We start from the raw sequence: 57671 nt of genomic DNA, 5'->3' as shown, positions 1-57671 counted from the left end.
TACGCGTCTTCCTGATCGAGGGTCTGCAGAGATTGCGAAGATGATGCGGGAATATCGGCGGTGCGCGGCTGGCGGTGCCCCACCGGCGCTAACCACGGTTTAGTGGTCGTCTCGCGCCCAGCGGCGAGCACCGGCGTTGCGATCGCGGCTGACAGAATTGCGGCCACGCCAACGAGCGTGAATCTGGTCATCTTGCATCTCCGTATCGTTCGCGCCGTGCATCAGCGCTTTCACCAACCAGACTCATGCGCGAGTCCGGATATTCCCGATCGCTGGCATGGAGGGCTGTTCAACCCGGCGTGAGATGCACCGCTCTCGCGTGCATACTGCGTGCAGCTGAATGTTCGGTGCTGAGGGTGGGAAGCGTCACGCACCGGCGGTAGCGATGACGGATCAATCGATTGGGCGGGAATCTGCATCCGATCCGGATTCAAATGGGCAATGGCGCCCCCGCCGCCTCAAGCCATTTTGGTCGCTTGCTTCACGACGTCGTCATCACGGCGATCGACGGTCGCAACATTCCTTGAACAGCTCGAGAGGATGCCAAGATTGGGGAATACCGCTAACCAGGCGTTGGTCTTGTCATCGGAGACAACGTGGCCACGATCGCCGGATTGGATCATCCGGCGGCATCTCCAAAGCGTCTCAGCCGCCGCCCCGGCTGAGACGCTTTTTTGTGTCCTGGCGGCTTTGCGGTTGTTGAATTATGCATATAATATAATGGTCCCGCGGGATATTCCGATGCGGAGTCGAGGGGAGGGCGCATGACCGACAAGCCTGTTGCGATCGTAACCGGGGTGGGACCGGCGACCGGGTCGGCCATCGTCAGGCGGTTTTCGGCCGGGGGATTTCGCGTCGTGGCGCTGGCTCGCTCGGCGGACCGGATCAATGCGCTCGCCGGGACGCTTCCCGACGTTCACGCCATCGCATGCGACGTGTCCGGCGAGAGCGCGGTGAGGGCCGCTGTCGCCGAGGTGCGACAACGCTTCGGTCCGCCCGATGTCCTCGTCCACAACGCGGTCGGCGGCGGCTGGGGAAACTTTCAGGAGATCGACCCGCAGATGCTGCGAAGCAATTTCGAGGTCAATGTGATGGGGTTGCTGTATCTGGCGCGGGAAGTGGCGGCGGATATGGTCAAGCGCGGCAAGGGCACCATCCTGGTGACCGGCAACACATCGTCGATCCGCGGCAAGGCCAATTTCGCCGGCTTTGCGCCAACCTAGGCCGCGCAGCGCATTCTTGCCGAATCGATTGCCCGCGAACTCGGACCGGCCGGCGTGCACGTCGCCTACATCCTGATCGATGCGGTCATCGACACGCCGGGGATGCGCAAACGGATGAACGACAAGCCCGACGATTTTTTCATCAAGCCCGCGGCGATCGCCGACGAACTGTTTCATCTCCACGGCCAGGACCGCTCAGCCTGGTCGTTCCTGACCGAGCTCCGTCCGTTCAATGAAAAGTGGTGATCGGATCAAAGGAGCGATCATTCTCTCGTGCGTAGTTTCGGTCGCGACCGGTCCAAAGACGATTTTCGCGTCGGTTTGGCCGAGGCTTTCGTCGCCTCTATTTCGGGCTCGATCGATCCCAGGCTTTCATAAATTTCGCGAAGCACGATCTTGAGGCGCGCGACTTCTTCATCGGAGAAGTCGGACACCGCTACTTCTTCAAAATGCACGGCGATGGGCATCAGCTCCTCCACGAGCAGCCGGCCCTTCGACGTGAGATTGATGGCGACGGTGCGACCGTTGTCTTCCAGACGGCTGCGCGTGACCAGACCCTTGCGCTTCATCTCGCCGACGAGGCGCGACAGCGTCGAAATTTCGGTGGTCGTCACGGCGGAGAGATCACTTAAGCGCTGATCGCCGGTTTCCCAGACCGCTGCCAGCACCCGGTACATCGGCAGCGTGATGCCGTACGTCGCAATGCGCCGCGAGAACAGCTCGCCCATCCGGACGCCGACCCGGTTCAGCAGATAGGGAAATGAATTCGAAAGTCTGTACAAGGCCTTGGGCTCCGGCAAGCCGCAACAATTGCGCCCGCACACCTACCGAAATGTCCGCCGTCAAACAAGCAGATTTGCAGTTTGAAATTTTTGTTTGACAAACACTTGCGTTTGCAAATATTGTAATTGAAATAGTTCGACCGAAGAAGCGGATCTGCGTGACAGGAGAGAAGCAATGTCCTTGGATGCCGCGACCGACGATCTTCGTTCGTCCTTCAAGCTTGCCATGCGCCGCTTCCCGGCGGCCGTTACCGTCATTACCTCGGCCGACCAGACCCGCCGGCACGGCATGACCGCGACCGCGGTGACGTCCCTGTCGATGGATCCGCCGTCACTGGTGGTGTGCGTCAACCAGGCGAGCCTGCTGCACGACATCATGCTGCTGGCGCGGCGGTTCTGCGTGAACCTGCTGCGCCGGGACCAGGTCGCGTTATCAGCCGCGTTTAGCGGGGCGCTCTCGCCGGAGACACGTTTCGGTCTGGGCGAATGGGCGGTATCGCCGGAAGGCATCAGCTATCTCGAGACCGCGCAGATCAATATCTTTTGCAGGAAGGCCGCCGCCGTGCCCTACGGCACTCACACGATCTTCATCGGCGAGGCCGAACTCGTGAACGTCCGCGATCCGATCGACCCGCTGATCTATCAGGACGCGACCTACTGTTTTTCTGTGCCCGCCGAAACCAAAGCCGCTTAACCGGACGGCTTTGGCCGCGCCGAATATCAGACGACGGAGGAACCGACATGAGTGTTGCCGCGCAAGCTTTCGAACGAATTGCCGATCAGCCGCTCGGAAAACGTCCCGGTCCTGCCGAACTCAGGGCCCGGGTTGCCGATATCAGTCCGCATATCAAGGCGCGGGCGCACACCACGGAAAAAAGCGGACGCGTTCCCGCCGAAAACATCCTTAGCTTACGGGAGATCGGCTATTTCGATATCGTCAAGCCGCGCGCCTTCGGTGGCTACGAGTATGATTTCGATGTCCTGGTCGACCTCAACATCCAACTGGCGAAAGCGTGCGCGTCGACCGCCTGGGTCGGCGGGCTGCTCGCGGCCCATCAATGGCTGATTGCGAGCTTCCCCGAACAGGCCCAGCGCGACGTCTGGGATTCCAACGCCGATGCGCTGGCCTGCGGCTCCTACGCGCCGACGACCAAGGCCGTTGCCGCCAACGGCGGCTATCTGTTGAGCGGCCGCTGGTCCTTCGCCAGCGGCTGCGACAATGCGCAATGGTCGTTGTGCGCAGCATTGCTGCCGTCGCGGACGGAGGCCGACCGGTTCACACCGGCGTTTCTGCTCGTACCCGCCTCGGACTATCTCATCGACGATACCTGGAATGTCGTCGGTCTCTCCGGGACCGGAAGCAAGACGCTGCAGTTGAAGGATGTCTTCGTTCCCGAACACCGGATCCTGAGTTTTCTCGAAACAACCTCGGGCAAGACGCCGGGCGCGTTGCTGCGTCCGGAAAATCCCGGCTTCTCGCTTCCGATGCTGTGCAACATCCCGTCCTGCCTGGCGTCCGTCGCCGTCGGCACTGCGGCTGGCGCGCTTGAGGACTATCTCGAAGCCACCAGCAAGCGCGTGACGCGCGGCGCCGTTGCCGGGAGCAACAACAAGATGGCGGAATTCCCGACCATCCAGTTGCGGGTCGCGGAAGCCGCCGCCTCCACCGACGCGGCGCGCGAAATTCTCTTGCGCGATTTGCGCGATCGCGCGGCAACCGTTCGCGCGAGCAGGCCGGTGTCGATCGAGGACCGCATCGTCAGCCGCCGCGGACAGGCGTTTGCGGTTTCGCTCGCCATCCGTGCCAGCGAGGCGCTCAATGCCTCGACCGGCGGGCAGGGGCTCGATCTCGCCAATCCGGTGCAGCGGGCCTGGCGCGACGCCAATGCGGTCGGCCGCCACATCAGCATGAACTGGGACGCGGTCGGTACCATGTACGGCCAAATGGCCCTCGGCCTGACGCCGCTCGGACAATACTGAAACCAAAGGGAGAATGACGATGCAGGGCAAGATCGCGCTCGAAGAGCATTTTGCTATTCCGGAAACGCTGATGGATTCTGCGGGCTTCGTGCCGGACAGCTACTGGCCCGAACTCAAGGACCGTCTGCTGGATATCCAGGACAAGCGGCTGAAGCAGATGGACGAGCAGGGCGTCGAGATGATGATCCTGTCGCTGAACGCTCCCGCCGTGCAGGCGATACCCGACGTCAGGAAGGCCAGCGAAATCGCGATCCGCGCCAACGATTATCTGGCCGAACAGGTTGCGAAACGTCCCGACCGGTTTCAGGCGTTCGCGGCCCTTCCGATGCAGGATCCGGATCTCGCCATCGCCGAACTCGACCGCGCGGTCAACACGCTCGGCTTCAAGGGCGCGCTGGTGAACGGCTTTTCGCAGGCCGGCGACGGGCGAACCCCTGTCTATTACGATCTCGATCGCTATTGGCCGTTCTGGGAAACGGTCGAAGCGCTCGACGTCCCCTTCTATCTGCACCCGCGCAATCCGCTCGCCGAGGACTCCAGGATTTACGAAGGCCACGAATGGCTGCTGGGCCCGACCTGGGCGTTCGGTCAGGAGACCGCCGTCCACGCGCTGCGCCTGATGGGCTCCGGGCTGTTCGATAAATACCCGGGCTTGCGGATCATCCTGGGCCATATGGGCGAAGGGCTGCCCTACAGCATGTGGCGGATCGATCACCGCAACGGCTGGGTGAAGGCGCCGCCGCGCTACAAGGCCAAGAAGAAGATCTGCGAGTACTTCAACCAGCATTTCTATCTGACGACGTCGGGCAATTTCCGCACCCAGACGCTGATCGACGCCTTGCTCGAGATCGGCGCCGACAAACTCCTGTTCTCCGCCGATTGGCCGTTCGAGAACGTCGATCACGCCGCGCAATGGTTCGACAATGCGACCATCAGCGAAGCTGATCGGAAAAAGATCGGGCGGGATAACGCGCTGCGGCTGTTCAAGCTCGCGGACACCAACTCGTTGCCATCCGGCAAGGTCGCGCAAGCCGCAGAATAGCCGGCAGCGACCGACCAACGCCAACCAGGACAGGGGAGGACATAATGACTTCGCAAGCGATCGACGTTCATGAGGAATTGGCGGACGCCAGGGCAGGCGGCTTCCACTGGCGGCTCGGCGCCATCATGGGATTGCTGACGCTGTTTGACGGCTACGACACCTTCAATCCGGCCTACGTTATCCACTATGTGGCCGCGCCCTGGGGCCTCAAGGCGGGGCAGGCGGGTTTGCTGATCTCCAGCGGGCTGGTCGGCTTCCTGCTCGGCGCCGCCCTGCATGGCGTCGCGGCGGACCGGTTCGGGCGACGCGGGACGCTGCTCGCCGGCCTCTGGATCACCAGCATCTTCACGCTGATGACCGCGGTGCTGGCCAATTCGTTCGTGAGCTTCTGTGCCTTGCGATTGTTGACGGGTCTCGGTCTCGGCGTACTGCTGCCGCTCGCCACCACCTACATCAACGAACTCGCGCCGCGGCGGGTGGCCAACACCTTTGCGCTGTGGGGCGTAGCATTGGGCTGGGCCGCCGGCGGCACGCTGGCGGGCGTCGTCGGCGTCTTCGCCACGCCGTCTTGGGGTTGGCAGAGTCTCTACTGGATCGGATCGCTGTCCTTTCTGCTGCTGCCGTTCATGCATCTGACGCTGCCGGAATCGCCAAAGTTCCTTGCGATCAAGGGGCGGGTCACCGAGATCCGGGAGATGCTGGCAAAGCTGCGGCCGGAGCGCGCGCATATTTATGCAACGGCGACCGTTGCCGCCGACACCAACCAGCCCTCGGGCAACCTGATCCTCGAACTGCTGCAGCCGCGTTACCGCCGGACCACGATTGCGATCTGGGCCACCGCCTTCCTCAGCCTGTTCTGCATCTTCGGCCTGTCCGGATGGATCCCGACGGTGATGATCGCGCGGGGCGAGACGTTCACGGCCAGCTTCGGATTCGGCGCGCTGATGCAGATCATGTCCTTTGTCGGCAGCATCATGCTCGGCCACCTCGTCGACCGCTTCGGCCGCAACCGGGGTTTGCTCGGCCTGTGGTGGGCGCTCGGCGGATGCGCGGTGCTGACGCTCGTATTCCTGAACGACCATGTCGTGAACATCACCTGCGTCGCCGCCGCCGGGTTCTTCATCATCGGCGCGCAGTTCGTCCTCAACAACTTTACCTCGGCGGCCTACGAGACCAATGTGCGGGCAACGGCGGTCGGGATGGAATTGAGTGTCGGGCGCGTCGGTGCTATCCTCGGGCCGTTCGTGGCGGGCGCGCTGCAACAGAACTATCAGAGTTCGCTACCGATGTTCATCTCGATTGGCGTTGCGGCGCTGGCGGCCGGCGGGATCATCCTGCTCGCAGGCCGCACGCGGGTGGCCGTAGCCGCCGAGCGTCTGGCCGAACCGAGCGCGGCCTAGCCGATGCAGGGCTTCGCCTACCAGACGGCTCCGATGCGGGTCATATTCGGAGTCGGCACGCTCAGCCAGCTGCCGGGCGAACTGGCGCGTCTCGGCATTTCGCGGGCGCTGGTGCTGGCCACGGCCAATCAGGCAGCGCGGGCCTCGTATATTGCCGCGATGCTCGGCGATCGCGCCGCCGGATTTTTCGCCGAGGCGGCGATGCACACGCCGGTGGACGTGACCGATCGCGCCATGGCGCGCGTCCGCGAACTGAAGGTCGATGGCATTGTCGCCATCGGCGGCGGCTCGACGACCGGGCTCGGCAAGGCGATTGCGCTGCGAACCGATCTGCCACAGATCGTGGTGCCGACGAGCTATGCCGGCTCCGAGATGACGCCGATCCTCGGCGAGACCCGCGACGGCCTGAAGACGACGCAGTCGAGTCCAAAGATCCTCCCCGAGACGGTGATCTACGATGTCAATCTGACCATGACGATGCCGCCGCAACTGGCGGCGACCTCGGGGCTCAACGCCATCGCGCATGCGGTGGAAGCGCTTTACGCGCGTGACCGCAACCCGATCATCTCGTTGATGGCGCAGGAAGGCATCAAAAACCTCGCGCAGGCGCTGCCAAAAATCAAAAGCGACGCGGGCGACATCGAAGCCCGCTCTGAGGCGCTTTATGGCGCCTGGCTGTGCGGAAGCTGCCTCGGCGCGGTCGGTATGGCGCTTCACCACAAGCTCTGTCACACGCTCGGCGGAACCTTCAACCTGCCGCATGCCGAGACCCATGCGGTGATTCTGCCGCATGCGGTCGCCTATAACGCCTCGGCCGAGCCGCAGGCGATGGCCGAGATTGCGCGGGCGCTGGGTGCGGACGATGCGGCCGCCGGGCTGTTCGAACTCGGCGGCAAGCTCGGCATCCGCCGATCGCTCGGCGAAATCGGCATGCGAAAGCAGGATATCGACCAGGCCGCCGACCTGGCGGTGAAGAATCCATACTGGAATCCGCGGCCGATCGAGCGCGATGCAATCCGTGAGTTGATCACGCGGGCCTGGGATGGAAAAGCCCCGGTCGACGACGTCAAGGCGCAAGCTGGCGGCGTTTCCGCCTGAGCTCCGCGCTCACTCGTTGGCTTCGGGCGGCAGAAAATTCACTTCATGCTCGGCCGAGATGCGGACGATTTCGCCGACGTCGGTCAGATTGTGCAGCTGGTTGAACAGCGCCTCCAGCTTCTGCGTCGGCGAGACCCAGAACAGCGCCCGGGCCGGCTTGTCGGATTTGTTGAAATAGCCGTGCGGGATGCCGCGCGGCAGCCGGACCAGATCGCCGGCCTTGGCCTGCACCCAGACGCCGTCGAGCTTCAGATCGAGCATGCCGTCCTGCACCAGGATGAATTCGTCCTGGGTCGGATGAATGTGCACGGGCACGAACTGGCCGGGGTCGCTGTTGGTCTCGAACGCGAAGGTCGAATCCGTCACCGCCTTCGGGAAATAGACCTGGCCAAGAATGTTCCAGGTCTTGCCGGAATAGCCCGTCCCGTTCCGCGTAATGCCTTTTTCGAGCGCTGCCATCAACCTCATCCCTGTCCTGGTTGGGTCGACGCTACCTGCGGCGTTCCCGCTGTCAAGCATGCCAGATTGCTTCGCCGGTCCCTTTCTTGCCAAAGCTTGAAGTTTAAAATATATGCGTTAGCGGCTTCAGGCCACGGTTTGACGAATTCATTCGGGGAGGCCAACGCATGTCCGGACTGCCGCGTTCCTCGCATGCGCTCGTCACGGGCGGTGGACGGGGCATCGGCCGCGCGATCGCTTCCGCACTGGTGCAGGCGGGCGCGACCGTCACCGTGCTCGGCCGCGTCAGCGAAACCCTGGACAGCGCCGTTGCCGCCGGCGCCGCGCATTTCGCTGCCGTCGCCGATGTCGCGGATCAGGCCTCCGTCAGCGCGGCGATCGCGCAAGCCGCCGCGCGGCAGCCGATCGACATCCTGATCGCCAACGCGGGCGCGGCCGAATCCGCACCGTTCGGCAAATCCGATGCGGCGCTGTTTGCCCGCATGATGGATATCAATTTCATGGGCGTGGTGCATGCCACGCAGGCGGTATTGCCCGGCATGGTCGAGCGTCGCCGCGGACGCATTGTTGCCGTGGCGTCGACCGCCGGCCTCAAGGGCTACGCCTATGTCAGCGCCTACGCAGCGGCCAAACATGCGGTGATCGGCCTGGTGCGCTCGCTGGCGCTGGAGACGGCCAAAAGCGGCGTCACCGTCAACGCCGTCTGTCCGGGCTTTACCGAAACCGATCTGCTCGAAGGCAGCATCGACAACATCATGCGCAAGACCGGCCGCAGCCGCGAGCAGGCTACGGCGGAACTGGCAAAGCACAATCCGCAGGGCCGCCTGGTGGCGCCGTCGGAAGTCGCCGACGCCGTGCTTTGGCTATGCGGCGAGGGCGCAGGCTCAGTCACCGGCCAGGCCATCGCCGTCGCCGGCGGAGAAATATGACCGGGCGAAATGACGCGCCGTCCAGCCATCCAGCAAAGATGTAGTCGCAAGGAGATTCCATGAGCAAGCCGGCCAACCCCGTGACGCTGCCGCTGGCGGATTATTCGCCCACGCATTTCCTGCTGGCCGTGGTCGGCAGCGTCGCCACCGTGACGCTGAACCGTCCCGAGCGAAAAAATCCGCTGACGTTCGACAGCTACCGTGAGCTGACGGATTTCTTCCGCGCCTGTGCGATGGACGACGAGGTCAAGACCATCGTCGTGTCAGGCGCCGGCGGCAATTTCTCCTCGGGCGGCGACGTGTTCGAGATCATCGGTCCCTTGGTGCAGATGGACACCAAGGGTCTCACGGCGTTTACCCGCATGACCGGCGATCTGGTCAAGGCGATGCGGGCCTGCCCGCAGCCGATTATCGCTGCCGTCGATGGCATCTGCGCCGGCGCCGGCGCGATTATCGCGATGGCCTCGGATATGCGGCTGGCCGCGGTCGGCGCCAAGGTCGCGTTCCTGTTCAACAAGGTTGGCCTTTCCGGCTGCGATATGGGCGCGTGCGCGATCCTGCCGCGCATCATCGGACAGTCGCGCGCCTCGGAACTGCTGTACACCGGCCGCTTCATGTCCGCGGAGGAGGGCGAGCGCTGGGGCTTCTTCAGCCGCATCGTCGCCCCGGATCACGTGCTGGCGCAGGCCCAATTGCTGGCCAAGCAGGTATCCGAAGGCCCGACCTTCGCCAACACCATGACAAAGCGCATGCTGGCGATGGAATGGGCGATGTCGGTCGAAGAGGCGATCGAGGCCGAAGCCGTGGCGCAAGCCCTGTGCATGACGACCGAGGATTTCGCCCGGGCGTTCGAGGCATTTTCGCGCAAGCTGACGCCGGCGTTCCAGGGCAATTGAGCCGATCCCTCCCTCATGGTGAGGAGGCGCTCTTGCGCCGTCTCCGGACGATGCTTCGCATCGCCGGGCGAACCATGTGCCCGCGGCCCATCCTTCGAGACGCGGCCAAAATGGCCGCTCCTCAGGATGAGGACGGAGGCGGTGAAGGGGCTTGCCGGAAAATTGTTTTAGGTTTAAAACAATATCCGGATGGCCCATAACCTGCTTCGGAGCGGCGCATGAAGATTGCGATCATCGGTGGCGGACCGGCCGGTCTCTATGCCGCGATCCTGCTGAAAAAGCAGCGGCCGCAGGCCGAGATCACGGTCTACGAGCGCAACCGCGCCGACGATACCTTCGGCTTCGGCGTGGTGTTCTCGGACGCTACGCTGGACAATTTCGAGAAATACGATTCCCCGAGCTACCGCCGCATCACCCAGGAATTCGCCTATTGGGACGACATCGCCGTGCACTTCCGCGGCACCGTCCATCGCGTCGGCGGCAACGGCTTTTGCGGCTGCTCGCGCCGCATGCTGCTGTTGATCCTGCAGGAACGGGCGCGCGAACTCGGCGTGACGCTGTTGTTCGAAACCGACGTCGACGACGAGCGGCGGTTTGCCGACGCCGATCTGATCGTGCTGGCCGACGGCATCAACAGCCGCTTCCGCGACAAATACATCGATCATTTCCGTCCCGAGGTCGATCTGCGGTCCAACAAATTCGCCTGGATGGGCTCGACCCGGCCGCTCGATGCCTTCACGTTCATTTTCCAGGAGACCGAGTGGGGCCCGTTCATCGCCCACGCCTATCAATACGAGGCCGGCCGCTCGACCTGGATTTTTGAAACCGATGCCGAGACGTTCCAGCGTGCCGGGCTTGAGGGCCTGAGCGAAAGGCAATCCGCCGATCGCATGGCGGAGATCTTTGGCTGGTTCCTCGAAGGCCATCCGCTTTTGACCAACCGCTCGATGTGGCGCAATTTCCCGATGATCCGCAGCGAGCGCTGGGTCAAGGACAACATGGTGCTGCTCGGCGATGCCAAGGCCACGGCGCATTTCTCGATCGGCTCCGGCACCAAGCTCGCGATGGAAGACGCCATTGCGCTTGCCGAGGCGATGGCGAACGCGCCGACGGTCGATGGCGCCTTGCAGACATACGAGCAGGGACGGCGCGAGGAGGTGGAGAAGACCCAGCACGCCGCTGATGTGTCGCTGGTGTGGTTCGAGCATGTCGACCGCTTCTGGGATTTCGATCCCGTGCAATTCGCCTTCGGGGTCATGACCCGCGCCAAGGCGATCACCTACGACAACCTCACGCTCCGCGCGCCGGATTTTGTCATGCAAGTCGACAAGGCGTTTGCCCGCCAGGTCCGCTCCAAAGGCTTTGACGTCGATATCGACAAGCCGCTGGCGCCAATGTTCCAGCCGCTCAAACTGCGCGAGATGAAAGTGGCCAACCGCGCCGTGGTGTCGCCGATGTGCATGTATTCGGCGAAGGAAGGCGTGCCCGTCGATTTCCATCTGGTGCATTACGGCTCGCGCGCCATCGGCGGCGCCGGGCTGATCTTCACCGAGATGACATGCGTCGGCCGCGACGCCCGCATCACGCCCGGCTGCACCGGGCTCTGGAACGACGAGCAGCAGGCGGCGTGGACGCGGATTGTCGATTTCGTGCACGCCAATTCGGCGGCAAAAATTTGCCTGCAGCTTGGCCATGCCGGCCGCAAGGGCGCGACCAAGCTGATGTGGGACGGCATGGACCGGCCGCTGGAGCAGGGCGGCTGGGATGTCGTGTCGGCGTCGCCGATCCCGTACTTCCCCGACAGCCAGGTGCCGCGCGAGCTGGACCGGTCAGCCATGGACCGCATCAAGTCCGAATTCGTTGCGGCCGCCGAGCGCGGCGAGGCTTGCGGCTTCGACATGCTGGAGCTGCATTGCGCCCACGGTTATCTGTTGGCGAGCTTCATCTCGCCGCTGACCAACCAGCGCTGCGACGAGTACGGCGGCACGCTCGCCAACCGGCTGCGCTATCCGCTCGAAATATTCGAGGCGATGCGCGCGGCGTGGCCCGCGCACAAGCCGATGTCGGTGCGCATTTCCGCCACCGACTGGGCCGAAGGCGGCATCACCGGCGATGACGCGGTGGCGGTTGCCCGGGCGTTCGGCGAGGCCGGCGTCGATCTGGTCGACGTCTCCACCGGGCAGACCGTGCGCGACGCCCAGCCGGTATACGGCCGGATGTTCCAGACGCCGTTTTCCGAGCAGGTCCGCAACGAGGCCAGGGTTGCGACCATGTGCGTCGGCAACATCACGACCGCAGATCAGGCCAATACCATCCTCGCCGCCGGCCGCGCCGACCTGGTGGCGCTCGGCCGGCCGCATCTGGTCGATCCGTTTTTCACGATGCGGGCGGCGGCCTGGTATGGCGCCTCGGAGATTGCCTGTCCGCCGCAATATCTGCCCGGCAAGGAGCAGATTTTCCGCAACAGCGTCCGCGACCGGCAGGATTTCGACGACCTCAAAATTAAGGGTAAGCCCAAAACGCGCGCCGAGCTGAAGGCGGAGGCAACAAAGCCGCTTGCGGCCGAATAGGCCGAATGGCACGCTCGCTCTATCATCTCCCTCTCCCCGCCCTTCGCGGGGCGAGGTGAAGAGAGTTTGAGTGGAGTAGGCTGATGAAAGCGATCATCGTCGGAGGCGGCATTGGCGGCCTCACCACTGCGCTGATGCTGCGCGCGCGGGGCCTCGATTGCGAGCTATACGAGCAGTCGGACACGATCCGCGAGCTCGGCGTCGGCATCAACACCCTGCCGCATGCGATGCGCGAACTCGCCGGCCTCGGGCTGCTGGACCGGCTTGATGCCGTCGCGATCCGCACCGATGAATTGTATTATCTCAATCGTCACGGCCAGGAAGTCTGGCGTGAGCCGCGCGGCCTTGGCGCCGGCCATGACGTGCCGCAATTCTCGATCCATCGCGGCCGCCTGCAGGGCGTGATCCATGCCGCCGTCGAGGAGCGGCTGGGCAAGGACGCGATCCATACCGGTTGCCGGCTCGGCGCTTTCACCCAGGACGAGGGCGGAGTCACCGCGCATTTTTTCGATCGCGGCGGCGCGCACATCAAAACCACGCGCGGCGACATTCTGATCGGCGCCGACGGCATCCATTCCCGTGTGCGCGAGACCCTGTTTCCGGACGAGGGACCGCCGTGCTGGAACGGCCTGATGCTGTGGCGCGGCGCGCGTGACTGGCCGGCGTTCCTGACCGGACGTTCGATGATCGTGGCCGGAGGGCTTCATGCCAAGGTCGTGGTCTATCCGATCGCGGAAGGATCGAGCCCGGCGAGCCGCCTGACCAACTGGGCGGTGCTGGTGAAGGTCGGCGACGGCGCTTCGCCGCCGTCGCGCCGCGAGGACTGGTCGCGGCCGGGCAAGCGCGACGAGTTGATGCCGCATGTGGCACGGTTCTCGGTGCCCTATGTCGACGTGCGCTCACTGATTTCGGCGACGCCGGAGTTTTATGAATACCCCTGCTGCGACCGCGATCCACTGCCATACTGGTCGTCGGGCCGCGTCACGCTGCTCGGCGACGCCGCGCATCCGATGTATCCGGTCGGCTCGAATGGCGCCTCGCAGGCGATCCTCGATGCCCGCGCGCTGGCCGATGCGCTGGTGCGCTCCGAGCATCCGCGCCAGGCGCTTGTGGCCTATGAGCAGAAGCGGCTGCCGATGACGGCGGAGATCGTGCGCTCGAACCGGCGCGGTGGCCCCGAAGGCGTGATCGACGCGGTCGAGCAACTGGCGCCCGACGGCTTTACCGACATCGACAAGGTGCTGAGCCACGCGCAGCGCGAAGCCATCGTGCGCGGCTACGCCACCAAGGCCGGTTTTGCGGCGACGCCGCCGGGATTGACGGCGGTGCGGGCGTAGGTGATGTCGTAGGGTGGGTAGAGCGAAGCGAAACCCACCGCTTTCGTGATTGGTGGGTTTCGCTTCGCTCTACCCACCCTACGAACCGGGGCTACGGACCGACGCAAAAATTGCCCGACGGGCAAATCAAAAAAACCTGTCCAGCCCCGTCGCGAAAAATATTCCGCTTGTCGCGTCGGGCAAATCAGTGGCCTTTCTCCGGCCGTCTCACCCGACAAGAGGGGCGGCTCGCGATCGTCACGAAACGCGCGGTGGGATGCGGTGGACGCGAAAGCTGCGACTGACGAGCGCGGTTTTGGCGGACGGCAAAATCGTGTGGTTCTGGCGCCCCGATGCTGGCGTCAAGCTTCGTGAAAGGATCTGCGAAGTGACGGTGGCAAGAAAGCCGGTCACCGGGGAGAGCGCGCTATAAGCCGTAAAACCATTGCGCAGGGAAGGCCGGATGCTCTCCGCTGAACCTGTATGCTCGTGTGCGCATCTTTTTGCACAATTTTGCACACGAGACCGCGGGTGCAGCGCGCACCCGGCTTTCCCTGCGCCCTCTGATTTCAAAGGGCGAAAGATTCATGCAGGACTCGGGCGCATCGCGCCGCGGGAATGCGGACGTGTATTTGTCGTCATTGCGAGGAGCGAAGCGACGAAGCAATCCATTCTTTCTTTACGCGGAGCCATGGATTGCTTCGCGGAGCCTGTTATCGGGCGCGCATTCGCGCGACCCGGTGGCTCGCAATGACGGTCTACGTCCAAAATGCGTGTGCTGTTCAAGAATTGAATCGGAATTGTAGGATGGGTAGAGCGCAGCGAAACCCATCGCTTTCGTGTTGGTGGGTTTCGCTGCGCTCTACCCACCCTACGAAGTCAATCGCGCGAACCTCACGCTCCCGGAGGCGGCGGCAAAAAGTGCACGTTGTGTTCGGCGGCGAGCGCCACCACCGCATCCGGGGTCTGCTCCTTCAGATTATGAATCGCCCAGAACAGATCGTAGAGCCGGCGGCTCGGCGAAACCCAGAACAGGACTTTTGCGGTTTGACCGGATTTGTTGAAGATGCCGTGCGGAATGCCCATTGCCAGCCGGACCAGATCGCCCGGCGTGGCCTGGGTGTCGGCGCCGTCGAGCATGAAGTCGAGCTTGCCCTCCAGGATATAGAGATACTCATCCTGGTCGGGATGGATATGCGGCGGCACGAAAGTGCCGGGCGGGAAGGTGGCGTGCCAGGAGAACGAGTGCTCGGTGACATTCTTCGGCACATAGGTCTGGCCGAGAATGTTCCACGAGATGCCCTGCAGGCCCTCTCATTGGCCCGGGTGATGCCGACGAGTTCGGTTTTCATGATGTTTCCTTCCCATTCTTATTTGCCGGGCGTGCAATCCTTGGCATAGCGGTCGCCGTAATTTTCGAACACTTTTTCGACGATCTCGGTCTGGAATTTTCCATCCGGGCGTTTTGCGACTTTGGTCAGATAAAAGTTCTGGATCGGATAGCCGTTGGTGTTGAACTTGAAATCGCCGCGCAGCGAGGTGAAGTCGGCCTTTTTCAGCGCCGCCGCCACCGCGTCCTTGTTGCCGAGATCGCCCTTCACCGCCTTGACGGCGCTGTCGATCAGCATCGCCGCGTCGTAGCCCTGCATGGCATAGGTGCCGGGCACGTTGTTGTAGGCGCCTTCGTAAGCCGCGACGAATTTCTTGCTCTGCGGATTGTCCAGGTTGGGCGCCCAGTTGGCGCCGCCGAACATGCCGACCGCGGCATCCTGCTGCGCCGGCAGCGTCGATTCATCGACCGTGAAGGCCGACAGCACCGGAATCTTGTCGGCGAGGCCGGCCTGTTTGTATTGCTTCACCAGGCCGACGCCCATGCCGCCCGGCATGAAGGTAAACACGGCGTCGGGCTTGGCGGACGCGATCTTGGTGAGTTCGACCTGGAAATCCAGCGTGCCCAGCGGCATGTAGCTTTCCTCGACGATCTCGCCCTTGTAGTCGAGCTTGAATCCGGCCGCGGAATCCTTGCCGGCCTGATAGTTCGGAACCAGCACATAGACGCGCTTGTAGCCGCGATCCTGGGCGACCTTGCCGAGGATCTCGTGGACCTGGTCGTTCTGGTAGGAGGTCACATAGAAGAACGGGCTGCACTCCTTGCCGGCATAGCTCGACGGCCCGGCATTCGGACTGATCAGGAAGGTCCTGGAATCGGTGACCGGTTTGTGAATCGCCTGCAGGATGTTGGAGAAAATCGGCCCGACCACGAAATCGACCTTGTCGCGCTCTAGCAGGCCCTTGGCCTTGGTGACGGCGCCGTCCGGCTTGAGTTCGTCATCGGCGACGACGACTTCGACGTCCTTGCCGCCCATCTTGCCGCCGAGATCCTTGACGGCGAGGGCGAAGCCGTCGCGGACCTGCGCGCCGAGGGCGGCGGCCGGGCCGGACAGGGTCACGATCACGCCGATCTTGACTTTCTCCTGGGCTGCGGCCGGGCCGGCTGCGACACCCAGCAGGACTGCAAGCCCGGCCAATTTCAACTGCTGCTTCATGACTTCCCCCTCCGGTCGGCTGCTTCGCGCAGCCGATCCCCACGCCAACCAACACTTCGAAATCCAGCTTATTCGCATGACGGCTGCCGCTGCAAGCAGCAAGCGAACGAGCGCAAACGCAGCATTTTTAGGGTATGCAAGGCGCGGGCCAATTGCTTTAATCCTAAAGGAGTTGGATAATTGTGCAAAGCAGCTCGCCGCGGCGTTTTGACTTGCGGCGGGTCCCGAATTATTTGAAGGTCAAAATGTCGGCTTAAGCCGGCAAGACCAAAAGAAGCCAAGATTGCATCATGATTCTGGATTCAGAGACCAAGGCCGTTGAGCTGCCGGAAGATCACGGCGACGAGATCAGGTTGTGGCTGCGGCTGCTGACCTGCACGACGTTGATCGAGGGCGAGGTGCGCAGCCGGCTGCGCGAGCGGTTCGACGTCACGCTGCCGCGCTTCGATCTGATGGCCCAGCTCGACAAGGCGCCGGAAGGCATGACGCTTTCGGACGTCTCGAAGCGGATGATGGTCTCGAACGGCAATGTCACCGGGCTGGTCGAGCGTCTGGTCGAGTCCGGTCACCTCGACCGGCGCACCTCGGATTCCGACCGCCGCGTCCAGGTGATCCGGCTGACGAAAGCCGGCCGCGCCGAGTTTCGCAAAATGGCCGCGGAGCACGAATTGTGGATCGCCGACATCTTCGGGGATCTGACCCCGAAGGACGTCCGCGAATTGATGCGGCTGTTGGCCAAGACCAAGGCATCGGCGCAGAAATCCGCCAAGCAGCGGGCGACCTGACGGCAGGCGTTGTGATTTGAAAGGCTGATCCGTTGCAAGCGGATGTCGACTACGAGGTCGAATACAACAACCGGGCCCGGGTTCCCGAAAACCCTTTGATCATGGCCGGCTGGGCGCGCGACGCGGCTGCCTATCGCGAGGCGCGGCAGGGCCGCTGGCGCGTGATCCCGTATGGCAGCGGTGCGCGCAACGGGATCGATTTCTTTCCCGGCGACGGCGCGGGGCCGATCGTCGTTTTCATCCATGGCGGCTACTGGCAGGCACTCGACGGCTCGTTCTTCAGCCATCTCGCCGGTGGCTTGAACGCCCAAGGCATCGACGTCGCGATTCCCAGCTACGATCTTTGCCCAAACGTTTCCGTCGGCGATATCATCCGGCAGATGCAGATGGCGTCACGCGAGCTGGCGAAGTTGGGGCGGCCTCTGGTGATCAGCGGTCACTCCGCCGGCGGTCATCTCGCGGCCTGCATGCTGGCGACGGACTGGCGCGCCGTCGATGCGTCGCTGCCGGAAGGGCTCGTGACCGCGGCCTACGCCATCTCCGGCCTGTTCGAGCTCGGTCCGCTGGTCAGGACATCCATCAACAACGCGCTGAAACTCGACGATGCGTCGGCCAAAGCCGAGAGCCCGTTATTCTGGAAGCCGCCGGCGCGCGGAAGTCTCGACGCGGTCGTGGGCGGCAACGAAAGCGCCGAATATTTCCGGCAGAGCCGGACCATCGTCGATGCCTGGGGCGCCGCCGGCGTCGCGACCCGGTTCGGCACCGTTCCCGACGCCAACCATTTTACCGCGATCGCGCCGCTGGCCGATCCGGGCTCGCCTGTCGTGGCGCGGTTAAGGGCACTGGCCGGGCGTTGAGGCCGCCAACCTCGATAAAAAACCATTGGATCGGCCGGATTTGGACTATTGCACGAAATTACTTTAAGTATAAAATACTTGGAAATGGACCTTTCATCCCGAACCAGAGGGCGATGAACATGTCAGGTGAAATTCAGAGCCTTGGTCCGTCCGGTCATGTTGACGATTTTGCGCGGCGAAATCTGCCGCCGCAGCAGCAATGGCCGGATTTGCGGCTCGACCGGCCGGAGTTCAGCTATCCCGAATATCTCAACGCCGCGGTCGAGCTGACCGACCGGATCGTCGAGAAGGGGCTTGGCGATAACATTGCGCTGATCGGCAATGGCCGCCAGCGCACCTACAAGGAACTGGCCGACTGGTCGAACCGCCTCGCGCATGCGCTGGTGGAGAATTACGGCGTCAAGCCCGGCAACCGGGTGCTGATACGCTCCGGCAACAACCCGGCACTGGTCGCGGCATGGCTTGCGGCAACGAAAGCGGGTGCTGTCGTCGTCAACACCATGCCGATGCTGCGCGCCGGTGAATTGACCAAGATCGTCGACAAGGCGGAGATCGCGCTGGCGCTGACCGACAGCCGGATTGCCGATGAACTGGTGGCGTGCACGAAAACCAGCCGGTTTCTCAAGCAGGTGGTGAATTTCGACGGCACGTCGAACCACGATGCCGAACTCGACCGGGTGGCGCTGAACAAGCCGGTGCGGTTCGATGCCGTCAAGACCGGTCGCGACGACGTCGCCTTGCTGGGATTTACCTCGGGCACCACAGGTGAACCGAAGGCGACGATGCATTTCCATCGCGATCTCCTGATCGTCGCGGATGGTTATGCCAGGGAAGTGCTCAACGTCACCCCGGATGACGTCTTCGTAGGCTCGCCGCCGCTCGCCTTTACGTTTGGCCTCGGCGGGCTCGCGATCTTTCCGCTGCGGTTCGGCGCCACTGCGACACTGCTGGAAAACGCGTCGCCGCCCGAAATGGTCAAGATCATCGAAACCTACAAGGCCACGATTTGCTTCACCTCGCCGACCGCCTATCGGGCGATGATGGCGGCGATGGACAACGGCGCCGATCTCTCGTCGCTGCGCCTTGCGGTTTCGGCCGGCGAGACCTTGCCGGCGCCGGTGTTCGAAGCCTGGACCCGCAAGACCGGCAAGACGATTCTCGACGGCATCGGCAGCACGGAATTGCTGCATATCTTCATTACCAACCGGGTCGGCGACGCCGTCGCGGGAACGACGGGGCGTCCGGTTTCCGGCTACGAGGCGAAGGTCGTTGACGATGACATGAACGAGGTGCCGGCGGGCACCGTCGGCAAGCTTGCGGTCCGCGGTCCGACCGGATGCCGTTATCTGGCCGACGCACGGCAGTCGAACTATGTGCGCAACGGCTGGAATCTGACGGGCGATGCGTTCGTCAGCGATGCCAACGGCCGGCTGTCGTTCGTGGCCCGCTCCGACGATATGATCATCTCCTCCGGCTACAATATCGCCGGTCCCGACGTCGAGGCCGCTTTGCTGGCGCACCCTGCGGTCGCCGAATGCGGCGTGGTCGGTGCGCCCGACGAGGCGCGCGGCATGATCGTCAAAGCCTATGTGGTGCTGACGTCCGGCACCGAAGGGAATGCGGCGCTGGCGACGGATCTGCAGGACCACGTCAAGCGCGTGATCGCGCCCTATAAATATCCGCGCGCGATCGAATTCGTCGCGCAACTGCCCAAGACCCAAACCGGCAAGTTGCAGCGATTTGCGCTCCGGCAGATGGCCGCGGCCGGGACTGCGCCGGGCTCGGCGCGCGACGCCGCCGAGTGAATGTTCCAAATTGGATTGCGAAGGAGACGAGCCGGTGACATCGCCAAAAGGCCCCGCATTGACCGTGGTGCCGATCCCCAAGACCTCCGGCCTTCAGGTGCTGCAGCCGAACGGCTGGCCGACGCCGAAGGGCTACGCCAACGGCATGGCGGCCGATGGCCGCCTCGTCGTGACCGGCGGCGTGATCGGCTGGGATACACAGGGCCATCTGCCGGATGATTTCGTCGCCCAGGTGCGCCAGACCCTAAGCAATATTTCGGCGATTCTTGCCGAAGGCGGCGCAAGCCCTAAGCATCTCGTGCGCCTGACCTGGTATGTCGTCGACATCGAGGAATATCTGGCGAACCTGAAATCCCTCGGCCGGGCCTATCGCGAAATCTTCGGCGCGCATTATCCGGCGATGGCGCTGGTTCAGGTGGTGCGTCTGGTGGAGAAGGCCGCGCGCGTCGAGATCGAGGCCACGGCGGTGGTGCCGCGCTGAAACGCTTGCGCCGCGTGCGACGGTTCGGCTTCTTCACGTGGATGACAGGCGAGTTCGGATTGCGTGCTCGTCAAGATATTGATCTATTCCGGTGTTCCCGCGCTGATCCTCGAAGGATATTCAATTGAAAGCGGTCTACACCGAACGGCATCGCAGCCACGATCCGCAGTTCTTTCTGGTGCGCGGCGTCGTCCGGCGCACCACCGAGCAGCCCGAGCGCGCCGACCGGTTGCTCAAGGGCCTTGCCGCCGGGTCCCACGATCTGGTCGAACCGACCGTGTTTGGTCAGGGGCCGCGCGCAAGAATTCATAGTCCCGAATATCTGCGCTTTCTCGCGGAGGGCTGGGAGGAATGGTCGGCGCTCGGCGATGCCGGGCCTGAGATGATCGCCAACATCCATCCGGTGCGTCAGGCCGCGACCTATCCAACCAGCATCGTCGGCAAGCTCGGTTGGCACACTGCCGATACCGGCTGTCCGATCGGTCCGGGCACCTGGGCCGGGGCCTGCGCCGCAACCGACGTCGCGGTGACGGCGGCGCAGTTGGTCATGGACGGCGAGGATGCGAGCTACGCGCTCTGCCGTCCGCCCGGCCATCATGCCTATCATGACATGGCCGGCGGTTTCTGCTTCCTCAACAACTCGGCCATCGCCGCCGCGCATCTGCGGCTCAGACACGAACGCGTCGCCATTCTCGATGTCGACGTGCATCACGGCAACGGCACGCAGGGCATTTTCTATTCACGCGCCGATGTGCTGACGGTCTCCATCCATGCCGACCCCAAAAATTACTATCCGTTCGTGTGGGGCTATACACATGAGCGGGGCGAGGGCGCCGGTCTCGGCGCCAACCTCAATATCCCGCTGCCGATCGGAGCCGGCGACGACGCGTATCTGCTGGCGCTGGACTCGGCGCGAAAGACAATCGCGGCCTTTGCGCCCGGCGCGTTGGTCGTGGCGCTTGGGCTCGACGCCTCCGAGCACGATCCGCTCAAGGGCCTTTCCATTACCACGGACGGTTTCAGCCGGATTGGCGCCGCTATCGCGCGGATGGGACTGCCGACGGTATTCGTTCAGGAGGGTGGCTATCTGTCCGACGTGCTCGGCGATAATCTCACCGCCGTCCTCGGTGGATTTCAGGGAGCCCGTTAGATGACCAAGGTATCAAAGAGCCCGCAGCGCGTCGCGGTGGCCGGGCTCGGCGCGATCGGAATCAAGATCGTTGAAGCGCTGGATCAGGGCATCGACGGATTGGTCCTCGCAGCGGTGTCGGCGCAAAATCCGGCCAAGCACCGGGAAATCCTTTCCCGCTTGAAGAAACCGCCCGCCGTCCTGCCGATCGATGGACTCTCGGATGTCGCCGACATTGTCATCGAGTGCGCTCCCAGCAAGCTGGTGCGGTCGATCGTCGCGCCGTTTGTGAGCCGTGGGAAAACCGCGATAGTGCTCAGCGCCGGCGCGCTGCTCGAGAACGAAGATTTGATCGACCTTGCGAAACAGAACGGCGGCCAGATCGTGGTGCCGACGGGGGCGCTCATTGGCCTCGACGCGGTCAGCGCGGCGGCAGAGGGAACGATTCTGTCGGTCAAAATGGTGACCCGAAAGCCGGTGACGGGCCTGGCCGGCGCGCCTTATCTGGTCGAGAACAACATCGATATCGAACGCATCAAGGAGCCGCTCAGGATTTTTCAGGGCACGGCGCGCGAGGCGGCCAAAGGCTTTCCCGCCAATCTCAACGTAGCCGTGGCGCTGTCGCTGGCCGGCCTCGGGCCTGACCGCACCACGCTGGAAATCTGGGCGGATCCGACGCTGACCCGTAACGTGCATCGGATCGAGGTGGAATCCGATTCCGCCCGTTTCTCGATGTCGATCGAGAACATCCCGTCCGAGAATCCGAAGACGGGGCGCATCACCGCGCTTTCGGTCATTGCCTATCTGCGCAAGCAGGGCTCCGCGTTGCGCGTCGGCACCTGAGTATTTGAGCCCCGCGAGGCCCCGCCCATCTGGCGCATGTGCCAGCTTGAATATTTGCTGGGCAGTACGTTGCCTAAATCTTCTGGTCGCGGATGATTCTTTCACCGGGCAACCAGAGCGTGGGCGCGATAACATTTTGGTGGGGCTGCTTGTAGGGAATGTTGCGCATGGACAGCGAGCGAAGAATATTTCCGCGGCTATACTTGGAAAATTTCCGTCAACCACCCACGCTCATCGAATTGACCGCCGATGAGACGCTGGAGTTCGAACGGCTCGATCGGCTGTCCTCCGTCGACAATCTCGGGAATTGCGCATGGGACTTCGAGAGCGATCCAAAGACACCTGAACAGAAACGGTGGCCGGAACTCTATCGAAAGCATGAAACTGGCTGGCGCCTTTGGCTTGCGGCGGAAGGCGACTGGGTGGTTGCCGTTCCCCTGAAATCGGTTTGGCGTTGGGACGGGTTAACGAGGCATCTGCGGCATAAAGACCTGTGATCGGGTAGCCGCTTGCTTCCAGAGCGCCGCGCGAATTTGCCCGATAGATATTGGTTCCCCCTCAATCGTTGGTCGAACGTTCAAAAGTCCTTTACCTGCCAGAAAAACTGTCTCTGCTGGCGAAAATGAAGGAGCGAGGTTTGTCCGGCGCGTTTCTTGGGTGACAATGCTGGATGGGTTTAACTGCTTGGTTCGATTTTTCTGAAATGTGTGTTTGGTGTTTTTCCTGAGCGAGGAATATTTCACGACGAAATGGAAGTTGATGATTTAAGGGGCGGTGGGTTGCACAAAAATTTCAGCAGGTGAACAATCTTTCGGCGTCGGGAATCATGATGTCGTCACAACTTCGGAATGAAGATAAGCGTGGGCGAAACGGGACTACCACCATGCTTCCTATCCTGATCTTGTCGTCGATATTCTTTGCTGGATATGCGGTGCGTTCCTGGCGGTCGCACAAACGGCGCACGCACCACGCGCCCTACCAATCCAAATCGCAGTCTCGCATGCTGGGGCAAGCGCGCCGGGCATTCTAGATATGCGAAGAGCCTGACTCGATATGCTGTCTGGCGAGGCTCGTTGATACATTGATTGTGGGGACTATCTTGAACAGCTTTCTGATTGCGATTCTGGCGGGCGCGATAGTCCTGATTCTAGGCAGACTTCACAGCTATTGTCTTGATGAGAACGAGAGAATAGCCAAGGGTATGCGTACTCTGGATGATTTATTGACCAGTGGCGGGCGTGCGGCAGTGGGCCGGAATTGTCATTGGGCCGGAATTGTCTGCGGGTCGATGGTTCGCAAACGAGATGTCGCGAAATGATTAGCTCTCGGGGTCATTCACCGCGGCGATACTTTGTCGATGGCAGCGGGCGTCGCGTGCTTATCGGTTTGACGACCGAAGAAACGCTTGAATTTGAAACACTAGACAATCTTCCGGCTCTGGATGAGACAGGCGGGCATGTTGCCCGGGATGAAAACGGAGCCCCGACCACGACCCGTGAGAAGCGCTGGCGCGAACTCTATTGCAAGCACGATATCGCCTGGATAGAGTGGAAGACGCGAGCTCAGGCGGATCGCCGTGAAGCTTCAGGATTTGTTAAATATAATTGAGCGACCTTATGTCTTGTTTCCTGTCATCTTAGTATGAACCCGGGATACGAGAATGTTTCAGCTGCTTTTGCGGGATCGAGTACACAACTTTATCAGGGGCCGCCTGGGTGACGACGGGTTTAGGGCACGTTCGGCCGAACGGGATGCTGAGACGGATTTGGCCCGTGTCGGCTCGATTGTAACCGCGATCGAAACCGCACTTCATGCAGCAGAGAGCGAACATTCAGGCTTGAGCCGCCGGGTGGACGATGTCCTGGCACGCGCCGCGGTGACTTTCGGAAATGGAACCGACGAATATCTGGAGCGCGATGCGCTGGATAACTATCACCAGGATCTATTTGGAGCCGAGATTTTAAATGGGCAGCGTAGGCTCAAGGAACTGGCTACGGAGATTTCCCATTTCAGATTTATGAAGGCGGCCGTGCTGAGCAGGTTCCCATACTACCAAGACGCCGGAACCAGGCAGAGCGTCTGAAGACTGATCAGGCGGCTCCAAACCCTTGCTGCCTCAAGGCTGGCTGCTTATGCTTAATTGATCAACAACTGCCGGTTTAGCGAACGACTCCGGGTGTGATAGTTCGTTTTACTCCCCCAAGATCCTTGCCGTCCCAAGGTCTAGCGGTGGACTCTTTAGCCACACGATCTACCTCGCGCGCTCGATCTGCTTTGATTTGCTCTCTGATCGTAAGCTCGGGGGCCGGGCTGCAATCCTTGCAAGGGTCGGATGCTGCCGACGCGGGGGCCGAGCAAGCGGCGAAACCCAACAATAGTAGCGTCAGTGCTCTGGCCATGGTTTGTGCATAGCAGCATTACGCCGGCTAAGCCAGCCCACTGACGCTCGTCTCACTCGGGTGCTGCAATATGGGTATCGCAGGAAGCTCGAGCCGCTGCGGATTCCGATCGATCGCATCAGGGAGCCGCTCCGGATTTTTCAGGGCACGGCGCGCGAGGCCGCCAAGGGCTATCCCGCCAATCTGAACGTGGCCGTAGCCCTTTCGCTGGCCGGCATCGGGCCTGACCGCATCACGCTGGAAATCTGGGTCGGTCCGGCGCTGACCCGCAACGTGTATCGCATCGAAGTGGAATCCGATTCCGCCCGCTTTTCGATGTCGATCGAGAACATCCCGTCCGAGAACCCGAAGGCCAGCTGCATCACCGCGCTTTCGGTCATCGCCTATCTGCGCAAGCAAGGGGCGGCCCTGCGCGTCGGCACCTGATCCGCCTCGCGCGGAGTTATACGGCCAACAAGCGGCTGCCCTGGATCGACAGCAAGGTAAGATTACCGGTGGCGTAGGCTCCGGTGTCGATGTTGGCCCGATTGGAAAGAACTTCCGCGCTGCGAACCGGGGTATGGCCATGCACAACGTATTTTCCGAAATTCTTCTGGCTGCGCAGAAACTCCTCGCGGATCCACAACAGGTCTGCTTCCTGTTGCTTCCGCAGGGGTATACCGGGCCGGACACCGGCATGAACGAAGAAGAAGTCTCCACAGGTGAACGTCAGACGCAAGCCTTGCAGAAATTCGAGATGCTGCGGCGGCAGCGCGGCGGCCAGCTCCCTTACCAAGGCAAGTTGCTCCTCGTCGTCCGGATTCGGCGACGGTGCGAGGCCGTAGGACATCAGGGTTTGCATCCCGCCAAACTGGAACCAATCGGCAATGCGCGAGGGATCGCGAAAAGCGGCGCCAAGGAACGCTTCGTGGTTGCCTTTCAGGAACACCATATTTCCGCGCCGGCTGCGCCTGATCAGGAGGTCGAGCGTCGCGCGCGAGTCCGGTCCGCGATCGATATAGTCGCCGAGATACACCTCGATCGCATGACGTGGCCTGCTGTGTGCAACGTCGGCGTCGATGACCCCCAACATCTGTTCGAGCAGATGCGCGCAGCCGTGAATATCGCTGATCGCGTAGATTCGAACCCCATCCGGCAACCTTGGCTTGGCCGTCGCCTTGGTAGATCGCAGCGCTGACAACATCTGGTGTCGGATATTCCTGAAACGGTTTGGGGTTGAAATGACAGGCACGCTTACTCACGTCCCGAGACGGCGAACCGGGGGACGGGCACATGTTAGCCATGAAGCCAGCCAATCACGAGCCAGAGTCCCCTGCAAATGTGTTGATTGTCTGCCGGTTTTGTGGACGCAACGCGAAATGGTCCGATTTGGGCAGGTCGGACCTCAGCGTGTACTTTATCGAAGCTTCGGGGTTCCCAGCGAGGGACGTCGCCCGCCGGCATGGGCCGGCGTCACGGCGTGCTTGAGCAGCGCGGTGCAGAGATATCCAAGCTGCAGCAGGGTCGCAAATATCACGATCGGCACTATTGTCTGCGACAATGTGGCGCCCTCCGCATTGGAAAGTGCCGCAAAGCAGGCCGCGCCGAGAACAATGACCGGGGGCAGAACGAAAAATCTGAATCGAATTCCGAGTATCGATCCAATCAGCGTGCTGCAAATCGCCAGCGTAATCACGCAACCGTACTCCGCAAACTGATTGAAAACGGTAGCGGGTGCCACCTAAAGATGGTTTAATATGGCCGGAAATGTCTGGCATGCGTCCTGCTGGGAATGTCGGCCTGAGCGGGATTGGACGCCACCCGATCGCCCAACGATTGCGCAGCAAACACTCACTGGACCAGGCAGCAAACCGGCCAAAATTGCAGCAAAATAATTCTCTTGTTGCAGCTCATTACCAGCACGCACTTTGTTCGCGCGATTTTGATTCCGCGCTCCCCGGAATTGTTGTCGGCAAAATGGCGTGAGCGGGACGTGATGACGAGAATCGTGGTCTGCCTGTCCTGCAGAAATACGATGCTCCAGTTTTTGACCCACCTGCGACATTAATCTAGATACGGCATTGGTGCGGATAACGAATAGGTGCGTGGTTCATGCGGATAGTCGTCGTTGGAACAGGATATGTGGGACTGGTTTCGGGTGCCTGTTTCGCTGACTTCGGACATCACGTCACCTGCGTGGACAGGGATGACGCGAAGATCGCTGCGCTGTTGCATGGCGAAATTCCGATCTTTGAGCCCGATCTTGAGCGCCTTGTGCAAAGCAATGCGCGCGCCGGGAGGCTCTCGTTCACAACCGACCTTGCGGGGCCCGTCCGCGATGCACAGGCGATCTTCATCGCCGTGGGCACCCCCTCGCGTCGCGGCGATGGTCACGCGGATCTGAGCCACGTCTACGCCGCGTCGCGCGAGATCGCTGAGGCGGTCAAGGGTTTTGCGGTGGTGGTTACTAAATCGACGGTGCCTGTCGGTACCGGCGATGAGGTGGAACGGATCTTCATGCAGGTCAATCAGTCGGCCGGCGTCGCCGTGGTCTCAAATCCGGAATTCCTCCGCGAAGGCGCGGCAGTGCGCGACTTCAAGCATCCGGATCGTATCGTTGTCGGAACGACCGACGAGCGCGCGCGCAAGGTGATGGGCGAGATATACCGGCCGCTTTATCTCAACCAGGCACCGATCATGTACACCAGCCGCCGCACCGCCGAGTTGATCAAGTATGCCGCCAACGCATTTCTGGCGACCAAGATCACATTCATCAACGAAATGGCCGATCTGGCGGAAAAGGTCGGGGCGGACGTTCAAGAGATTGCGCGCGGAATCGGGATGGACAATCGTATCGGATCAAAATTTCTTCATGCGGGGCCTGGTTTCGGCGGCTCCTGTTTCCCGAAAGACATCCGCGCCCTGATCAAGACCGCGCAGGATTACGATGCCCCGCTTCGAATCGTGGAGGCGGTGAATTCGGTCAACGATACCCGCAAGCGCGCGATGGCGCGAAAGGTTGCCGCGCCGTTCGGCGGGAATCTTCGCGGCAAGACCATTGCGGTGCTTGGCTTGACGTTCAAGCCGAACACCGATGACATGCGCGAGGCACCATCGATTCCGCTGATCACCGCGCTGCAGGATATGGGCGCAACGGTGCGGGCATTTGATCCGGTGGGCATGGAGCTCGCGCGCATCGAAATGCCGGATATTCAGTATTCGGAGAATCCGTACGAATGCGCCGCCGGCGCCGATGCGCTGGTTATCGTCACCGAATGGGAGCAGTTGCGGGCGCTGGATCTCGATCGATTGAAGCGCGAGATGGCGTGCCCGGTGGTGGTGGATCTCCGCAATATCTATGATCCCAATGAGCTGACCAAGCGCGGGTTCCTGTATCAAAGCGTCGGGCGCGCCGGGAAGCCCGAAGCGTAGCTCGCGTTCGCCGCGCTCCAGGCGTCTGCCGGGCTCCGAAGGCTCTTTCATCGTGACAGGAAATACATGTCCAAAAGCCCGGCGATTCTCGTAACCGGAGGAGCCGGTTACATCGGTGCTCACTGCTGCAAGGCGCTGTCGGAAGCAGGCTTTGTCCCCGTCTGCTTCGACAATCTTTCAACCGGCCACCGCGATTTCGTGAAGTGGGGCCCCTTCGTCGAGGGCGACGTTGGCGATACAAAGCGTTTGACTGATGCGATCGCGGCCCATCAAGTCGTGGCGGTGATGCATTTCGCGGCCTTCAGTCAGGTCGGCGAATCCGTCGGCGATCCCCAGAAATATTATCTGAACAATGTCTGCGGGACGCTGTCGTTGTTGAAGGCCATGCTCGAACGGGGATGCAATCGTCTGGTGTTCTCGAGCACGGGGGCAGTCTACGGGAATGCCGGGCGCGATCCGATCAGCGAGGGCGCGGCCGGCGCGGTCGTCAATCCCTACGGCGCGTCGAAATGGATGATCGAGCAGATCCTTGCGGATTATCGTAGAGCCTATGGGATGAATTCGTTTTGCCTGCGTTACTTCAACGCCTGCGGTGCCGAATCATCGGGATCGATCGGTGAGTTTCGGGACCCCGAAACCCACCTCATTCCACGCGCAATGATGGCACTGCAGGGACATGTCCGTGACTTTGCGATCTTCGGCGGCGACTACGAGACGCCCGATGGAACGGCGATACGCGATTACATTCACGTCGTCGATCTGGCTGCGGCGCATGTCCGGGCCGTCAATGCCCTGTTGGATGGTTCCCGTGGCGGTCACTACAACCTTGGCACGGGTTCGGGATTCTCGGTTCGCGAGGTGCTGGCGGCCATCGAGCGCGAAACGGGGCTCAAGGTTCCCCTCGTCGCGAAGCCCCGCCGCGCCGGCGATCCCCCCGTCCTGGTTGCCGATCCCTCGGCAGCTAAAGCGGATCTCGGCTTTGTTCCGGTCTGTTCCGATCTCTCGACGATCGTGAGATCCTCGTGGATGTGGCATCAATTGGCCCACCCGAAAAGTTAATCCAGAACAGCAGCCTCTGCCAATTGCTGCTCCGCATAGTTTCGTGTTGTCGATCGTGTTCCGTAAATTATCAAAATTGTGACGCAGTTCACGAAGCTGCCGTTTTTTGAGATCGACAGCGTACATAGCGCTCACCTTGATCGGTTCTGCGGCACGCGGTGATTGTTTCAGCATCACAATACTGCAATGCAAAATCCGATTTGTTTTTTTTTGGTGCGGTGCCACACTCTCGCTTCGATTGGTTAGCAGTCTCCCGAGACCTTCCCGGCAAAACCTTGCCGGGAATTTTCGGCAAACTTAGCAAACTTATTCGACGACGTTCGCTCCGACTGACGACGTTCGCTCGAATAGTGACTAGCAAGCGTTGTCGGCAGTTGCGGCGATGAAGTGAAGAGGCCTGAGATGTCTGCAGCAACATATGGTACCGAAGACGTCAATGCGACGATTGCCAGCCGCGGAACTTCCCTACAAAGACCCTTCCAGATATTCTTCATCAGCGGCGATTTCCTGCTCGTCCTCCTGAGCTATCTGGCGGCAGGCATTCTGTATCGCGAATTCATGGGATCTCCTGCTGACCAGGAGGTTTCAATCGGCGCGGGCCTGATCGTTGGCGTGGCTTTCGTCACAATCGCGTTCTTCCAGGGTGTCTACAACAGCCATCGTTTGCTCAACGGAATCTGGCAGGCACGCAAGGTTGTCTTCGCATGGATGCTGGCGCTGACAATTCTGGCTGTCGCCGCCTTTCTCCTGAAGTCGACGGCCAATTTGTCGCGCGGCACGACCATCTTGTTTGCGGTCACAGGTCTCGCAAGTCTGGGCGCACACCGTGCGGCCTGGCGCATCGGCTTGGCGTCGTCCTTCGCCAAGGGGCATTTCATCGACCGCAGGGTTGTGCTGCTCAGCCTGAAATCGCTCGATTTCACCTCGAATCGTTTCAAGGACTTGCGCAAGAACGGTTTTGACGTGGTGCGTCACTTCGTTGTGAACGCGGCACAGGACGAGGCAGCGCTCGATCTCGAGATCATGAATGTCATCCGGCAGTCACGGACCACGAATGCCCAGGAGTTCCTGCTGGCGATCGACTGGAACGAACTGCCAATGCTGCAGAGGCTGAGCCAGCATCTGCGGATGGTTCCGCAGCCGATCCGTCTGTTGCCCGATTTCCCGATCGCCGATCTGGTGTCGCGGCCGTTCCTGCCGGTCAGCGGGTCCGTCGCGATCGAGATCCAGCGGCCGCCGCTGACGGTGTTTGAACGGGTTCAGAAGCGCTGCCTCGACATCGGACTTGCGTCCTTCGCGTTGCTGATGCTGGCGCCGCTGATGATCACGGCGGCGATCCTGGTCAAGCTCGATACGCCAGGCCCGGTGATCTTCCGTCAGTCGCGTCGGGGCTTCAACGGCAAGCCGTTCCAGATCTGGAAGTTCCGCAGCATGATCGTGACCGAGAACGGCGCCACACTCACGCAGGCCACGAAGCAGGACAAGCGGGTGACCCGGGTCGGTCGCTTCCTGCGCAAGACCAGCATCGACGAGTTGCCGCAGCTCTGGAACGTGCTGCGCGGTGAGATGTCGCTGGTCGGACCGCGCCCGCACGCGCTCGCCCATGACAATTACTACGACCAGGTGATCAGCAAATACGTCTACCGCCACCACATGAAGCCCGGCCTGACCGGCTGGGCCCAAGTCAACGGCTTCCGCGGCGAGACGCCGACCATCGACCTGATGGAGAAGCGCGTCGAGTACGACGTCTGGTATGTGAGCAACTGGGGCATCTGGCTCGACATCCGGATCATTTTCCGGACCGCGGTCGCGTTGATGTATCAGGAAGCCTATTGAGGCCAATCGCGCGCCGCTCCGCCAGGGCGGCGCGGTCTGCAACCTGTTGTTTGTCGATGATGACGATCAGTCTCGGCGTCGAGCACGAGTTCGCATGTCAACGAGCGGGTGTGCCGATCAGTAGGCTGCGGTGTCCGGTCGGTGCGGTCAGATGGCTTCAGACGGCGAGCATGCTGGTGCCTTGGATCGTCATCAAGGTGAGGTTGCCGGTCGCATAGGCACCGGTGTCGATATTGGCACGGTTTTTAAGCAATTCGGGATGGCGCACCGGTGTGTGGCCGTGCACGACGAATTTCCCGAAATTTTGCTGGCTTTGCAGAAACTCCTCGCGAATCCACAGCAGGTCATCCTCCTGCTGTTCGGCCAACGGCACGCCGGGGCGGACGCCGGCGTGGACGAAGAAGAAGTCGCCGCAGGTGAATGTCAGCCGCAGTTGGCTGAGAAACTCAAGGTGCCGGCGCGGCATCGCGCGCGCCAATTCCCGCACCAATGCGCGCCGTTCCTCATCTCCAGGGGTGGGCGAGGGAGTTAGGCCGTAGGACATCAGCGTGTACAATCCGCCGACGTGCAGCCACTTGGTCAGAAGCGACGGGTCGCGCAGGACATTGCCAAGAAACACCTCGTGGTTTCCCTTCAGGAAGACCGTGTTGCCTCTGCGGCTGCGGTTGATCAGGATGTCGAGGGTTGCCCGTGAATCCGGGCCGCGGTCGACGTAATCGCCCATGTACACCTCGATGGCGCCGCCCGGCCGGCTGCGCGCGAGGTCCGCGTCGATGACCCGCAGCATCTGTTTGAGCAGATGCGCGCAACCATGAATGTCGGTCATCGCGTAGATCCGTACCCCCTCCGGCAGTTTCGGCTTGCCCTTCGACGGACGAGATCTGAGCGGGTTGCGCCTTGCAAGCGCGTTGAAGTCTGCCGTCTGCGATGACGGCCGCGGCAAAGCCTAGCGAGCAGCCGCGAACCGAGTCTTGCGTGGCGTCCGGTAACGGCCGTTGCGAAGCGTAGACAGGGAGGTTGTAGGCCGGAACGACAGTGAACGGGAACATAGCCCCGAAATCGAACGTGATCGGAGTAGCCAACCCTATCCCGTAAAGGGGAAGGCGGAATCGCAGCCCGCGCTATAGCGAGCGGCCTGAGATGCTCCCGGGGTTCGTACCGCCAGCATGCAACCAAAGGAAGCAACGTGAACAAGGGAGATCCATCCGGTTCAGGCGCAAGCTTGTAGGACCTGCCAAGCCGAAGAGGTGAGAAGGGTCTGATGACCGGGTGGAAGTCAGACTGACTGATAGTACTCTGCGGTCGGGAGAGCCGGCTACATGGGGAAGCGGTCAGCGGTAGTTGAATTGTTCTTGGGCGACATGGGCTCCATGCAACGGGAGTTACGGCCTTCTACTCAGAGAGAAGATCAGCTGACCATGGAAACGAAACTTGAACAGATAGCAGTGAAAGCTGTGAACCAACTGCCGAAGAGCGTGGTGCGGGAGATCCGCACGCCACGTTCTGTGGGAGCCGGGGGCGGGCGACCGCCTCCGGCGACCCGGTGACAACATCTGGCAGCGGGAGCTCCCGTGAAGGTATCGGAACATGTTAGCTCTGAAACACCGCAACCGCGAGGCAAGTCTCGCGGATCAAGATCCGCGAGTAGTTGATCAGGACGTAGGACGTACCGCGCCAACAGCGCAACTCGCGCAGCCGTGCGGACTATCGCAATGAAAGACGTCCGAGAGCTCTGATCGCGCCGCGCTCGGCGGCCGGTTCATACAATCGGGGCTGGCTCAGTATTGAAACACCAGGTCAGGGTTACGGGGGTTCACATACCTGACGTAAGTCCGGTTCGGACCATAGTAATAATGCGGTTCGTCGCTCCTGGTGCGCGGATCAACGGTGTAGGGATAGGCCGCCTCGAGCGAGCGATGCCGAACATAAACTGCGTCCGGGCAACCGCAGCGCGGACCGCAATAAGGATTCGGCCCACGATCGATCTGCAGCACGCTTGCTGCGGGGCGAGCTTTTCGCGGATGGGCGGCATAGTCGGCGGCGCGCGCCGGCATGACCGAAATGATCACAGTCGAGGCGAGCGCAAGAAGGCCGATATAGGATCGTAACATCGCTTTTTGTTCCCCTGATTGCGATCAACCTTAGACGCTCGCGCCTGGACGAGCAACCGGCCGGATCTTGCCGTCGGAAAGTTGAATGAAGTGTGGCGGATATGGATCAGTAAGTCCGTCTGCGCCTGGTGCTTGTGCTGAATTCGTGGCCGTTTCGTGCCCGAATTTTAGCGGCGCAGTGTCGGAACGAATGACGGATCGATCGATTGAACCGCATCTTGGAAAAAAGTCTTGCCGAGGTCTGACGCCCGCCGATAAGCCGACACGATCGCGGGTTTCAACTCGGGCCGGCGGGTCATGATCAGTTGAACGTCGTTGCGTACGAGGTCCTTGACGTCCGGAATAGCGAGCGCATCGAAGCGGCCCGCTATGTCGAGCCGCACCGGCATCAATCGCGCGTCGTTTGGCGCGGTAAAATACGTCATCTTCAGCGCCTCGACCACGACGGGATCGTGCGGGTCGCGCTGGGCCTGAAGCAGCGCGAGCGCCAGCCACAATTCGGGATTGTAAGGCGAGATCGACAGCGTCTGCCTGACCCTGCCGAGGGCGTCGGCATGCTCTGCGGATCGTACGGTTGCCGACTTTTGCCGGCCTGACTCGATCGCCTGCAGCGCGGTGATCAAGGCATGATTGCTTTCCAGCTCCGATCTGAAGGGAGAGAACGTTGCCAGCAAGGAGGGCACGTCTCCAGCCCAGGGCGAGCGGATCTTGGCTGCATCGGCCGGAAATGCGGTGCGCTCCAGCGCCGTCATCTCCGCTACGGCCGAGGCAATCGCACAAAATCCGATGGTCAGCGCCAATGCCGTCAGAAGGATGCGAAATCTGCTCACAGAAGTCATTCCCGATGGATTAGTTCAATGCAAAGGCCATCTAACATAAGGCCGTCGTATGGCGAGCATGCCGTCGCCTAGCGTTTGACGCCGCCGGTCCGGCCTGCAGATTGTGCAAGTCCAAGTCCGACCATCACAGCCACGATGATCTGCACCGAGGGGCTCGAGAGGCTTGAATCGAGAAAGCTCTCGCAGAGTACAACCAGAATGCCGGCGGCCGCAGCCGATGCGAAAAAGGAGTCTCGTCCCCGCCGAACGGCGCCGCGAAAGGTAGCGAAGAAAAGCTGGGCGGCGAAGCCTGCCAGGATCAAAAGCGCCAATCGTCCCGACTCGATCGCGATCAAGACCGCGGTGGAAGGGGGGACTGCCAAAGTCGTGGCGCCAAGCTCTTGATAGGCTCTCGACGTCAGCCCGAATGTTCCGACGCCATTTCCCAACCACGATGCATCAGCGTATACGCGTTCCGCCAGTGAGACTGCTTCCGGGGCGAAGCTGACAAATCCAAGCAGACCCGAACCGCCGGACTGAACGCGCGGCAGGGCGATGGCGCCGGCCATCGCCACGACAACTGCAAACAACATCGCCGACGGCCAGGAGCGAAATCCCAGGCGGCGGACGGCCGCAATGAAAACGATCACGGTCAACCCCAGGCCAGTGACCACCAACAACGTGCCGCGGGAGAAGGTCGCCATTGCAGCGAACGCTACGGCAATTCCGGACAGACCGGAAAGAATCCCAAGCCACAGCGGGACCGAGGCCAGATTGCGGATGTCCGGCTGGTGCAGGTGTCGTTCGATTGCCCGGGCAACGAGCGCGCCGTTTGTCACTATGGCGAGCGCGGTTGCTGCCGGAAACGGGCTCGTGGGCCCGCCTGCATCCGCAATCATGCCTGCGAACAAATCGAGTCGACCGAGCAGGACTTGCAGCGACATGAAGGTCGTTACTGCGCACAACACAAACAAGACCGTTTCGGCCCTGTGGCGATCCTTGGTGATGATGACGGTCGACACCACCAGCGACACGTCGACCAGATAAAGAAAGAGGCCGCGCAACGTGGCGCCGGGATCAAGGCTGATGCGGCCCGGCAGCGATGGATCGTTCAGTGCGACCGAAGTCGTCGACCAAACCGGGTTTGCAAGTGATGGAAAAGGCAGCGGCAAGGTCTGCAGCACCATCCAGACGAGCGGAAGCAGGATCGCGAGTGAAAATCGCTTGAGCAACTGCGCGGTTGATGCGAGTTCGGTCTCCGCTCCCTTTGCCGCCGTGGCCAGCATGATGGCGGCGACGATCGCGACCGCATGCTGCGCGAAAGCACCGTTAGCGATTGCCAAGATCGGAGTCACGGCCAGCAATATGGTCAGAAGGGAAGAGGCGATCGACAAAATGGGAGACTTCGAAGCAGGACTGGGATCGAGGCCGGGATGGATCTCACCGCGGCGAGGGGAACCGGCCGCGACTATCGCATAAGCGAACATGCGACGCCAACGCCGTCCGCCGATCACATCGCGGCGGCTGTCTGTTTCGGCTCACGCGCTCGCACCCAATGTGAGAAAGTTCCCGTCGCCGGCTGACTTATCGCGCAGGACAGTTTTGCGACAGGTAACGGAGAGCCGTAGACAATCCACCGATCGGCACTGCTCCGCGGATCGCGGTCGGCTTGGTCGCAATTTCGACCGAAAGCTCGGTTGCGCCCTGCCAGTCGCCGGTCGCAAGCTTCGACGCGTCCGCGGGCAGCAGTAGCGCCGCGCCGCCCTGGATCACGGATGCTTCGAACTCTGCCCGCTTTTCTCCTGTTATCAGAACCACGTTCGGCCGCGTCGAGCGAGACAAGGGTTCGAGAGCGATGAGCACGATTTCAATACCGTCCCTCCCGCATTGCAGACTCAAGCCCGCAAGGCGCGCATCCGATTTGGCGCTATCGACAACATGCATCGCTGAAATGGCGTCGGCGCCGCCGTCAGGATTTCTGCTCTTCACCAATCGCCAGCCGCCCTCAAGCTGTGTCGATTGGCTGCCGGCCTCGACCTGCCTGAAGGCTTCTTCATCGCACCGTTGACGCTGCTCGGGGCTGACGCTGGATGCGCAATTCAGCATGCCTGGACGCGCCGGCTCGGCCCGGCCGGAACCTGCCACCACCAAAAGAGCAGCGCAGAGCAGGGTTACACGCATCGTGACAAACGCAGACGGAACCCTCACTGAAACCAGATTCTTCACCTGTTACTCAGCAGTCGTGTCAGAAACATGATCCATTGCACCGCGCAACTGTGTCGCCTGGGTCAGGGTGATGTCGCTTCCTTGGACGACGACACCGACGAAATTATGTTTGTCAGACGAGGCGTTTCGGCCTCAATATGGAACGGGCATCGCAGCAGATAAATGGCTCGCGACAAAAACCGCGCGCGTGGAACAAATGAAGCGAGGCCAATTGCGCCCTCTCCAATTGCGCCCTCTCCAATTGCGCCCTCTAATGCATCAACAACCGCTGACCGCTTGGAACTTGCGCATATATGCGATGCAAATTGAGCACGCTTCTGCCTAATTTATGATTGGGTGGGTGACAGTCTGTGACTGCGCTGCAACAACATCCCCTTATTCCTGGCTGCGACAACATCTCCTTATTCTGACCATCTCCTGCGGCTTCGTTGGCGCCACTTCGGATTTGGCCAGCTCTGAACTTGGATGTAGTGGGGAATAGTCTTGAGGCGCAGCGTTTTACTATGGGGAGTCTTGCTCGGCATTCTGCTGTCTTCAGCGGGGTGCGCGATCATGCCCATGTCCGGTCCCGAAGATCACGTCATCAAGAGTGAGGTGACGCGATCGGGGCCTGAGTATGGTCTCGTTAAGCTTACGCCGACGGTGGTCGATATCCTGAAGGAATATGGCCCCGGCGCAATCGCGGGGTCATTTCCTGATCACCGGCCGCCGCCGGGCATCCGGTTTGGCATCGGCGACGTGGTCGCGGTGTCCATCTTTGAAGCTGCTGCAGGCGGGTTATTCATTCCGGCGGAAGCCGGCGTGCGGCCGGGTAACTTCGTGGCCTTGCCAAACCAAAATGTTGATTTGAACGGCTTCATCACCGTTCCTTATGCCGGCGCCGTCAAGGCCAATGGGCGGACACCACGCGAGATTCAGCAGGACATCGTGAAGGCGATCGGAAACCGCGCCATCGAGCCGCAGGTGGTGGTGTCCCTGATCACGCAAAACACCTCGCTCGTAAGCGTGCTGGGCGAAGTGAGAACGCCAGCCCGTCTGACGGCGAATGCGGCCGGCGAGCGGGTCCTTGACTTGATTGCGCGCGCTGGCGGCCTCACCGGGCCGGGCTGGGAGAGTTGGGTGACGCTGGAGCGCGCCGGCAAGCGTGCCACGGTTCCATTCGGAGCCTTGGTATATCAGCCGGCCAACAACGTCTGGGTCCATCCCGGCGACACCATCTATGTCTACCGCGAACCGCAGGTCTTCCTCGCCTTTGGGGCGTTCACGATCGGAGGAAGTTTTGGAGGACAGGCTCAGTTCCCATTCGATATGTGGAAGATCACCATGGCGCAGGCAATGGCCAAGGCTGGCGGCCTGATTGATGCGCAGGCCGAACCCGCGGGCGTCTATGTCTATCGGCGCGAGCCGCGCGAGCTGGCGGAACGACTGGGCGTCGACTGCTCCAAGTACGTCGGGCCGCTGGTGCCCGTGGTCTATAACGCCGACTTCCGGGATCCGGCCGCCTTCTTCCTCGCAAGCAAGTTTGAAATGCGGGACAAGGACGTGCTGTTTGCCGCGAACGCCGCCACCGTTGACACGGCAAAGTTTCTGCAATTCGTCCGGCTGGTGATCGGGACCGCCAACGACACGATCGTCACCGCGAACAATGCGCAGATCCTGAGGATCAACTCCCGCCAGTGACGGATCCTTGGACCCAGGACGCTTGGCCGGCACCGCCGGCTCAGCGCCTTGGCCTGAATTCACGGGAGCCGACGCCGGGGATCGATACGATCGGGTCCTGGGTACGCCATGCCCGATCAAGCTGAAGGCGGGAATCCGGCCGCCTTTTGCGGGTTCCGCCATGAGCTGCTCGCGGATCGGTCCCAGGATCGCCTAGGACTTTGCCGGTTTCTCGAAGTGTCGCTGATCACGCCGCGCTGACGGATGGCGCTCCAATACGCACAGCCGAGCGCCGCGCCGATCGAGGCATGTGACGCATTCACACGCTGATCCACTCCGCCCAAACGCGTTCGGCGTTTGGCGCGGAGGAGGGGCCGGCACGCGTTTGTCCGGATCACGCGTTAGTCGATATATCCGTATCTCTTGTAGTACCGATTGCGGTAGTAGCCCGCGCTGTAGATATCGTAGCGGCTCATCACCGCCATGTTCACCTTGTTGAGGACGACGCCAAGCAAGCGTTCGCGGACGACCGGGGTTTCGTTGAGCACGCGTTCCACGATATCGACCTTGGCCTTGGCCCATTCGATGACGAGAACGTACGAGTCCGCCAGCGCACCGGTGGCCCGAACATCGATCACCGGTGCGAGCGGGCTGAGGTCGAGAACGATGCGGTCATAGTGCTCGCGCAGATGCTGGAACAATCGTTCCATTTGGGGCGAGGCCAGCACGTCGCTGGAATTGGAAAAACGCGAGGTCACGACGCAGGGCAGGAAATGCAGATTGGTCTGCGGATCAATCCAGACCGCGTCCATCCAATCAAGCCTGCCAAGGACGACATCGACCAAGCCGGCCTGCGCCGAGGGCGCCAGCCTCGCCGTGAGGCTTGGATTGCGGATGTCGCCGTCGATCAGGAGGGTACGGGACCCGCCTTGAGCCACGGTTTGAGCCAGCGCCTCGCTGATTGTGGACTTCCCTTCATTGGGAAGTCCCGAGGTGATGCCGATGACCTTGTTGGACGATCCGTAATTGCTGAGGTCGCATGCGAGCTTGATCGAGCGAAAGCCCTCGGCAAAACGCGAGAAGGGCGAATTGATCACGTATCTGCCGACGCTGTTGTCGGCAGTCAGCAGACGGTCGCGATGCGGCTGCGGGTGATTGGCACCGAGTTCGGAGTTTCGCAGCGGCAGACCCGGAGCCGTGGCGCCGATCGGCCTTGGTGCCACCGGTTGGGGTCTCTTCGGCCGCCTGTTGAACAACCTTCCCGCTTTGGATAGCAGAGGGTGCCCGGCTATTCCCACGCTCTGCTCGCTGCCGATTGCCTGAATCGAAGCGATACAGCTGGTGTGAAGAAGCTGCTCCACCTGGGACACCGTTCGGAACACGCGGTCCATCATGTCGAGCAGGACGGCGACGAGCCCGGCAAGGATTGCGCCGCCGATCAGCGTGGCCAGCAGAACGAGCGTCGTCTTGGGCGACGTCTTGTTGGGAGCGTTGGACGCCTGCGTGATCACACGCGCTTCAGTGATCGGAAACGATTGCTGCTGAACCGAGACCATGTAGAGCTGGAGGAAGTTGTCGGAGAGCGCACGGGCGCTCTGCGCATTGCTGTCCAGATCGCGCAAGGCGATCTGCGCCTGGTTGGTGCCGTTGGATAACGCGATCGTATCGTTCAGGCTCTTCTGACTGGATTCCTCGCGTGCTTTCGCAATCGCGAGGTCGCTCTTGTAAACCTCGGCCGTGCGCCGCAACTCCTCGGTGATCGAATGCCTGATTTCGCGCATCTGGTTACGCAAATTGACGACAGCAAGGTGCGACGGACCATACCGGCTCGACCAGTCAGCCTGCTTCGCGGCGTAATCGAGATAGGTCTGGCGCAACTTCGTGATCACCGGGTTGGCCATTGTCTCGCCGACGGTCGCCAGGTCGTTCAAAATGACGTTGGAGTCGTTGTCGTCCGCGTTGAGGATGGCGGTGATCCGCTCGAGCTTCGCTTGCGCTTCAGCGCGCTGCGCCCGGGCGACCGTCAGCGAGCTGTTGATTTCGGCGAGCTGTTGTTCGGTGAGAAGTCGCCCGCCCGCGTCGACGATGTTGTTCTTTTCCTTATAGTCGGCGACCGCACGCTCCGCCGCGGAAGCTTGCGCCCGCAGTTCCTTCAATCGATCCTGCAGCCAGACCGCGGCCCGCCGCGACGCCTGATATTTAGATTCCAGCGAATCGACGATGTACCCTTCGGCCACCGCATTGGCGACCCGCGCAGCCTGGTCAGGCGAAAGCGACTGATAGGAGATCTCGATGACATAGCTCAGGCCGACGCGCTTGATCGAGAGATTGCTTGTCAACTTGCCGATCGCGATCCGCATCAAAGCGGCTTCGGACGGACGCGATTCCGGAAACATCCAGGAAAACAGGTCGGAGACGCTGGAGAGCAGTCCACGTTCATTGCCGGTGAATTCAGGCGAATCAAGCAGATGCAGATCCTTGATGACGGATGCCGCAATGGTCTCCGACCTGAGGACTTCGACCTGGCTGTCGACCATGGCCGAATCGATCGGACTGTCGCCGCCCGCCGGCGCCTGGGTCTGCAGGCCCTGCATCTTGCGGCTGTCGATCAGGAGTACGGCGGTGCCGGTATATCGCTTCGGGGCCGTCAACAAATAGACGCCGGCCAGGCCGATGCACAGGCACATCACGAAGATCATCACGGGGTACTGGCGGCCAATCAGCGCGACCGCAGAAGAAATCGTCTGCTCCAGCGAAGCCGACTCTCGTGTGGGAGATTCGATCTCGCGAGGGGGTGTGATTCGAGTTTGGAGCATCCGGCTCGTCTACCTGACCTGGGTTCCCTGGATTGTGCCGTGTCGGACCAAGCTGAGACGCGTCAGCCCACGCTGAGCGCATCAGCGAACCGAACGTGCCAAATAAATGTGTCAGGAAGAGTGCGGTGCATCATATATCTCCGGAACCCGCCTAAGATCGCGAACCTGAGGAGGAATTGGCAACGTGTACCGGTTCAGGACGACAACGCTTGGTTAAGCGCGGTCCCGGCTAGATCCTGCCGGAGCAATTCCCATGCCGGTTAGCGGCGATATCGCGAGCGATAAGCTGGACATCTGCAACAAGAAATCGACAAGACAATGGAAGGCGGCCAGCAAACCGATGCAGAGCGATCGCGATCGGCAACGCTTGTTCCCATTTTCGCGCCATTTTGCCTCGACCAATGGGAACTCTCGGCGGGGTCGTTTGGAAATATCGAGCGAAAGGTGCCGGCACCGGTGCCGAGCCAGGGATGTTCCTTCAGACACCCGCCCGAAGCCGACCCCGATCGTCAATCAAAGTCTTTCACACGGGACTCGTGCTTCCACTCGTCTAGCGAGCTTACCACGTCGTATTCGAACCTAAACCCGCTGGCGACCAGGCGCTTCGGCAGGATGTTCGTTGAGAACCATAATTTCCGGATGCGGTCGCGATTGATCCCGGTCTTGATGCCGACCTTGTGCAGCATCTCGAACGGAAGGACGGCGAGATTCATGAACCAGACCGGTATGGTCAGCGTCGGCTTCCTGTAGCCGGCGGCTTGAGAGAAAGCCGCGGAGATCTCGCTGATCGTGTAGCGGTGCTCGTAGCAGAAATTGTAGATCGATACGCCGTCGTTGTGAGCCGCCATGAAAAGCATCGACCAGACCAGGTCCTTCACATAGCCGCATGATTTGATCGTGTCGCTTCGGCCGGGATAGACGAAAGCCCGTCTTTCCAGCAGTCTCGACAGCCGCGTGAAATTCCCCTGCTCGTAAAGGCCGTAGATAACGGCAGGGCGAACGATCGTGAGCCGCCTGGCCGCGTCCTCCGATTGCCACAGCAGATGGATGGCTTCGGCCGAGAGCTTGGAACGCCCGTAGGCACTGACCGGCGCGGGCTGCGAATCTTCGTCGAGCGGGGCTTCGCTCGGACCGTAGATCGATATCGAGCTGGTGAAGGTGATGTTCCGGCTGCCGGTTTCCTTGGCAAACCGGCACACGTTCACCGCACCGAGGACGTTGGTGTAGTAATAATCGCCCTCCGGGTGGCCCGGCGTGGTGTGGATCGCCGCCAGATTGAAGATGTCGGCCGCAACGCCGCCGCCGAGGTTCGGATCGATTGCCTCGCGGACGTCGTGATAGAGATATTCGACGCCCTTAACTTGGGCCCGCGGTTTTCCGACGTCGACCGAAATCACTCGATCATAGTTCTTTGAGGCGATTAGCCGGGTCGCCAAGTGTGTTCCGATAAAGCCCGCGCCTCCGAATATGATAGCTTGAGTAGGATCCGGCATGTGCTCAAGGCTCAATTCGAGTGAAGACATTCGCTGGCGCGCGGTAAAGTTCGGTCGGCTGCGGAGTTTTCCATGATCTTTCCCCCGCGATGGCCGCCAGCCGGCGCGCCGTCAAGCGGAAACGGATGAGCGACGGAAGTGCCGGCGCGGCTGATCGTTCCGCGACCATCAATACAGCTCACGGTATTCAAATCTGAACGCATTCGAGTTTCCGATGCCAAGCACCCTTTGCAATTTTTGGTAACCGCTCAGCGAAACGACGATGCAATCCGAGTTGCCCGCATAGCAAACCTGAACCTTGATCGATTGACCACAGACATTGTTCACGATCACGGCCTGATCTATGATCTTGGGATTGACGATTTGCGGGTGCGACGACGGATGGACCGATATGCAAGGGGTCCCGTCCATCGCCTTGTGGGCGGGCGCGTAGGTACCCGGCATCGGCGGAAAGGGATTGGTTGGTGCCGCCGATACGCCGGTGCCTCCGGTGATCGGTGCGGACGACCGGCCGTAGCCCGAAACCTGCGCTCGCACGCCCGGAGCAAGAGCAGGAAGCGCGATCGTCAAGCCGCATAGAATTCCGGCGATCCGGCAGATGTAGCCGGGCAGGTGATTGTCGCTCATTCTCGTCCGCCAGGACATGTGCTCAGCCCTTGTTGATTTGGACTTCCCGCACGATGGGCAACATCACGGTCATCGCGTCCACAGTTTCGAACGCACTGATCGTTGCGGTTTGGTCGGTGAGCAAGCGGGGCAAGCGCTTGACGAGGACATGGATGTCCCGAAAATGTCCAGTCAGATCCGCGCACATGAGCTCTGCCGCAAGCTTCGACATCGAATATTCGGTCATGCCCTGGGGTCTTTCGTCAATTGCGAAGGAGGATGGATAAAATACGCCGATCTTTCGATCCGACTTGAACTCTCGGGAGACAAAATCCAGCAGAGTGTAGAACCCCCGAACGTAATACGAGTTGAATTCTTCAAACAGATCGATGGAAAGCCGCGATGAGCGGCGTCGAAATATCGACGGAGTCGCGAAGTAATAGATGCTCGTGAGAGTGGTTCCAATCGAGCCGAACTGCTTGGCAGGCTGCTCTCGGACGTCAAATGCGACCGTCTCGCAGGAGCCGCCGCTTTCGATAATTTCCCTGGCAACGGCTTCAGCATCCGTTTTGCCGACCGCGTATGTCAAAATCACCTTTCCACCGCCGGCAGCGATAATTTTCGCAGTCAATTCACCCAGGCCGCGCGACCCTCCCACGACCAGGGCAACATCACCCGCGAATTCGTCTGCCGCGACCACTCGGCGAATCTCGGCGAGAGCGGGCTGCGTTGTCGGGGGCGGCCGATTGAACGCATCCACGTGACCAAGAACGCCCGCGCCGGCAATACGGGTTCGGACAAAGCGAAAATGTTCATCGATGCTCTCGACGCGATAGCCGATCGAGTCTCTCGTTTCCGCCTCTTTGGTGAAGTCGAGCTCGAGACCGGCATAGATTGAATGCAGGCCCGGAATGACCATTCCGACCAAACGGGTCGTGCAGCCGAGAGCGGCTACCCTTCGCGCGCCTATCAGCTTGGAGGCGTGCGGAAACATCGCGGCCAGCTCCTCGGCGGGCCGAGCAAACGCCAGTCGTCCCGCTCGCCCTTCCATTTGAACCAGGCCCAGCGCGGCCGGAGTGTCGGGCTCTTCAACGTCGTAGTCGAACTGATCGTGCTCGGATGAGGAGGTCATCTCGTCACCGAACACCAGCGTCACTTGCATGATGTCGGAACCCTCGACGGACACTTTCGCGCCGAGCCGCCTTGCTCCCAGCTTGGAGACAGTGATTTGCGCTTGCTCTCCCAGGTAAAGCATCCGCGCAAAATGCACTTTCAATCCGGCCACCGTTGGCAAATTCGTATGGTGGACAGCGATCAGATCGATCAGCCATAGCAAGTCGTGGACCCCGTGAACGACAGGCGCTCCCGCAAGCGTCCGTCTCGCGGCGACAGGGTCCAGGTGCATAGGATTGAAATCGCCGGTGAGCTCAGCGAACCTAACCTGATCGCCAAGGGCGAAGATGCGCGTCCCGATCAATCTGGCCTCGCGTGAGATCGTAGCCTGGGAACCCCATGTTGTTGGACAGGCGTCATGCCGGCACTTTGGTTTCGATCAACGCCACGAACTCGCCCACATTCTTCAGGTTTCCGATCTCCGACGCCGAAAACTTGACATTGAACGCTTTTGAAACCGCAAGTACCAAACGAATATGAGCAAGGCTATCCCACCCGTCGACATCATCAGCGGTGGTGGTAGGCGTGAGAGCCAATTCGTCGTCGAAGAGAACCTCCTGAAAGATAGCCGTCAGTTTGGGATAGATTTCCGTCTTGTTCACTCTGCTCTCCTTTGTCGAACGTCGTGCCGCACTCCCGGCGCCGCTCAATCAGTGTGGTGCTGTCGTTGTCCCTAGAACCGGCAGCGGAACCGTTGCCAATTTTTCAGACCGGTCTTTGCAGAGAAATGTGTCCAGCACGGTCGCTAGCCTAGTTGACCAAATTTGGGCAACATGCGGCTTGGCGTGCACCTCGTCCGAATAATCGAGGTCGCGGTCGAGATCGCTCATTGTCATCGAAGCAAAAGTGTGCCAGCTGCCAAATTGCTGAATCAGGGTCTTGATCGCCTCTTCGTAGCTGCGTTGGTACGGGCTGTTGTCTCGAAACCAGGCGGGAATGGGGAGATCGGCAAGCACGACCTTCTGTCCGGAGCGCAACAGGGATTCGATTGTGTCATTCAGTAATGCCACCTGGGCACGGGAAATCTCGCCTGTGTGTCCCATCGTGTCATTCCAATATTCCAGCGCCTTTTTCTTGTCTTGTTCGGACATCACCGCCACCTCGCGCTCGGCGTCGGAGCGCTGGGCCGTGTTGCGGCCGACAACGAACTCGCTGACGCTGGATCGTGCCTGGCGCGCGACTTTCTCGATGAGCAAAAGCGGGCGAAGGGCGACCACACCTGCATCCAGCCACTTCGGCGGCAGGACTGCGACGGGACCGTCAGGAGTGCGTCGAAAAAAGCCGTACCGGTATCGTTCGATATCGATGTCCGTGTCGCCGCGGGTTCGATCGGGATCGGCGAACTTCACGTCGGAATCGACGAACATTCCAAACCAGGCGCCGATAACGAAGGTGTTCAAGGGGCGATCCCTGTCGTCCTGCACAGCATGGACGAGATCGATCACCTGCTTGACTTCGGAGATGTTCGCACCGCCCATCCCGAGATTGCTCACCTTTGCGCACCTGAGAGCGGCCTGTACCACCTTCTGCCTGAATCCGACCCCGGTATTCGACGCTCCGACAAGAATGACCTTGTGATCCGGGTTATCGAAGACGCTGCGGCCCAGAAAAACGTACTTCGGGACCGTCATGTAGAGAGCTCGATCGGCGGCCTGGAAGTCCCGCGGGCCACTCGAAGGGTCCGGAAAAACGATGAACGACACGCCAGCAAGCAGCGCGTAGAGAAAGGCGAGCGACAACAAGGTCCACGCCGTCTGTCGAAGGATGCACTTCAATTCAAAACGCCTTGTACACGAAGTCTGGAGCTTTGTGCAGCAGTGTTGCGACCGCAAAGATCGCCATCATCTTGCTGGCGAGCGCCAGATTCCTGACGATCTCGCCACCGCGGATGGCTGACAGAGATGGCGGGCTTGGCACGCGCGCCATGATGAAATCCAGCATCAAGGCCGCAACAGCGAAAACTCCCACCAGCAAGACGTACGTGCCCAGAATGCCGGTCAGCCCGAGCCGCATCACAAGCTGGGTGAATTGAGGCAGCTCCGTTGCCCAGAGGCAGGTCAGGGCCAGCACAAAGTAAGCGACGGTCAGACCGCGGGCAAAATAGATATAGGCCGTCTGTTCGCTGAGCGCGCGATAACGCTTTTTGCCCAGGCGTTCGGTGCAGGCCAGTTGCCAGAGCTTGTTGATGCTTGCGCCGGCGCCCATCAGGAGACCGTAGATGATGAACACCGCCGTGGTGCCGTGCCACACGCCCATGACGAGAGAACGTGACGAAGAAGGCCAGTACGCCGAGGTAAGCCGTCAACGCCGGGGCCGGGAAACATGTCATCAGGAACATCAGAAGCGGATTGAAGAGGTAGAACTTGAACCATTGCGACAGCGTCATGTGCCAGCGCTGCCAGAATTCAAGGAAGCTGCGGGCCAAAAATGGCTTGTCGAAGTTTTCGGGCAACGACTGGCCGAGCAGCGTGCCGACGCCGATGACTATGTCCATGTACCCGGAAAAATTGAAATAGAGATAGATCGTGTAAAGCGCGGCGACGGTTGCGTAGATGACGCACAGCGTGGGGAACGCCAGGCCCGTCGCCTGCAACTTCGGATTTAGAAAGGTGAAGGCGTATTCGGCAGAGGCCGCGACAACGACGAATTTAACATAACCGGTCGCGATCCTTGAGAACGCCTGGTAGACCCGGGACGAGTCGAGTTGAACCGTCGCCTTTCCATCCGCCGCGCGGAAATCCTGATATCGCTGGATCGGACCGGAGACGAAGCAAAGGAAATTGCATGTGAAACGAAAGAATGCCAGCGGGCCAATTCGCTCGACCGGATCTCCCGATCTGACATCCATCATGAGGTGCAGGATTCGGAACAGGACGTAGGACAGCCCGATGGTCAGGTAGGGAAACGGAAGCTGCCCGAGGCCCTCGAAGAACGAATACCGCTTTAGAAAGACATAGGAACACAGGATGGCAATGACGCCGAGCGCCTGAACGGGAGCCGACTTGCGGAAATAAACCGTGGAAACGCAGACGTAGCCGAGCATCAAAAATGCCAGCAACGGCACCACTTGCGTGAAGTCGGTAAGATAGCTTGCGATGAAGATGGCATTCGCGGCCCCCAGGACCAGCCGTCGATAGGCCACGGACTCACTGACATGGAAGGCAGCGACCACCGCAGCAAGAAAAGCAAAAAACAGAGGTGATGTGAGACTCATGTAGGGGAAGCTCGGGGTGGGCCGCGATTGTCGCTCGACATTGCCGTCGGTCGGATTTGATCAGGCAGGCTCAAGCTGCGGCTCCTCCCGCTGAACCACCATCGGCTGCTCTTCCAGTTCAACGTCGGTGCGCAGTGCCCACCGGCTGCTTCCATCGGTGCCATCATCGAGGCGCACGAACCCCAGCTTGGCATAGTGATCGCAGACCATCTCGTTTCTCTCGGTGGGCCGGTAGATGCCCTCGAGGTTTGTTATGCCCGCCGCCCGGGCCCGCAACACGATCTCGGCCAGCACCGCCTGCTCGACGCGGCGTCCCAATACCCGGCAACTCATCAACCAACTATCGATCGTCCAGGTGTCGGGGTGAGTGGCGCGGCATATAATGACGCATATGATGCCGTTGTCGCCGAATTTGTCGATCAACCTTGCATACAGCGTCATGAAGGTTGGATCGGCCTCGGCCTGCTCGACCTGGGATTCGGTGTAGCGGCGCGTCGTCAGATTGAACTGGTTGCTCTTGTTGATGAGCTGGGTGACGCGCGCCCGCGTCGTGGCATCGAACGAGTCAAATACGATGCGCATTTCCAGCGACCGCAGATAGGCATCCAGATCGGTAGCTTGCCCCTGCAAGCTGAGCCGGCGCGCATTGGCCTGGTACATTTCGGCGCGCGCGCGATCTTCGTCGGAAAAGTTGATTGCCTCGAAATAGCCCGCCGCGGCCAACGTGCGGGCGTAACTCGCCGGATCAGCATCAAGCTCCGGCACGGCAACTTCCGGAAGCTCCTGCCGGACCAGGCCCCGCTCGACCGGATTGTCATCCAGGAACACGAATGAATCCAGTCCCAGTGCGAGCTCGTTCGCGATCGCACGAATATTGGTCGCCTTGTCGTTCCAGTTGGCTTGAAACACCGCAATATGCTCTTCCTTCAGAAGCATGTCCGGGTGCTCCCGGAACGGCCGTCTCGCGACGCTATCGGTGTTTTTTGAACTGACTGCCAGTACAATGCCGCGTGAGCGCAGCATCAACGCGAGCTGCTGTACCGAAAGATGCGCTTCGCCCGTGGCGTCGCCCTGGGCGATTCGAATACCTTCCATTCCGTCGTCCCCGATAACGCCGCCCCAGACGGTGTTATCGAGGTCGAGCACAAGGCAGCGGCGGCTCTTCCCGCGCATCGCGCCGAAGATACGCGCCACATGTTCGGCGTAAAGCGGCACATAGGCCTCAGCCAATGGTAGCTTCGCCAGGTTCCACTGGGCAGGGGAGTGCCAGTCGGCGAGCCCTACTGTCTCGGCGATGCCGGCGACGTCGAGCAGCATGTCGGTCGATTGCAACACTGCCTGACAGATCTTCTGGTTGACGCGGTCGATCAGATTCCGCCCAGTCCCGGCCAGCGCGCGGTCAAAAGAGCCGAACAACGCCTCAGGCGGTGCGGCGAGCGTCTGGACGATGCACAGCGCACCGCTGTTGCGTGACACGCCGGCGCGGACCGAATTGAGAAAATCGACGGCTGCATCGACCGTTTCGGCGGCCAGTTGCTCATTGCCAGGGCAGGGTTGCAGGGACAGCCCGCGGTGATCGATCGCGAGCAGGACGACATCGGGCCGAGCCTTGTTGAGGGCGGAATCCGGCTGCAACGCCTCCTGCAGAAACTGATCGTAGGCGCCCATGATGCATTCCAGGGCAAAGCCGTGACGTGCGGCCGTCGCAATCAGTATCGGGACCATGAGATCGAGCGTGCCGTTGCCAATCAGGCCAAGGCGAAATGGAATGAGCGGAGCAAGTGATTGACCGTTCTCTAGCGCCGATTTGATCGCGCGGCCCAACCGGGTGAGCTGTCGCTCGTCGAGTGCGTGACCAGCCAGCGACCTGATGTGCTTTCCAAGGTCATCGCGATTGTGCGCCAACTGCTTGCAGCGGGATGAGAAATCGGCGGGAGGTTGTGGCAGCCACGCCAGTTCTCGAAACAGTTCCACAGACACGGTCGGCTCACTTGTTCTTGGCGACAACTCAATGATTGCCGCAGCGATTATCGGAAATCCAGACAATATTATGTGCAAGAGTTGGAACATAATTCGACAGATTTATGGCGATTGTTCCCGCGGTCCAGGCAACGCCGATTTTTCCGCAATAAGCGCTGTCACTTCGTCAAAACACGAATTAGAAACTCACCTTAACGGTATGGCCGAGGGGACCGACGTGAGCGAATTGATGTTGTCGGTGATCATTCCGAATCACAATTATGACGACTATGTTGGAATTGCGATCAAGAGCGCCCTCGAAATCCAGTGGCCCAAGGTGGAGGTGATTGTTGTCGATGATGGATCGACGGACAATTCGCTGCAGGTCATCGGTGCGTTCTCCGACAAGATCACCCTGATCAGTCAGGAGAATGTCGGGCAGATGCCGTCCTGCGTGAACGGATTTGGCAAAAGCTCGGGCGACGTCGTCATATTCCTCGATTCAGACGATGCGCTTCATCCGGATGTGATGAATGAGATTGCGGCAGTCTGGTCCCAGGCCGCCAGCAAGTTCCAGTTCCAGATGCGTGTTATCGACGCCAAGGGCAATCCGACGGGCAACATCCTGCCTCAATTCTTCTTGCATCCGAGCCCTCAGAACATTCGGGAATGGATGGCGACAACCGGCGCATATCCGACCCCGCCAGGATCCGGCAACGCCTATCCTCGTTGGCTTGTCGAGCGCATATTTAATTTTAAGTCTGACTTTACAGATCGAGCCCCCGACAGCTATCTACTCGCCGGCGCGCCTGCATGTGGCGACGTGATAACGATCGCGAAGCCGCTGGTGGATTATCGGGTACACGGCCTGAATCACGGCGCATTCCTTGAGCTTGACGACAGTCGCTTTGCGCGCGAAATCGACGTTTCACGTCGACGACATAAATTCTTCACAGAAGTCGCCAGGACCGAGGGTCTTGCTGTTGCAGCCGAGGCGTTGAACAGGAACTTCTCCTATCTTTGTTTGCGTACCGCGTCGCATACGTTGCGACCGGACATTCATCCCGTTGCAGGGGATCGTTCGATCCGCATCCTGGTGGATGGCTGCAGGGCGTTCAGCTATCCGCAAGGTCTCTCGGCCTCCCAGCGCGCTTCGCTCCTGCTGTGGATCGTATGCGTGCTACTCTGTCCGCGTTCTCTTCAGCGGATGCTGGTAACCTGGCGGTATGCTTCCGCGCAGCGCCCGAAGTGGATCAGACATCTACTTAACCGGCTGAGGGTCGTTCGGTGAGCTCTGGCAGAGACGCCACGCAAGCGGCGGGTCGCCGATTGCGGGAGATTGCCTCAAGGGTTGGGCGATGCGATCTGAGTCGACGGTTGATGGCCCGCCCGCGCATGTGTTCGATTGAAACGAAAGCTGATCATCTGACGCGCGAATTGCCGAGGCGCCAGCGCCAGACTGCTGATCCAGATCAGGTGTTTCATGCGCGCGCGAAAGGTAATCGGATCGCGAAGAATACAGGAGACGGCGGTTGCCCATAAGTCGCCCAAAGACCGCTTCGCGTCGTCATCGTGCTCGTCACTCAACTTGCGGGCCATCAGGCGATAGTTGGTAAATACCAGCTCGTTGTCCAGGAAATCGTCGTCAGGCAGCTTTGTGCCCAACGCGGCTGCGTGCTGTCGCAGGATATCGAATTCCTGCTTTCTGATGCTGATGCGGCGAGCGAAATGAGGGATATTCGCCCGGCGCCCATCTTCGCTGCTTCGACTGATATTTCGGGAATGTATCCTGTACTGGCCTAATGGCTCGGCGATCGTGACAACCCGGCCATACAAGGGCGCAATGGTGTTGAGCACGCCATCGTGAGATTCTGGAGGCGTCAACGGCATCACCCGGCTCAAGAACTCGCGTGCATAGGCGTTTCCCGATGTGACAGGCCAAACATATGTCGCCGTCCTTGCAAAGCTTCGAGCCGTGCTTTCTTCATTCATGTGCGTTGAAAAATTGCAGAACCGGCGGCCCGCCGGATTTCCGAATTCATCAACGACGTCGAGGTCGTATTGGACTTTGGCGACCCCGGGCCGATATGCCTGTTCGACCAGTTCGAGCGCCGTTGGATACAGCCGGTCGTCCGCGTCGAGGTACAAGACCACAGAGCCACTCGAGATTCGATAGCCCGTGTTGGAGATGACCTTAATTCCCTGGTTCGGCTGGAAGATCGCCCGCACCTTGTCGCCATAGGCCTCTATCCGTTCGCGCGATCGATCCGTCGAACCGTCGTCTATTACGATGATCTCGTCGGCGGGGCGGGTCTGCGCGATGACGCTATCGATGGCGCTGCCGATGTACCGTTCGTAATTGTAGTTGGTGATGATTACGCTGATCGTCGTCCTGTTCTGCATGGTGTTCTCGCTGGGAGCCTTCGCTAGCTGTCGGTGTTGATGGCTGACGTGCGAATGCCTCGGCTTTCGCATTTAGCTCAAGTGCCCGCCGGCCGAAGAGTGTCACGACGTGCGGGACTTGAATGAGAATAATGAGCCGGCACCAGCGTTAGCAGCCACACCATGAGGGCGAAGTCCGGTTTCAGAAGAAGGCCGCCGCTCAGCCAAACGAACAGCAAGAAATTGCAAACCTCTATCCGGGCGCTGCTCGAATATAGCCGGATGACGAAAATCGAGGAAACGAGGATAAAGCCAAGGATGCCGTACTCATAGATCAGTTTGGCCCAGGTAGGATCGTTCACTTCGTATTTTACCCGGAGGAGCATGATCTCCCGCAGATAGCTGCCGGCGCCTCTTCCCAGCCAGGTTGAACCAACCTCTTCGAAGCTGTGCGCGAGCATGTCGAACGGAGCGACAAAGCGGGCATAGCCGCTCGTGTTCGGTGTTGTGAATTCCTTCAGCCGGTCAAACCAGGCATCCAGATAAGGAATGTCGGCGATGTAGAGACCGACCAGAACGGCAATCAAGCCGACGAGTGAAGCGACAAATACCGGAATTCGTCGGATCGACCTTGGCAGCACGAAGCCGGCGAAAAGCGCGAGGATACCGGAGCCCGAAAATGAGCAGATTAAGCCGGCGCCGACAATAGCGAGAATCCGCAACCGCGCCTTGCCGTAGAACTCGATCATCAGCGCCAATGCCATCACGATCGACAGGGTCGCCGACTCCCGAAGAAAAAAGCCATTTGCTTTTATGAGTCCTGTACCCTCGCGGGTGTAGGCGTAGTTACCTGCACCGCGGATCGCATCAGGCAGGACGAAATGAATATTCGTCAGGAATGGCGTCTTCACGGCGTTGACCACGACGATTTGTACGATCGCAACCAGCCCAATGACGGTGGCAGCAGAAACGAACGTGTCCTGGATACATTCCTGCACGGACCGCAGATCGTACCGATCGGTCATGCGAAAGGAGAAGGGGGCCAGGAGCGCCAGAAGAAGCAGTAACGATGTCCAGGAGGTGGAAGAATCGGAGTATGGTATTCGAAGAGCCGCCAGGGCTGCGGCGCCGGTAAAGAGTGAAAAAGACAGAAAATCCAGTGCGACGTAGCCGGACACCAACAGGTAAGCCGCGCACGACGCATAACAGATGAAGTCTACGGAGAGGGGAAAGTCCCCGATATTATAGGCGACCTGCGAGAGAAACAGGAACGCGATGATCGCGGACCGTACCGCGAGTTTCCCCGTTGAACTCAAGTCCGCGCTTGACCGGCTGTGACTGGCCGGGTCCGTCGCTGGATGGGCAGTGCTGGCGATCCCGTAGCTCATTCAATGTGTCCGATAACAAGCGAACGATCCGACGATCCCCGTCATTTCGCCATAGTCACTGTCGTGCATCGAGTGCGGTGTCGGCCGGCTGCAGGAAAACCTCTCGCAGGCGTTGGACGCCGGCGGCAAGCCCGAAGCGGTCCGAAAACAATTTGAAAAGAGTTTCCTGATTTCGATTGAGAGCATCCAGATTGTCGATGTTGCGAACGATAGTTGTGGCGAGATCGTCGAGATTATCCGCAAGGAACATAGCCGACTGCTCCTCGGGCGTGGTACCAGCCAGTGCTTCCTTTAGCCCGAATATGGGCAATCTCTCAAACGCATAGTCCATCACCTTGAGTTTAAATCCTCCACCCAACAGGTCGGGAACCATCCCCCCGCGCGAGGAGAGCAGATAAGTGGAGATATCCGCGACGCGGCCGTGGAAGATCAGGTTTGGTCTGTGGTGGACATACTGATCCACGATTGTCTGCGGGACAGTACCCACGACGTTGAGAGTGATCCAATGCAGTTTCAACACCGGCAGGAGCGCATCGACAATCAACTCGAGGTTTTTCTGCTTGGCGATCCAGTCAAATGATCCGAGTAAAAGCAGCGATCGAGGGCAATTTGCGTCGATGATGCGGGGGGCGCTGGTCTGTCCGAGATAGATGGGCGGCACGACATGCACGTGGGCGGCGAGGGAACGAAAGTAGGATGCATCGGTATCGGTGATGCATATAATCGCATCCGCAGCCCTCAGAATCCGATTTTCCAGTCGTCGATATTTTTCGGCGTCCAACCGCATGACGACCTTGCGCAGGGAGTTGTCGAAATTGCTTGCGATCTGAGGCCGGATTTTTCCTTCCGCGTTGTGGGCGACATAGCAGATGGATGCATTTCGGCGGCCTCTCAGAATGAGCGACAGTAGTCCGGAGGAATAAGCGTGATCGATGACGATCCAATCCCACGGCTCTTTCAACAATCGCTCGAGCGCCTGTTCGACTTCGGGTGTGCCGAGGTTGTAAGCGTCGCGCGGCAAGGGCGACAACAGGCTGAGCAGGCCAGAGGTGCGGAACGGCGGTGCATCGATGCAAATGGTGTTAGGCAAACCAAGGCCGTGATCGGTAATCGGTTGGTGACTTCTCCGCGTTCCAACCACGCTGAGAGCGACCTCATTCGTCATCGAAAGGGCCTTCAACAGACCGGCAGAATAGAGGGCGTCACCACTGAACAGCGGCGTTGGGAGGCGGCCTGAAATCCAAAGTACCTTCTTCATTTTGCTCCAACACGCTATTTTCCTGGCTCGCATCTTTTTGACGCAGGCGCCGGAAGCGGAATTTCGACCGGGCGCGAACAGAGACCAAAATGCAACATCGTCAGCCGTAAGGCGCCCGAAATCAAAATTCGAACTTTCCTTGTTTGGACGTCTTCCGCACCACCGCGTCCTGGCGGAGCAGATATATGTTCGTCAGGAGGCGTCGCAGAGCTTCCTTGGATTTCCAGAAGAACCAAACCACCCTGTCATATACCGATGGCCGCTTATCAAACTCCGATTGCTTGTTGACCGAGGAGCTAGACCCCAGCTCAAGACAGGGGAACGGAAACAGCGCGTAATTGTAGAGACCATTTGCCCAAAACCGGTCCATTTCCCAATCGATCGGCCGGCTGATGGTGCGGACCGTTTCCAGAAAGGAACGCGCCTTTTGACTTGATATCAAGTAAGCCTGTGTGCCCATCGGCGCTTTCTTGAATCTGATTAGCTCGCGTTGTCCTAGCCAGACGATGTGTCGTGATCTCGCCGCGTGACGTGCATACAGCCGAAGATAACCAATGCGACTGGTCTTGCAGAGGCGTACAAGAGTTCCGTAGTCGAAACTCGGGTCAAGGAAGACGTCGTCTTCGATGACCAGCAGCCAGTTTTCCTGCCTTGATTTGGCCAGTTCCGTCAGAATGCTGAGATGACTGGCGGCGCAACCAATTTCCGATTTTGACAAGCCTCTACCCCAAAATCGAACAGATTCAGTGTTGTTGTAGCGGGGCTGATCGTCGCGGGGTTCGCGAAGCGCGTCAAAAAACCTCCACGGGATTGAAAGCGGCTCCAAATTTGCACGTAAGCGTTCACGACGAACTGAATCGGGAAAGCTGATGACGACAAGACTAAGTTCGAATTCCATTGCAATACCGATCTCTTCTCGGGGAGCGGTATGTCCAGAATCCGGCTTTTGCGCGTCGCATTTGTTTTTTCCAACCGCGTCAACTTTTAGCCACACAGCCCGCGCTCGTCGCTGAACTCGGCCGGCTTGCCGGAAGCACACCGGAGACGGCTGGCGGCACGATAACGCGTTGATCGCAAAGACAAAATTGAAGGATTCTGCATGAGGTATCACGCCATCGGTAAATTGTTCCTGGGACTGACGATGATGTTATCGGTCAACGTTTCGGCAGCACCCGCCCATTCAGCAGGCTGGGAGTTGGTTTTCTCCGACGAGTTCAATGGCGACAAGCTGGACCGCAACAAATGGGCGACGCGATACATCTATCAAAACGAAACGATGGACCACTTCAACGACGAGAAGGAGCGCTATCGCGATAATCACGTTGTGTCCGGTGGTGCGCTCAGTCTGATGGCAAAAAAGGTCGAAGGATCAGATCTCTTCGAATCCGCGATGATCAGAAGTCATCGGACATTCTACTACGGCTACTATGAAGCGCGTGTGTTTCTGCCCAACGCGAAAGGCGTGTGGCCGGCGTTCTGGCTGGAAGCCGATTATGATGCTGACGGCAAGACCTGGCATCCGCCCGAGATCGACATTTTCGAGTATGTTATCAATGGCGTCGAAGACAAGGCCAACTCGCTGCATTCAAACACCGTGGGGCCCTGGAGTGAGAAGTCCTACACCTATGTCGACAAGAATTTCATGCTGAAGTTTCAGAACATGTACGCCAGCGAAGATCTCAATCAAGGTTGGCACACGGCGGGCTTTGTTTGGGCGCCGGATCGGATTTCAATGTTCTGGGACGGCCGTCTCATCTACACGCGAATGTATCAGTGGCTCCGCAAGGACGGCCAGCTTGGACCTCCCGCCCACGTCGATCTTAATTTCGCCGTCGGAGGCGCTTGGGCCGGTCGGCACGGAATCGACGAGGCGGCATTCCCGCAAGCCTTCAAGGTCGACTCTGTCCGGGTCTGCCAGTTCACGAATTCTGATAAAGGAACGCGTCAGTGTGGCCCGAGCGAAGTGACGCCTGATCCGAAGGAGTTCGGATATTCGGCTGCTCTCAACGATATGCCGAAGCCTGCTTTTCTGGCGGTCGACAAAGCGGGGGACAAGCAGCCCAACGCGGGCGTCTTGTCATTGAACAGTGGAAGCCCGCTCAATGTCGCCATTCCGATCAGCCTGCCCGAGAACTATCCTTCGAACCGGTTGCTCCAGGTTTCGGTCTACGACCCGGCGACGCGATCGGTCGTTGCAACCGCGGATCGCAAGTTGCAGGACAGCCTCGTAAAGAAGCGAGCCGACGGTGCGGGCCTAGTTGAGTTTTCGCTGCCCGCCATCCAACGCCCCGGCAGCTATGTGTTGGACGCCAAGCTGACATCCGAGACAACGAGCGACAATGGCGCCAGACAGGTGCTGCCGAGCCCTGTGACGTGCAACACGGCGGTGGTCCAGCCTAACAAGGCACGATCCTGCCGGCTGTTGTCGCTGCAGGTGCACTGAGCCGACCCTGGCAATAACGCCTACATGGTGTCGCCGCTTCCGTGTGGAAGGAGAGATAATCAGCCGGTCGCCCCGTTCGCACGTCGCGATCCTCACGATTTGGCAGATTGCCTGCCGTGTCTCGAGCGGAGAACGAAGATCTCCGTTGAGCGGAGAATGCCGAGCGCGTCACGTTTTCGTCCAATTAGGAACAACAAAGGAGGTTAGGAACTGCCGTAGGGACCGGTTCCATCGTAACGCCAGCGGCGCCAGCCAGGCGTCCGATTTAACAGAACCAGGGTTCGCTGTACGCGGAGCAAGATTCGAGGAGACGGCGTCCGCTTAAGTAGAGTCCTTTGCGACATCAGTGTGGTTGCGTGCTCATGTCCCCCCAAAACACATTGGATATTGCCTACCTTGTCCTTGCGCATCAGCATTCCGAGCAGCTTTCCCGGCTGGTCGAACAGCTGCGATCCCCTGCTGCCGATATATTTGTCCATGTCGACGCCAAGGTGCCGATTGAGCCGTTCTTGCGAGCGGTCGGCCCGGATGTTCATTTCACGTCGACACGAATTCCGGTTTATTGGGCTGACTATTCGCAGATCCGCGCGGTGCTGCTGCTGATCGAAGCTGCCTTGGCGGCGCCTCGCAAGTACGATTACCTGGTTCTTCTCAGTGGAGTTGATTATCCGCTGCGTTCGGCCGCGGAGATCGAGGATTTCTTCGCGCAGAACAAAGGTTCTGAATTCATCAATTGGGTTGCCATGCCTTCCGCCGCCGCGTCAAAGCCGTTGTCGCGGCTAACGGACTATCATGGCCGGCCCGGATTGCCCGGCCGGCTTCTGAGCAAAGCCCGTCGGCTGCTGATCAAACTCCACTTCATGCCGAGCGCGCGCGACTGCAAGGCCTATTTGGGCGAAACCGCACCCTATGCAGGCAGCACCTGGTGGGCTCTTACGCGCGACGCATGTGAGTACATTCAGAGCTTTGCCATCGGGAACCCACGATTCATGAAATTCTTTGAGAACACCTCTTCGCCGGATGAGATGGTCTTTCAAACCATCCTGGCGAATTCGCCATTTCGTTCGAGAATGCGCCGCAATCTCACCTATGCCGATTGGAGCGATAGAGCAGCAAGTCCGTCGCCAATCGGCGAGCGTCATCTCGCGTTGTTTGGGGCCAATCCCGTTCTGAAGGCAGACGGCCCTTACGGCTCCGGCGAATATCTGTTTTGCCGCAAGGTCATGGATGCAACCATTTCGGACCGGCTGGCGGCGATAATTGCGGAGCGAAGCGCGAC

General features: G+C 60.3%; 52 protein-coding genes and 2 pseudogenes (2 of these 54 cut by a window edge). 29 read left to right on the top strand and 25 right to left on the bottom strand.

Features of this window, described 5'->3' with window-relative positions:
• Positions 1 to 191, bottom strand: partial view of a hypothetical protein gene (locus V1289_RS07875; RefSeq protein ID WP_334396406.1) — the 5' portion only. The gene continues 40 nt to the left of window position 1, outside the view; 191 of the gene's 231 nt are visible here — the first part of the coding sequence; it begins with the start codon at positions 189 to 191; its stop codon lies beyond the left edge, outside the window.
• Positions 192 to 458: 267 nt separating this feature from the next.
• Positions 459 to 623: a hypothetical protein gene (locus V1289_RS07870; RefSeq protein ID WP_334396405.1), complete on the bottom strand. Its 165-nt coding sequence runs from the start codon at positions 621 to 623 to the stop codon at positions 459 to 461.
• 141 nt (positions 624 to 764) lie between these two features.
• Between V1289_RS07870 and V1289_RS07865 the strand changes: the two genes are divergently transcribed.
• Together V1289_RS07865 and V1289_RS07860 are read left to right on the top strand one after the other, a co-directional pair.
• Positions 765 to 1223, top strand: a complete 459-nt coding sequence (locus V1289_RS07865) for an SDR family NAD(P)-dependent oxidoreductase (RefSeq protein WP_334396404.1) — start codon at positions 765 to 767, stop codon at positions 1221 to 1223.
• Positions 1224 to 1277: 54 nt separating this feature from the next.
• Complete coding sequence (locus V1289_RS07860) at positions 1278 to 1469, top strand: hypothetical protein (RefSeq protein WP_334396402.1); 192 nt, start codon at positions 1278 to 1280, stop codon at positions 1467 to 1469.
• A 17-nt stretch (positions 1470 to 1486) separates the two neighbouring features.
• Here V1289_RS07860 and V1289_RS07855 read toward each other — a convergent pair whose 3' ends face one another.
• Complete coding sequence (locus tag V1289_RS07855) at positions 1487 to 1951, bottom strand: MarR family winged helix-turn-helix transcriptional regulator (RefSeq protein WP_334396401.1); 465 nt, start codon at positions 1949 to 1951, stop codon at positions 1487 to 1489.
• Positions 1952 to 2180: 229 nt separating this feature from the next.
• Here V1289_RS07855 and V1289_RS07850 point away from each other — a divergent pair, with 229 nt between their 5' ends.
• From V1289_RS07850 to V1289_RS07830, 5 genes are read left to right on the top strand one after another with little or no spacing between them, the layout of a single operon-like run.
• The gene (locus V1289_RS07850; protein WP_334396400.1) at positions 2181 to 2699 is read left to right on the top strand and encodes a flavin reductase family protein; all 519 of its coding nucleotides are present in this window, start codon (positions 2181 to 2183) and stop codon (positions 2697 to 2699) included.
• Between the two features lie 47 nt (positions 2700 to 2746).
• The gene (locus tag V1289_RS07845; protein WP_334396399.1) at positions 2747 to 3985 is read left to right on the top strand and encodes an acyl-CoA dehydrogenase family protein; all 1239 of its coding nucleotides are present in this window, start codon (positions 2747 to 2749) and stop codon (positions 3983 to 3985) included.
• Positions 3986 to 4004: 19 nt separating this feature from the next.
• Positions 4005 to 5027: an amidohydrolase family protein gene (locus tag V1289_RS07840; protein WP_334396398.1), complete on the top strand. Its 1023-nt coding sequence runs from the start codon at positions 4005 to 4007 to the stop codon at positions 5025 to 5027.
• A 44-nt stretch (positions 5028 to 5071) separates the two neighbouring features.
• Positions 5072 to 6427 carry an MFS transporter gene (locus V1289_RS07835; RefSeq protein WP_334396397.1) on the top strand — a complete coding sequence of 452 codons (1356 nt, stop codon included), beginning with the start codon at positions 5072 to 5074 and terminating at the stop codon, positions 6425 to 6427.
• A gap of 3 nt (positions 6428 to 6430) precedes the next feature.
• Positions 6431 to 7525: a maleylacetate reductase gene (locus tag V1289_RS07830; RefSeq protein WP_442895968.1), complete on the top strand. Its 1095-nt coding sequence runs from the start codon at positions 6431 to 6433 to the stop codon at positions 7523 to 7525.
• Between the two features lie 9 nt (positions 7526 to 7534).
• On the opposite strand, the gene V1289_RS07825 is transcribed toward V1289_RS07830, so the two are convergent.
• On the bottom strand, positions 7535 to 7984 hold the full coding sequence (locus V1289_RS07825; RefSeq protein WP_309178725.1) for a cupin domain-containing protein: 450 nt from the start codon (positions 7982 to 7984) through the stop codon (positions 7535 to 7537).
• 167 nt (positions 7985 to 8151) lie between these two features.
• Here V1289_RS07825 and V1289_RS07820 point away from each other — a divergent pair, with 167 nt between their 5' ends.
• From V1289_RS07820 to V1289_RS07805, 4 genes are all read left to right on the top strand, one after another.
• The gene (locus tag V1289_RS07820) at positions 8152 to 8913 is read left to right on the top strand and encodes an SDR family NAD(P)-dependent oxidoreductase (RefSeq protein WP_334396395.1); all 762 of its coding nucleotides are present in this window, start codon (positions 8152 to 8154) and stop codon (positions 8911 to 8913) included.
• A 59-nt stretch (positions 8914 to 8972) separates the two neighbouring features.
• Positions 8973 to 9809 (top strand): enoyl-CoA hydratase family protein, encoded by an 837-nt coding sequence (locus tag V1289_RS07815; protein WP_334396394.1) that lies wholly within the window; start codon positions 8973 to 8975, stop codon positions 9807 to 9809.
• Positions 9810 to 10027: 218 nt separating this feature from the next.
• A complete protein-coding gene (locus V1289_RS07810) occupies positions 10028 to 12379 on the top strand; it encodes a bifunctional salicylyl-CoA 5-hydroxylase/oxidoreductase (protein WP_334396393.1) in 2352 nt (783 codons plus the stop codon).
• An 83-nt stretch (positions 12380 to 12462) separates the two neighbouring features.
• Entirely contained in the window at positions 12463 to 13716 is a 1254-nt protein-coding gene (locus tag V1289_RS07805; RefSeq protein WP_334396391.1) for a flavin-dependent oxidoreductase, read from the top strand.
• 873 nt (positions 13717 to 14589) lie between these two features.
• Here V1289_RS07805 and V1289_RS07800 read toward each other — a convergent pair.
• Positions 14590 to 15047, bottom strand: a pseudogene (locus tag V1289_RS07800) (cupin domain-containing protein).
• An 18-nt stretch (positions 15048 to 15065) separates the two neighbouring features.
• On the bottom strand, positions 15066 to 16241 hold the full coding sequence (locus V1289_RS07795) for an ABC transporter substrate-binding protein (RefSeq protein ID WP_334396390.1): 1176 nt from the start codon (positions 16239 to 16241) through the stop codon (positions 15066 to 15068).
• Positions 16242 to 16531: 290 nt separating this feature from the next.
• On the opposite strand from V1289_RS07795, the gene V1289_RS07790 reads away from it, so the two are divergent.
• The 10 genes and pseudogenes from V1289_RS07790 to V1289_RS07745 form a co-directional block, all read left to right on the top strand.
• A complete protein-coding gene (locus V1289_RS07790) occupies positions 16532 to 17026 on the top strand; it encodes a MarR family winged helix-turn-helix transcriptional regulator (RefSeq protein ID WP_334396389.1) in 495 nt (164 codons plus the stop codon).
• Between the two features lie 32 nt (positions 17027 to 17058).
• Entirely contained in the window at positions 17059 to 17883 is an 825-nt protein-coding gene (locus tag V1289_RS07785; protein WP_334396388.1) for an alpha/beta hydrolase, read from the top strand.
• A gap of 119 nt (positions 17884 to 18002) precedes the next feature.
• Positions 18003 to 19688, top strand: a complete 1686-nt coding sequence (locus tag V1289_RS07780) for a benzoate-CoA ligase family protein (protein ID WP_334396387.1) — start codon at positions 18003 to 18005, stop codon at positions 19686 to 19688.
• Positions 19689 to 19722: 34 nt separating this feature from the next.
• Entirely contained in the window at positions 19723 to 20169 is a 447-nt protein-coding gene (locus tag V1289_RS07775) for a RidA family protein (protein WP_334396386.1), read from the top strand.
• A gap of 124 nt (positions 20170 to 20293) precedes the next feature.
• Positions 20294 to 21319 (top strand): histone deacetylase family protein, encoded by a 1026-nt coding sequence (locus V1289_RS07770; protein WP_334396385.1) that lies wholly within the window; start codon positions 20294 to 20296, stop codon positions 21317 to 21319.
• The gene (locus V1289_RS07765) at positions 21320 to 22141 is read left to right on the top strand and encodes an aspartate dehydrogenase (RefSeq protein ID WP_334396384.1); all 822 of its coding nucleotides are present in this window, start codon (positions 21320 to 21322) and stop codon (positions 22139 to 22141) included.
• Positions 22142 to 22308: 167 nt separating this feature from the next.
• Entirely contained in the window at positions 22309 to 22638 is a 330-nt protein-coding gene (locus tag V1289_RS07760; RefSeq protein ID WP_334396383.1) for a hypothetical protein, read from the top strand.
• An 877-nt stretch (positions 22639 to 23515) separates the two neighbouring features.
• Positions 23516 to 23749 carry a hypothetical protein gene (locus V1289_RS07755; RefSeq protein ID WP_334396382.1) on the top strand — a complete coding sequence of 78 codons (234 nt, stop codon included), beginning with the start codon at positions 23516 to 23518 and terminating at the stop codon, positions 23747 to 23749.
• A gap of 52 nt (positions 23750 to 23801) precedes the next feature.
• On the top strand, positions 23802 to 24224 hold the full coding sequence (locus V1289_RS07750; protein WP_334396381.1) for a hypothetical protein: 423 nt from the start codon (positions 23802 to 23804) through the stop codon (positions 24222 to 24224).
• A gap of 418 nt (positions 24225 to 24642) precedes the next feature.
• Positions 24643 to 24966, top strand: a pseudogene (locus tag V1289_RS07745) (aspartate dehydrogenase domain-containing protein); the annotation flags it as partial.
• Positions 24967 to 24982: 16 nt separating this feature from the next.
• On the opposite strand, the gene V1289_RS07740 reads toward V1289_RS07745, so the two are convergent.
• The gene (locus V1289_RS07740; protein WP_334396380.1) at positions 24983 to 25723 is read right to left on the bottom strand and encodes a metallophosphoesterase family protein; all 741 of its coding nucleotides are present in this window, start codon (positions 25721 to 25723) and stop codon (positions 24983 to 24985) included.
• A 213-nt stretch (positions 25724 to 25936) separates the two neighbouring features.
• On the bottom strand, positions 25937 to 26215 hold the full coding sequence (locus V1289_RS07735) for a hypothetical protein (protein ID WP_334396379.1): 279 nt from the start codon (positions 26213 to 26215) through the stop codon (positions 25937 to 25939).
• Positions 26216 to 26295: 80 nt separating this feature from the next.
• Here V1289_RS07735 and V1289_RS07730 point away from each other — a divergent pair, with 80 nt between their 5' ends.
• The 4 genes from V1289_RS07730 to V1289_RS07715 all read left to right on the top strand — a co-directional run bounded on the left by V1289_RS07730 (position 26296) and on the right by V1289_RS07715 (position 30846).
• Positions 26296 to 26505, top strand: a complete 210-nt coding sequence (locus tag V1289_RS07730) for a hypothetical protein (RefSeq protein ID WP_334396378.1) — start codon at positions 26296 to 26298, stop codon at positions 26503 to 26505.
• A 126-nt stretch (positions 26506 to 26631) separates the two neighbouring features.
• Positions 26632 to 27951 (top strand): UDP-glucose dehydrogenase family protein, encoded by a 1320-nt coding sequence (locus V1289_RS07725; protein ID WP_334396377.1) that lies wholly within the window; start codon positions 26632 to 26634, stop codon positions 27949 to 27951.
• 66 nt (positions 27952 to 28017) lie between these two features.
• Complete coding sequence (galE, locus tag V1289_RS07720; protein WP_334396376.1) at positions 28018 to 29010, top strand: UDP-glucose 4-epimerase GalE; 993 nt, start codon at positions 28018 to 28020, stop codon at positions 29008 to 29010.
• A gap of 402 nt (positions 29011 to 29412) precedes the next feature.
• Entirely contained in the window at positions 29413 to 30846 is a 1434-nt protein-coding gene (locus V1289_RS07715; RefSeq protein WP_334396375.1) for an undecaprenyl-phosphate glucose phosphotransferase, read from the top strand.
• Positions 30847 to 31003: 157 nt separating this feature from the next.
• On the opposite strand, the gene V1289_RS07710 is transcribed toward V1289_RS07715, so the two are convergent.
• The 5 genes from V1289_RS07710 to V1289_RS07690 form a co-directional block, all read right to left on the bottom strand.
• On the bottom strand, positions 31004 to 31672 hold the full coding sequence (locus V1289_RS07710; protein ID WP_334396374.1) for a metallophosphoesterase family protein: 669 nt from the start codon (positions 31670 to 31672) through the stop codon (positions 31004 to 31006).
• 952 nt (positions 31673 to 32624) lie between these two features.
• Positions 32625 to 32957: a hypothetical protein gene (locus tag V1289_RS07705; RefSeq protein ID WP_334396373.1), complete on the bottom strand. Its 333-nt coding sequence runs from the start codon at positions 32955 to 32957 to the stop codon at positions 32625 to 32627.
• Between the two features lie 167 nt (positions 32958 to 33124).
• Complete coding sequence (locus V1289_RS07700) at positions 33125 to 33787, bottom strand: hypothetical protein (RefSeq protein ID WP_334396372.1); 663 nt, start codon at positions 33785 to 33787, stop codon at positions 33125 to 33127.
• A gap of 77 nt (positions 33788 to 33864) precedes the next feature.
• The gene (locus V1289_RS07695; protein ID WP_334396371.1) at positions 33865 to 35118 is read right to left on the bottom strand and encodes an O-antigen ligase family protein; all 1254 of its coding nucleotides are present in this window, start codon (positions 35116 to 35118) and stop codon (positions 33865 to 33867) included.
• Positions 35119 to 35359: 241 nt separating this feature from the next.
• Entirely contained in the window at positions 35360 to 35881 is a 522-nt protein-coding gene (locus V1289_RS07690) for a hypothetical protein (protein ID WP_334396370.1), read from the bottom strand.
• A 633-nt stretch (positions 35882 to 36514) separates the two neighbouring features.
• Between V1289_RS07690 and V1289_RS07685 the strand changes: the two genes are divergently transcribed.
• Positions 36515 to 37681, top strand: a complete 1167-nt coding sequence (locus tag V1289_RS07685; protein WP_334396369.1) for a polysaccharide biosynthesis/export family protein — start codon at positions 36515 to 36517, stop codon at positions 37679 to 37681.
• 380 nt (positions 37682 to 38061) lie between these two features.
• Here V1289_RS07685 and V1289_RS07680 read toward each other — a convergent pair whose 3' ends face one another.
• The 8 genes from V1289_RS07680 to V1289_RS07645 all read right to left on the bottom strand — a co-directional run bounded on the left by V1289_RS07680 (position 38062) and on the right by V1289_RS07645 (position 48786).
• Complete coding sequence (locus V1289_RS07680; protein ID WP_334396368.1) at positions 38062 to 40476, bottom strand: polysaccharide biosynthesis tyrosine autokinase; 2415 nt, start codon at positions 40474 to 40476, stop codon at positions 38062 to 38064.
• Between the two features lie 509 nt (positions 40477 to 40985).
• Entirely contained in the window at positions 40986 to 41969 is a 984-nt protein-coding gene (locus V1289_RS07675) for an NAD-dependent epimerase/dehydratase family protein (protein WP_334407337.1), read from the bottom strand.
• Between the two features lie 168 nt (positions 41970 to 42137).
• On the bottom strand, positions 42138 to 42596 hold the full coding sequence (locus V1289_RS07670; RefSeq protein WP_334396367.1) for a hypothetical protein: 459 nt from the start codon (positions 42594 to 42596) through the stop codon (positions 42138 to 42140).
• A gap of 22 nt (positions 42597 to 42618) precedes the next feature.
• A complete protein-coding gene (locus tag V1289_RS07665) occupies positions 42619 to 44052 on the bottom strand; it encodes an SDR family NAD(P)-dependent oxidoreductase (protein WP_334396366.1) in 1434 nt (477 codons plus the stop codon).
• Positions 44053 to 44104: 52 nt separating this feature from the next.
• Positions 44105 to 44350: an acyl carrier protein gene (locus V1289_RS07660; protein WP_334396365.1), complete on the bottom strand. Its 246-nt coding sequence runs from the start codon at positions 44348 to 44350 to the stop codon at positions 44105 to 44107.
• Positions 44351 to 44398: 48 nt separating this feature from the next.
• Positions 44399 to 45490: a hypothetical protein gene (locus tag V1289_RS07655; RefSeq protein ID WP_334396364.1), complete on the bottom strand. Its 1092-nt coding sequence runs from the start codon at positions 45488 to 45490 to the stop codon at positions 44399 to 44401.
• A gap of 29 nt (positions 45491 to 45519) precedes the next feature.
• A complete protein-coding gene (locus V1289_RS07650) occupies positions 45520 to 46962 on the bottom strand; it encodes an MBOAT family O-acyltransferase (protein ID WP_334396363.1) in 1443 nt (480 codons plus the stop codon).
• A 60-nt stretch (positions 46963 to 47022) separates the two neighbouring features.
• Positions 47023 to 48786 (bottom strand): HAD-IIIC family phosphatase, encoded by a 1764-nt coding sequence (locus tag V1289_RS07645; RefSeq protein ID WP_334396362.1) that lies wholly within the window; start codon positions 48784 to 48786, stop codon positions 47023 to 47025.
• Between the two features lie 187 nt (positions 48787 to 48973).
• Between V1289_RS07645 and V1289_RS07640 the strand changes: the two genes are divergently transcribed.
• Entirely contained in the window at positions 48974 to 50212 is a 1239-nt protein-coding gene (locus V1289_RS07640; protein WP_334396360.1) for a glycosyltransferase family 2 protein, read from the top strand.
• Positions 50213 to 50265: 53 nt separating this feature from the next.
• Here the strand turns inward: V1289_RS07640 and V1289_RS07635 are convergent, their stop codons facing one another.
• The 4 genes from V1289_RS07635 to V1289_RS07620 form a co-directional block, all read right to left on the bottom strand.
• Positions 50266 to 51324 carry a glycosyltransferase gene (locus tag V1289_RS07635; protein WP_334396359.1) on the bottom strand — a complete coding sequence of 353 codons (1059 nt, stop codon included), beginning with the start codon at positions 51322 to 51324 and terminating at the stop codon, positions 50266 to 50268.
• Between the two features lie 77 nt (positions 51325 to 51401).
• Positions 51402 to 52691 (bottom strand): O-antigen ligase family protein, encoded by a 1290-nt coding sequence (locus V1289_RS07630; protein WP_334396358.1) that lies wholly within the window; start codon positions 52689 to 52691, stop codon positions 51402 to 51404.
• Positions 52692 to 52746: 55 nt separating this feature from the next.
• Entirely contained in the window at positions 52747 to 53949 is a 1203-nt protein-coding gene (locus V1289_RS07625) for a glycosyltransferase (RefSeq protein WP_334396357.1), read from the bottom strand.
• Between the two features lie 121 nt (positions 53950 to 54070).
• On the bottom strand, positions 54071 to 54943 hold the full coding sequence (locus V1289_RS07620) for a glycosyltransferase family 25 protein (RefSeq protein WP_334396356.1): 873 nt from the start codon (positions 54941 to 54943) through the stop codon (positions 54071 to 54073).
• Positions 54944 to 55048: 105 nt separating this feature from the next.
• On the opposite strand from V1289_RS07620, the gene V1289_RS07615 reads away from it, so the two are divergent.
• Complete coding sequence (locus tag V1289_RS07615) at positions 55049 to 56392, top strand: glycoside hydrolase family 16 protein (RefSeq protein WP_334396355.1); 1344 nt, start codon at positions 55049 to 55051, stop codon at positions 56390 to 56392.
• 362 nt (positions 56393 to 56754) lie between these two features.
• On the top strand, positions 56755 to 57671 hold the 5' portion of the coding sequence (locus V1289_RS07610; protein ID WP_334396354.1) for a beta-1,6-N-acetylglucosaminyltransferase. The gene runs 37 nt beyond the window's last position; the window shows 917 of its 954 coding nt (coding positions 1-917); its start codon is at positions 56755 to 56757; its stop codon lies off the right edge, out of view.

The sequence above is a fragment of the Bradyrhizobium sp. AZCC 2289 genome, assembly GCF_036924615.1.
Lineage (GTDB): Bacteria > Pseudomonadota > Alphaproteobacteria > Rhizobiales > Xanthobacteraceae > Bradyrhizobium.
This window is presented reverse-complemented; position numbering and strand designations above follow the sequence as displayed.

Bases quoted from the DNA above. Each gene is read 5' to 3' on its own strand.
- V1289_RS07850 (WP_334396400.1), top strand. From the start codon at position 2,181: ATGTCCTTGGATGCCGCGACCGACGATCTTCGTTCGTCCTTCAAGCTT.
- galE (WP_334396376.1), top strand. From the start codon at position 28,018: ATGTCCAAAAGCCCGGCGATTCTCGTAACCGGAGGAGCCGGTTACATC.
- V1289_RS07650 (WP_334396363.1), bottom strand. From the start codon at position 46,962: ATGAGTCTCACATCACCTCTGTTTTTTGCTTTTCTTGCTGCGGTGGTC.
- V1289_RS07730 (WP_334396378.1), top strand. From the start codon at position 26,296: ATGCGTCCTGCTGGGAATGTCGGCCTGAGCGGGATTGGACGCCACCCG.
- V1289_RS07825 (WP_309178725.1), bottom strand. From the start codon at position 7,984: ATGGCAGCGCTCGAAAAAGGCATTACGCGGAACGGGACGGGCTATTCC.
- V1289_RS07725 (WP_334396377.1), top strand. From the start codon at position 26,632: ATGCGGATAGTCGTCGTTGGAACAGGATATGTGGGACTGGTTTCGGGT.
- V1289_RS07690 (WP_334396370.1), bottom strand. From the start codon at position 35,881: ATGCTGAATTGCGCATCCAGCGTCAGCCCCGAGCAGCGTCAACGGTGC.
- V1289_RS07675 (WP_334407337.1), bottom strand. From the start codon at position 41,969: ATGCCGGATCCTACTCAAGCTATCATATTCGGAGGCGCGGGCTTTATC.
- V1289_RS07640 (WP_334396360.1), top strand. From the start codon at position 48,974: ATGATTGCCGCAGCGATTATCGGAAATCCAGACAATATTATGTGCAAG.
- V1289_RS07805 (WP_334396391.1), top strand. From the start codon at position 12,463: ATGAAAGCGATCATCGTCGGAGGCGGCATTGGCGGCCTCACCACTGCG.
- V1289_RS07835 (WP_334396397.1), top strand. From the start codon at position 5,072: ATGACTTCGCAAGCGATCGACGTTCATGAGGAATTGGCGGACGCCAGG.
- V1289_RS07750 (WP_334396381.1), top strand. From the start codon at position 23,802: ATGTTTCAGCTGCTTTTGCGGGATCGAGTACACAACTTTATCAGGGGC.
- V1289_RS07765 (WP_334396384.1), top strand. From the start codon at position 21,320: ATGACCAAGGTATCAAAGAGCCCGCAGCGCGTCGCGGTGGCCGGGCTC.
- V1289_RS07715 (WP_334396375.1), top strand. From the start codon at position 29,413: ATGTCTGCAGCAACATATGGTACCGAAGACGTCAATGCGACGATTGCC.
- V1289_RS07855 (WP_334396401.1), bottom strand. From the start codon at position 1,951: ATGGGCGAGCTGTTCTCGCGGCGCATTGCGACGTACGGCATCACGCTG.
- V1289_RS07865 (WP_334396404.1), top strand. From the start codon at position 765: ATGACCGACAAGCCTGTTGCGATCGTAACCGGGGTGGGACCGGCGACC.
- V1289_RS07870 (WP_334396405.1), bottom strand. From the start codon at position 623: ATGATCCAATCCGGCGATCGTGGCCACGTTGTCTCCGATGACAAGACC.
- V1289_RS07630 (WP_334396358.1), bottom strand. From the start codon at position 52,691: ATGAGCTACGGGATCGCCAGCACTGCCCATCCAGCGACGGACCCGGCC.
- V1289_RS07635 (WP_334396359.1), bottom strand. From the start codon at position 51,324: ATGCAGAACAGGACGACGATCAGCGTAATCATCACCAACTACAATTAC.
- V1289_RS07795 (WP_334396390.1), bottom strand. From the start codon at position 16,241: ATGAAGCAGCAGTTGAAATTGGCCGGGCTTGCAGTCCTGCTGGGTGTC.
- V1289_RS07845 (WP_334396399.1), top strand. From the start codon at position 2,747: ATGAGTGTTGCCGCGCAAGCTTTCGAACGAATTGCCGATCAGCCGCTC.
- V1289_RS07830 (WP_442895968.1), top strand. From the start codon at position 6,431: ATGCAGGGCTTCGCCTACCAGACGGCTCCGATGCGGGTCATATTCGGA.
- V1289_RS07790 (WP_334396389.1), top strand. From the start codon at position 16,532: ATGATTCTGGATTCAGAGACCAAGGCCGTTGAGCTGCCGGAAGATCAC.
- V1289_RS07820 (WP_334396395.1), top strand. From the start codon at position 8,152: ATGTCCGGACTGCCGCGTTCCTCGCATGCGCTCGTCACGGGCGGTGGA.
- V1289_RS07760 (WP_334396383.1), top strand. From the start codon at position 22,309: ATGGACAGCGAGCGAAGAATATTTCCGCGGCTATACTTGGAAAATTTC.
- V1289_RS07625 (WP_334396357.1), bottom strand. From the start codon at position 53,949: ATGAAGAAGGTACTTTGGATTTCAGGCCGCCTCCCAACGCCGCTGTTC.
- V1289_RS07615 (WP_334396355.1), top strand. From the start codon at position 55,049: ATGAGGTATCACGCCATCGGTAAATTGTTCCTGGGACTGACGATGATG.
- V1289_RS07815 (WP_334396394.1), top strand. From the start codon at position 8,973: ATGAGCAAGCCGGCCAACCCCGTGACGCTGCCGCTGGCGGATTATTCG.
- V1289_RS07780 (WP_334396387.1), top strand. From the start codon at position 18,003: ATGTCAGGTGAAATTCAGAGCCTTGGTCCGTCCGGTCATGTTGACGAT.
- V1289_RS07810 (WP_334396393.1), top strand. From the start codon at position 10,028: ATGAAGATTGCGATCATCGGTGGCGGACCGGCCGGTCTCTATGCCGCG.
- V1289_RS07710 (WP_334396374.1), bottom strand. From the start codon at position 31,672: ATGACCGACATTCATGGTTGCGCGCATCTGCTCAAACAGATGCTGCGG.
- V1289_RS07840 (WP_334396398.1), top strand. From the start codon at position 4,005: ATGCAGGGCAAGATCGCGCTCGAAGAGCATTTTGCTATTCCGGAAACG.
- V1289_RS07705 (WP_334396373.1), bottom strand. From the start codon at position 32,957: ATGTTACGATCCTATATCGGCCTTCTTGCGCTCGCCTCGACTGTGATC.
- V1289_RS07670 (WP_334396367.1), bottom strand. From the start codon at position 42,596: ATGAGCGACAATCACCTGCCCGGCTACATCTGCCGGATCGCCGGAATT.
- V1289_RS07740 (WP_334396380.1), bottom strand. From the start codon at position 25,723: ATGTTGTCAGCGCTGCGATCTACCAAGGCGACGGCCAAGCCAAGGTTG.
- V1289_RS07680 (WP_334396368.1), bottom strand. From the start codon at position 40,476: ATGCTCCAAACTCGAATCACACCCCCTCGCGAGATCGAATCTCCCACA.